Consider the following 47908-nt stretch of genomic DNA (forward strand, 5'->3'; position numbering starts at 1 on the left):
ACGTATAAATCGTTTATGAACTGTAGACCACTTACCATATTTCTCAGGCAATGACCTCCATTTTGCACCATTCCGAGCCATCCACATTATACCTTCTACAAAAAGCCGGTTGTCTGATCCCCTCCGACCAGGATCCCCCGACTTACCTGGTAAGCAATCTTTAATCCTGTTCCATTCATCATCTGTAAGCATAAAACCACCATGTCATTTCTATCGCAGATTATACACAATCATCAATGTCGACAGAACCTAGATAATTCCAAAATATACATAATCATTTTGGATAAAAGCTCTCCCTAATGTCAAGTTGTCCAGTAATTATCCATTTGCTATAATGTGCAAATAAATGTCATATTGGGCTTTAGTTTATGCGTACTTATGTGCTCGAAGTTGGAAAAAGGCTTGGCTACTTCAAAGAAAAAGCCAACGGGGTTTGCCATGGCTTTTCCGTACGCTGGCTGGAAGCTTGCTTAGCTGGTGAAAAAGATGAAGAAAAATTTTCAGCACGCATTGAAAAGGTAGGAAAATATTACCAACTTGGCGAGGCATTTCCGGAAAAAATTGCTGCGTTAAAAAAGAAGATCATAGCTTCAAAGAAACCGCCCACTGAAGGAGATTTAAACCAGGAAGAACAGGAAATTTTCGATATTCTGGCTTTCTACGAGAGCCTTGCTCTATACCATCAACCTGCTAATTATCCATCGCTTACAGAAGGTTTGGTGCAAGGAGAAATAGAACAAATTTCTCCAATTGCTGCCTCTGATTCCATCCTTAAAAAAGGTGGCTTGCAACAGGTTTACTCGCAAGCGGTGATACTCTCCAGCACTGAAATGGCAAAATATTTCGACGAAATGGCAGCTTTTCTTGATAAGAATCTAAATCCCGAACAAACAGTCGGCTTCATGCTGGGGAATTACAATCATGCCATCGCACTCACCTATAAAACAGGAGAAGGTTGGACATTCATGGATATTAACCAATATCCACCTCAAGCTGTAAAAAATGACACAGATTTGTTGACTGACCATATAAGGCTTGCTTTTGATTTTTCATACCATACACCTTTTAATGTAAAGCTATTCACTACAGGTGATCATGCGAACCTCGCACAATTTAAGGGACAATTTGCTGCGTTTAAATCCGCACATAACCTCAGCGCGGAAATGATTCAGCGAACAGGAGCCGATGCAATTGATTTAGCTTATATCGCTGCCCAAGATGGAGATACCGATACTCTCTTAAAGCTTGGTGAGGCAGGGGCGAACTTCAATAAAACCTATGGGAAGTATAAAAAAAATCTTGCCTGGCTAGCTGCCGAGAAGGGCCATACAAAAGCTCTGAAAATACTTGCCGATCATAAGGTAGATTTGCATAAGGCCAATGTTAATGGTAGGACTCCCATGCATGCCGCTGCTTTAAATGGTAAATGCGAAGCCATTAGAATACTGCAGCAACAAGGAGTTCCTATTAATATAAGAGATAAAGATGGATTAACACCTGCCCATATAGCCGCTTTCGGTGAGCACGATAAAGCTCTGGATACCCTTAAGCAATTAGGGGCGGATTTAAATGAACCCGATGCATCCGGCATGACCCCGCTTCATTATGCAGCATGGGGGAACCAAGAGCACCTTGTAGTTAAATTATTAAATGATGAACAGATAGACCGCGATAAAAAGAGTAATAATGGTCGTCACGCCATCCACTATGCAGCTGATGTGGGCAGCGAAACTATCTTGGACCTTTTTAAAGAAAAAGGAGTGGATTTATTGCTTGAGGATGATAATGGGCGAACCATTGCCCATATTCTTGCCGGTAAAGGCCATAAAGAATTGATTGAAAAATTCATGGCTCAGGGGATTGATTTTAATAAGAAAGATAAAAATGGTTTGACACCTCTGTACCATGCAGCCCTAGACGGACAACTTGAAGTAATTGAATTTCTCGCGGCTAAAGGAGTCGATTTAAATGCAGAGGATAGCCTGGGACAAAACATAGCTAATATGGCCGCCCTAACTAACCAGGCGCACCTCATACCTGCATTGGCGGCTAAAGGTGTCAATATGACAAAAAAAGATAAGGGTGGCAATACGCCTCTTGTCTGGGCGGCGTATCATGGTTCAAAAGAAACCTTCCTGGAACTTGTTAAATATGAAGTGGTAAGCAATGACACATACCTTTTTGCCATTCTTCAGGATCAACCAACGATTGTTGAAACGCTCCTTGAGTTAAATATAAATTTTAAAGATAAAGCATGGCGATTTAGTTCAGAAAATCAGTTAAGAGAATTTATTGCCCCCCCCTTAACCCCTGGGGAAGCCATCCCACCAAAAATAGAGGCAAGAATTAAGACATTCCTGGAGCAAAAAGCCAATAAAGAAAACATCCCCATCTCTCCCTACGAGCTTGCCTTCCTTGCAGGAAAAGATGAGATTGTGCAATTATTCAACCGGCAAGACCCTAAAACTACGGAGCTGTTAACGAGCTTGCAAGCTTTAAGAAAATACGGCGAAACCATTAAAAACAAAAATAAAGAAAATAAAAAGCAAGAGCAAGAAAAAGGCATGCAAAATGCTACCGATAAAAATACCCTGGAAGGGGAAAAAGCCATGGCAGCCGCCGATGCACTGGAAAACCTTGCCTGCCTTTATTTCGCGGCGAAAAATGCCCCCAATCCAGATGACAAAGCCATAGAAACAATCCAAAACAGCTTTAAACAACAACTGGCGCAAACTTATCAAGACTTAAGCACCCACCGGGCCCGCTGGAAACCCTTCCTTGCCAACATCCTCATCGCAGCCACAGGCATCGGCCTTTTGGTTATCGTGGGCAAGCTCTTAATCACTGGCAGCGCATTCTTTGCTGAAACCAGGCGCCAAAAAATGGTCGGGCAAGTGGCAGGCGAGTTTGATAAATTGCTCAATACCAAACCTATGTAGCATTAATCTACCTATCTACTATTCCTTTCGCTCTAATAAATCCTCAATCTATTGATTGGACCATGGCTTCTTATTAAGAAAAACATACCTTGTGCTTGCGTAACTCTACATGGAATGATAGGAAATCAGTTATAACTCTAGTACGACGTTTCACTGAATCTGTCCTGTGAAAATGAAAGTCTGCTAACTTTCCGTTGAGCAGGGAATGCCTGAATAGACGCGTTGCAGATAAAAGTATGCTCATTCACGAAATAGTTGAGTGGCATAAAAACAGAGACGCTAAGGAGGCGGCTATCGATTGGCAGTTTACAACCGAAGACGCCATGATTAAATTGAAAAGGCTGTTTCCAGTTTTGCAACCAACAGGACAGATTGAGTGCAGCGTCGTACTAAATTGGCTTTTTAAAAGCCTGCCTGATATGGTATGGATATAACAACTGCTATTTACAGCGGGGTTGGCAATGAAAAAAGGGATTTTAAATCATTCTATTATTCATCTTTTATTAGAACACGAAAGAGAGCATGCAGAAAAAATCTATTTAAGACAGCCCCGCGAAGGTTGCTGGCATGAGTTTACCTGGGCGCAAGTAATGCACCAAGCCCGCCAGGTGGCTTCGTTTTTACACTCTTTAGGACTTAAAAAGGGTGCACACGTCTCAATTTTATCAAAAAATTGTGCTGAATGGTTTATTGCCGATTTCGGAGTGAGTTTAGCCGGGATGGTCAATATCCCACTTTTTGCCAATCAACATGCATCGAGCATTCAATACGTTTTAAACCATGGGGAAGTGGAGCTGGTTTTCCTTGGCAAGCTTGATAATCATGCGCACATGCGAAGTTCCATCCCTGAGCATGTGCGCACCATAAGTTTTGATTATCACCCCGACATGCAAACTACCTATCAATGGGCTGCTGTTTTGGCAAGCGAGCCATTGCAGGAAGTTATTTTGCCTAAGGCTTGCGATTTATTCACCATTATCTACTCGTCTGGCACTTCCGGCACGCCCAAGGGCGCCATGTATACCCACGAGGCAATTGCCAATTATCTTAACATCTTTTCGACTGATATTCGGCGCATGATTGATTTGCCCTATTATCACCTTTTATCGTATTTACCCTTAGCACATGTATATGAGCGTTCGGCGATTCAATTGGGGAGTTTGGCAATTCCAAGCGATGTGTCATTTGTTGAGAGCCTCGATGCCTTTGCGGAAAATTTACGTACGGTAAAACCCAATATTTTTGCTGCAGTGCCGCGGATTTGGGATGTGTTTCAGCACAAAATTGAACAAAAAATTTCACCGCAATTGCTCAATATTTTATTAAAACTCCCAATAATTTCTGGTTTGATTAAAAAGAAAATAAAACAGCAATTGGGTTTGGAAAACAGTCAGGCAAACATCTCCGGAGCGGCGCATTTGCCTGTTTCTATTTTGAGGTTTTTTGACAAAATAAATATTCCTATCCAGGAAGGTTATGGTCAGACAGAAAATTTTGCTTATGCGACGCTATCCCTACTAAATGAGCGCAAACCTGGATTTGTAGGTACACCAAGACTTCAGGTAGAAATTAAATATGGCGAAAATAATGAGTTGATTATGAAGTCCCCTTGTCTTATGCGTGGATATTATAAAGACGAAGAAGCAACTGCAGAGGCGTTTACTGCGGATGGCTGGCTGCGTACCGGTGATATTGTCGAAATTGATGCTCAAAACCGTGTGAAAATTTTAGGACGTGTGTCGGAGAATTTTAAAAATTTAAAAGGTGAATTCATAGCTCCAACTCCCATTGAAAAAGAATTTTTTGAACCCGAGTTAATTGAGAATGTGTGTCTGGTAGGCCGTGAGTTGGCTCGAAATGTATTATTAGTCAGCTTGACTAACGAGGGCCGCCGCAAACCGCATGAAGAAATTAAAGAATACTTGCAGGTACGTTTGCATGCCACCAATCAAACGTTAAAAAGCTATGAAAAAATCAGTCATATTTTAATCGTCAAGGAACCCTGGACACCTGAAAACAATTTATTAACGCCTACTTTGAAGGTGAGGCGGCGGCAAGTTGAAGCGCATTACCATGCGTTTATTCAACAAGCGGTTACCGATCATCATCTTATTGTGTGGGAATAATTTCGCATTTAAAGGCAGAGCTGGAGCAGAAGGTTAAAAGTAAACCCCCAACAGTGTAAGAATTGAACCCTGGGGTTCAGGTGGGATGCATTCGTGCCGGATCAGGCTTCCCATACATTGTGGTATAGCACAACACAGGCAACAGAACACGCCCCTAACAATGTGCTTATCGGTTCAAAAATCTTACTGTTGGGTTAATTAACAGTATATCATTTTATTAAAACATTTGTCTAAAAAAGCAAGTTTAAGCTTACAAAATGTTAGGCAGGCTGGCAAGGCAGCCCCGTAGACTGTAACAAGTTAAAACCATCTGCATTGGCTGTTTCTTGAATAGCATGCAGTTTCTTAGCGGAATCGGTATGATATAAAAAGAAAAAATTCCTGTTTTGCCTGACGTTTACCACCCCTTTGACGATTACTAACAAGCCGAAACTGCAAATTGCCAGGGCTAAATTCCCTAAAAACTCCCCCCAACCGCGATGTTTGCTTAACTCAGCACTCGCATGGTCCAAGGCTAGATTGCAATCTTTTTTAAATTCAGATGCAGCGCACCCGCCGTTTAATATATGCTGGTTATAAGCTTCTTTTAAATTTTTAAGAAGCGTTTCAGCCGCATGGACTGCTTTAAGTTCATTTCTTTGTTGCAAATCCTTTATTTTATCCTCAAGAATTACAAAATGTTGTTCAAAATTTTCTTTTGCTTTCTGGTATGCAAGATATTTTGATTGAGGGAGTAGCGGAACATTCTTATTAGCATGGTCGATTTGTTGCTTAAATTCAGTACGTTGATGTTGCTGAGGGGTAAATTTATCAGCCACATAGATTTTGTCTTGTTTGAACTCTTGCTCACCGTTCGCCAGATATCCCATCTTCTTCACAGTTGCTCGGTAATCATTATCAATTATCCCGCATCCAGTGATAGTTGCTATTTGTTGCAATGCCTGCACATCGCCAGCATATTTGCTAATGATTAAGCTAACATTTTTAGGCATTAATTCTGGATATTGTGTAAAAAATTCACTGACGCTTTTTAAAATAGAATCTTTATCATCATAAAAATGAAAGCGAATGTCTTCATTGGGGTTTTCTTGAGCAATTTTATGCATTTGGGCATAAAGGATGCTGACTTTTGTTTCATCAAACAGCCAGTCGGCGTGTTCTCCTTCATAGGCCTCGGTATATGCCTCGATGGCGCGGTTAAAAGAGGTTCCTGCCGGCAAATTTCCATAAATATCCGCCAGCAAAAAAGTATCCAAATCCAGGCCTAAAAAGATACAAATTTTTTCCAGGGCCGGGAAACAGGAGCCTTTTCCCCATGCATTCCCTATATCAATTGTATAAGATTGCCTATTTGAACCTACAAAGGCTATAGTTTTTGAAAATGTTTTCTTTAATTCCAATAAATGATCGCGAAGAAATGGAATGTTATGATGGATTACATTTTTATTCCCGGATGTACAGAAGTCTTGATGAAATAAGCAACCATCAAAATCAAGGGAGAAAACACCAATGGGCATAGCGACAGACTAAACAATGAAAATGATTGACGATTTTAACAAAAAAAACTTAAGTAAATATTAAATTAGAAAAAAGCACGATGAACATCTTCAAAAAATTAATCCATTTAGAGTCTAATGCTTCTGCATTTGGTTTCCGTTGGGAATCGGCTGAGCAGATTTTAGCGCAGATTCAGAGTGAATGTGCTGAGATAAACGAATTGCTGCCACCAAGCGAGGAGAGGAATTTATTTAAATTAGAGGAAGAGATTGGTGATCTTTTACATGCTGTATTTTCTTTGTGTTTGTTTTGCCAATTCGATCCCAAAAGCACCTTGGCAGCTGCCTTGAACAAATTTGAAAAACGGTTGCAAGAGGTTAAACAAATTGCTCATGAGCAAGGCTTGGTAAGTTTGCAGGGAAAAGCATCAGAAGAATTGTTGTCAATCTGGACAAAGGCTAAGGCGCGGGCGGGTTGTTCTGATTAGGGTTACGGGAGTCTATCAAGGTTAATAGGGTGCTTAAGTGATCAGCTTCCAAAGCTGGTTTATCCCAGCGAATACGATGGATGCGTGGGAAGCGTAAAGCAACTCCAGATTTATGTCGTGAAGAAAAGTTCACCGCATCAAAGGCAATTTCGAAGACCAATTCTTTACTCACTTCAAGCACTGGTCCGAATCTTTGCATAATGTGAGCACGAATCCATTTATCCAATTGATACAATTCTTCATCCGTGAATCCAAAATAAGCTTTGCCAATAGGCAGTAATTTGTCATCACTCCATAAACCAAACGTGTAATCTGAATAATAGGATGAACGTTTACCATGGCCGCGTTGTGCATACATCAATACGGCGTCTAATAAAAAAGGCTCGCGCTTCCACTTATACCAATGACCTTTAGGACGACCCGGAATATAAGGACTGTTTTTTCTTTTAAGCATGAGACCTTCAATATGGGGGCGTTTTAAGGCATTGCTTCTGATTTGCGCCAGCGTATCTTGCTCCCGAAAAGAAATCATTTCGGATAGCCACATGTTTGCCGGATGGTGTTTAGCGAACCAGGCTTCCAGGCAAGCACGCCGTTTCACAAACGGCAAAGTGTCCAAAGGAGTTCCCTCAGAGGATAAGATATCAAACAAGATGACCCCAGCAGGATATTTTTCAAGAATTTTGTTATCAGGCTTTTTGCGGTTCAAGCGTTGCTGTAGTTCATTAAAACTGCCGATTTCAGCCGGGGAGCCTACAATAAGTTCTCCATCTAAGATGACGGTGGTGTTAATTGCCTGCAGCACATCGGGAAATGCAGTATTAATATTATCACCTGTTCTTGAAAAAAGTGCTTTCCCTTGCTCATTGCATACGATTTGTATACGAATGCCGTCATATTTTGGTTCTATTAAAAAATCATCGGGCGTAATCTGTGGGTGGTCTTTTTCTTGCAGGGGGTGGGAAAGCATTACCGGATGAAAAAATAAGGATTGTGTAATTACAGGATGCGAATTTTTCCCATCCAGCCAAGATAAAAGTTCCGTATAAGGAGGGTTAATTCCATGCCAAAGTTTTTCAATTTGTTTGACATCTACTTGCCCATATTCCGCCAATGTTTTTTTAACGAAACGTGCAGAAATTCCTATCCTTAAACTGCCGGTACCAAGTTTCAACAGGGCCCAGCGCTCAGTAGGGTTGCTGCGATTCAGCAATTGAATCAAATAATCCGGGATTTTATTCTCTGGCAATTGATTAAAAGTATGAATGACTTCTGATAGGGGTGGTAATTCAGCTTGTTCCTGCAAAGATGCAGGCCATAATAATGCAAGTGTGTCTGATAAATCGCCCACGTAATCATAAGACAGATTAAATAAAAAAGGGTCGATGCGCTCATGAATGGCATCTCTTATAATCGATCGTTTAAACGTAGGGAATTCCAGAGCATTGGCTAGAATAGCCAGTGCATAGCCACGTTCTGGATCAGGCGTAGCAGCCAGATAGTTTTTTAGTAAATTAAGCTTGGCCAAATTACCATAAGTAAAATAAAGAGCATTGAGTAATTGCGCAAATCTTTTCATAACGATTCGCCCTCATCGGCAAAGCCCAGTAAATTTAATGGTAAAGCAGAATAACCATGTTGGCGGGCATAATAGACTAATCCATCTTCCTGCCCGTGCGTTACCCAAAGGCTTAAGGGATTTATTTCGCGAATTGTTTCGGTAAGCTCTGTCCAATCGGCATGATCAGAAATTACCAGCGGCAGTTCAATACGACCCTGTTTGGCGCGTGCTCGGATTTGCATCCAGCCGGTTGCATTGGCTATGCGGATTTTCCCCAATTTCCGCGTCCAGCGGCTATGCAAGGCGCTGGGCGGACATAGAGCTATTTTCCCGCTTAATTCTTGTTTATTTGCATCGGTAATGCCGCGCCATTCGCCTAATTTGATGCCGAAATTTTCATAAAGAGTACAAAATTTTGAGAGAGAATTGTGCAAATAAATGGGTGCATCATATGCCATCATGCGTAAGGTTTTAATGATTCGTTGGCATTTTCCTAATGGATAAACTCCCACTAAATGACAAAAATCCGGGAAGATAAGCAGGGATTCAAGCAACTTAGCAAGCTCGCTTTCAATTGGTGGATGTTTAAAGATAGGCAAGCCAAAAGTAGCTTCGGTCACAAATACATCACACGTTTCGCTCTTGAATGGGGTGCAGGTAGGATCCAATCTGCGCTTGTAATCTCCTGAAATAATAATTTTATGCTCATTGTGTTCAATGGCAATTTGCGCACTGCCTAAAACGTGTCCTGCCGGAATCAAACGTATGGATGTTTGCTTCATGGGTAGAGGTGCTTCATAAGGTAAAGGCAGCCATTTTTCTGTACTTTCCTTGCCATAGCGTAATTGCATAATAGCGATTGTTTCCGGGGTAGCAATGACTTGTCCATGGCCTGCACGCGCATGATCCGTATGTCCATGCGTAATGATGGCAACAGGGACTGCTTGAAATGGATCAATGTAGAAGTTGCCGGGAATGCAATACAATCCTTCTTCTTTTATGGCCAGACATTTATGTATCCATTGCATATGTTTCTCTCAAAGAAGCGTGCCAAGATTTAAATTGGTTTCTTTAATTAAAGTTTATGCAAGGTTCTTAGCGTAATCGAATAGCGCAGATTTTTTACAGCGGTAATGGAATGTTGCCATTGGGTACGTGCGATATTTGATAAAACGTAAGCCGAGCGTGGGTGAAGTTCTTTTTTTAAAACTGTTTTATGGTCTGATGTGGCTCTGAGTTTTATCGTGCAGGCGCTACCTAATGAAACACCTACAATTTTGGCAAACACAGGAGCGTCAAGATGCCAGCCGATGCCTGCACCAGATGGGTAATTTGAAATTAAAATTTCTGCTATTTCCCTGAAAGTAACGCCTAAAATACCTGCTGTTTTATCCATTAAATCATGTAGATACGGAGGAGGAGGGAACGTGGGATTTACCTGGCGTGTCGCATATGCATAGTTTAAGCCGAAATGTACCACTTTACGCCTGGCGGTTTGGCCATGCATTCTTACTTCTTGCCAATTTAATCGCTTGAATTCATCCAGTAAGATTTTTTCTTCTGCAGATGAAATAAAGGCAGGAAAATAACTAAATCCTGGGGGAAATTCTCCCGTCTGTATGCTCTGGTTTGACATCAGATTTATTTTGTTTTTCTATAATATTTTAAAAAATTAACGGCCAGTAGTTCCAAGAGATAGGTTTTAAGGCTCATATTTTTCAAATTTTTACCACCTGCAACTTTATTGCCAAAAATGCGGGTTAAAATAATTTGCATGATTTTTAAGCGCAGATAGCTAACTAAGAGTCTATATAACATTGTTTTTTCTTCCTAATATCAAAATAAAAATAAACTCAGCCATGTCCAATAGCAAAAACCACCGCAAGGGTGGTTTTGCTGTGGCTGAATAAACCAAAAAAGTTCATTCGGCCTACACTTTAACTATAGAAAATAAACTCAATTTTGTCAAAAAATACACAAATGTGGCTAATAGATTTTTTTACCCATTTGCATTTAATCTTTCACCAAGGTCTTTAAAGAAAATTAGAAATTAAAATAAGTTATAATTTAGTAATCTGATTAGGGAATAATGGGATGGCTACAGTCAGTGAATGGTGGATGTGGCTAGGCTTTCTGGCCTTTGTGGCTATAATGCTCACAATTGATTTGTTTTTATTAGGCGGGCGAAAGGCGCACCGTATTTCCACAAAAGAAGCTTTATTGTGGACTTTTCTATGGTTTGCCTTAGCGCTCTTTTTTAATTTAATGTTATGGTGGTATCTTACCCTCACTTCCAGTACACAAATCGCTAATGAAAAAGCACTGGAATTCCTCACCGGCTATCTTATCGAAAAATCTTTATCCATCGATAATATTTTCGTGATTCTTATGATTTTTAATTATTTTTCCATTCCTGCAGAATATCAGCGCCGGGTTTTAATCTATGGAGTATTAGGCGCTATCGTCATGCGTTTAATCCTTATTGTGTTGGGCATCTGGCTGGTTAATCAATTTCACTGGATTCTTTATCTTTTTGGAATATTGATGCTAACCACCGGGATTAAAATGTTTATTTTTGCAGAGCAAGAACCGGAGCTTGCAAAAAATCCTGTGCTGCTTTGGATGCGAAAGCATATGCGCATTACGGATACCTTGCAGACTGAGCGATTTTTTGTTTTCCGAAATCATCTTTTGTATGCTACGCCTTTGTTTTTGGTCTTGGTGCTGATTGAAATAAGCGATCTTATTTTTGCCGTGGATAGTATCCCTGCCATTTTTGCCATAACAAACGACCCGTTTATTGTTTTTACTTCAAACATTTTTGCAATACTTGGCTTACGGGCGCTGTATTTTCTACTTGCCAACATGCACAATCGCTTTCATTTGCTCAAATATGGTCTTGCCTTTATTTTAATTTTTGTTGGAGTAAAAATGCTTATTGCCGACTGGGTTAAAATCCCGGTATTCATCGCTTTAGGCATTGTGTTGTGCACGCTGGTTTTTTGCATCTTGCTTAGCATGTATCAAACATCCCGGCTCAGAAGAAAGAATAACTCATAGCACAAGTTGTTTTATTCTATACTAAAAGAACAACATTAATACATGGGAAAACTAATGGTTTTTAAAAGGATGTTGATCACCACTGATTTTTCCAGACATGCCGCTTATGCACTTAAGCGAGCAATTCAGGTTGCAGAGCATGCTCAGGCGGAACTAACTTGTTTGCATGTAATTAATCAAGGCTGGCTAAGTGATCTGACAAAGAAAGAAAACCCTGAAATTCCAATACTCATTAAAAAAGCAGAACTTGCTCATGCCGAAGCAATGCGAAATATCGTTGCTCGGTATCCAGTAAATTTTTTGGTGTTGGTGGGGCGGGTACCTGAACGGATTAATCAATATATTCATGAGCATGCTATTGAGCTTGTTTTTATGGGAGCGCATGGCACTTATTACCTTAATGATTACATCTTAGGCACCAATGCAGAATCAGTCGTCAATCAAGTTAAAATTCCAGTGCAATTGATAAAAAAAGAACCCTCTTTTTCTTACCAGCGTATTTTAGTGACCACTGATTTTTCCGAGGTTAGCAAGAAGGCAACTGAAACAGCTTATCAGCTTTATCCACATGCAGAATTTTTAATGCTGCATGTGGCTGACGTGTGGTATGGAAAATACCTTGATGATACGAAGCATCACCAGCATTTTGACGATGAAATGAGTCAAGCCTTAGTGGATAGATTAAAACATTCTTTGGCAGAGTGCGCTGTGGATCACAGCCGTTTCTCCACGAAATTTATCAGCGGTTATCCTGCCGATGACATTGCAAAGTATGCAGCCACCTGGGATGCTCAACTGGTGGTTTTAGGTACCCGGGGACGTTCTTTGTTGCATTATATTTTGCTGGGCAGAGTGACCAATCGGCTTTTACGGATCATTAATACCGACATGTTGGTTATACCGTTTTAGAATAGTCGGAATGATTGCGCTGGATACTTAAACGCAATTGTTTCTCGATTTCAAGAATAGCAAAGAAGATTGCGCCTAAGGCAATGATGAGCGCCCCGGCAAAAATCGGAACCGGTTCGGTAACAAAAGCTTTCTGTAAAATAGGCAGGTAAGTAATAGCCAATTGAGCCAGGAGGATGATCGAAACGCAAAGCCATACAATTTTTGTGCCTTTTACAGCTTTCCAGGTTAATGAAGTGCCATGCATATTGCGGATAAAAAATAAATGGAAAATTTCCATAACCACTACCATATTAAGCGCCATGGTGCGTGCCAGCTCAAGAGGATACCCTTGCCCCAGGGCATAAAAAAATATGGTAAATACGCAGCAGATAAAAAGGATGGAAACCAGAATAATATGCCATACTAAAACAGCGCTTAGCAGCGGCTCGTTACGCGCTCGCGGTGGCCGAAACATGGTATTTTCTTCTGTCGGTTCGAAAGCCAAGGCAATGCCAAGCGTGATGGTAGTGATTAGATTAATCCACAAAATTTGAATGGGAGTTATCGGCAGGTTCATGCCGAATAGCAATGCCAGGATCACAATTATTGCTTCACCCGCATTGGTAGGCAAAGTCCAGCTGATGACTTTTTTCAGATTATCATAAACTGTGCGCCCTTCACGCACGGCAGAAACAATGGAAGCAAAATTATCATCTACCAATACTAAATCAGCCGCTTCTCTGGCTACTTCACTGCCTTTTTTACCCATGGCGATACCAGCATCCGCACGCTTGAGCGCCGGCGCATCATTCACGCCATCGCCAGTCATAGCGACAATCATGCCGTGGGATTGCAATGCCATAACCAGCTGCAGTTTATGTTCAGGGCTCGTGCGCGCAAAAATATCAACTTTTAATGCCGAATCTGCAAGCGATGCATCGGACATTTTATCCAGCTCGGCGCCCGTCAACACGTTTCTGATATTTTTTAGCCCTATTTGCTGGCCAATGGCAAGGGCAGTACTGGCATGATCACCCGTAATCATTTTAACTTGGATGCCGGCTCTATGACACTCAGCAACTGCGGCGATGGCTTCCGGACGTGGCGGGTCTATCAGTCCAACCATACCCAGTAATGTTAAGCCTGTGTTGACTTCGGCAAATTCAAGCACCGTATGTTCGGCTTTGATTCCTTTTACAGCAAAAGCCAGCACACGCTGCCCTTTGGCTGCAGTTTTTTCTAATTGCTCTTGCCAGTAGGCCTCATTTAATGGCTCTTCTTTACCCGTGTCGCTCTGTTGTGTTATACACATGCTTAAGATTTGTTCGGGAGCTCCTTTGACAAAAATAAAAGCATGTTGTAAATGATTGTGATGCAATGTGCTCATGAACCGGTGCTTGGCATCGAAAGGAATTGTGTCAGTACGTGGCCAGATGTTCCTTATCTCCTGCAGGCCAACACCTGCTTTTGCCGCAAACGTTAATAACGCTCCTTCCATTGGATCGCCTTCTACCGTCCAATTGCCGGCGTGTTCGCGAAGTACAGCATCGTTACAAAGCGCTGCTGCCCATGCTATCTGCAGCAGCACTGAATGAATACCGCAGTCTATGGTTTGTTCTCTTAATTTAATGGCTCCCGCTGGCTCATAACCTGAACCTTCCACGCTAAAGACGGACTTGCAGGTCACCACAGAAGCCACAGCCATTTCATTAAGAGTTAATGTGCCGGTTTTATCCGTGCAAATAACAGATACAGCCCCTAAGGTTTCAATGGCGGGTAGACGGCGCACAATCGCATGACGGGCAGCCATTGCTTGTACGCCAATGGCAAGCGTAATGGAGAGGACTGCAGGAATTCCCTCGGGAATGGCTGAAACAGATAAACTTACCACAATCATGAATAACTCGCTGAAATCATGACGTTGAATAAAATAACCATAAGTTAGTAGCAAGATGGCAAACAGCAAAATCATGGTTGTGAGCCATTTGGCAAATAACCCTATCTGCATGACCAAGGGAGTAGTAAGTGTTTCTATACTTGATAACAAGCCGCTGATGCGCCCAAGTTCAGTAGCTTGTCCGGTTGCGACAACCACACCTCTAGCCTGGCCATTGGTCACAAATGTACCGCTAAAGGCCATGCAAAACCGATCGCCAAGCGGGGTATTGGCACTAACTGGATTTATATTTTTTTCAATTGGAATGGATTCACCAGTGAGAATGGCTTCCTGAATGGTTAATCCATGAGTTTTTAGCAAGCGTAAATCAGCAGGCACCTTATCGCCAGCTTCCAGTAAAACAACATCACCTGGGACAAGTGATTCTCCTGTGATGCTGCGGCGTTGTCCTTCCCGCAGCACTGTGGCAGTGGGGGATAACATCTTCCGAATGGCCCCTATGGATTTTTCTGCTTTCCCCTCCTGGACAAATCCTATCAAAGCATTAACAAGTATTACCGCTAAAATGACCAAAGTATCAATTAAATGGTGCATCATGGCAGTGATGATCGCTGCACCCAGGAGTAAATAAATTAGAATGTTATGAAATTGCATAAGAAAACGGCGCAATGCCCCTCGTTTTTTAAGTTCTTTCAAGCGATTGGGGCCATAGATACGCAATCTTTCCTGAGCTTCTTTATCTTTTAAACCCATGGAAGTTGTTTCTAATGCTGTCAGTGTGGCTTCTGCTTCTATCGCATGCCAGATAGCATGTTTGCTGTTCTCTGGGCTCTCCATGGTTGCCGCTCTCATTTATCAGTAGGCTTTAATAGGGGAGACAAAGCCCTGAGGTTTTAAAGCCAGTAGCGAACAATCAATTTTTTGCAAAATATTTTCTGCAGTATTGCCAATGAAAAAACCTGAAATGCCGGTACGGGCTACCGTACCCATGATCAAAACATCAATTTTTTTCTCCGTAATAAATGCAGGAATAAGATTTTCGGGGCGTCCTTTCAAGTGTTCAATGCGACAGGTGCTGCTAATTTTTGATTGCTTAATGAGCACTTGCAGGGCTCGGGCATGTGAGATTTTTTCTTCCGCAATCACTGCATCCAAATCGGCATTGGATATGGCGGCCGACAGGTTATTGCGCAAGTAATTTTCGAGCGCAAAATCCCAGCAGGAAATAATGGTTAAGTTCCCCTCATAATGTTTTGCCAGCAACTGAGAAATATCCAATAATCTTAAGGCCAAATCTTGTCCTGCGGTTTCTTGTTCACTGGCATCAATTGCTACGGCAATACGGGTTTTATGAGACTCCTGTTTAAAAGGGCGATATAAAAATAACGCGCAAGGGCATTTGCGCAATAATTCCATATCAAGTGCCTTAAATCCCTTGTTGCTTTCATTGGTTTCTACCTCTTTTACCACGAGATCATAGTTATTGCGCAGCACATGTCGAATAATGCGGACAGCCGGAGTATTCCCACATTCAAGTTCAATATGCACCGGTATTTTATTTTTCGAAATGTGGAGGTTTGTTTTGGCAGCCTTAATGGTTTTTTGCATTCGTTCAAGCAAAGATTCTTCATAAGACGCGCGGTATTCCTTAAGAGTATCTGGAAAAGGAGGGCAGGTAATCAATACGTCCAGTTGTGCCTGATTGGCACAAGCAAGTTTGATTGCTTGCCCGATTGCCTGAGTTTCATCCCTAACGCCATGGCTTACAAATAAGATGTGGTGAAATGATGGCATGCTTCCCTCCTTGGTGGCATGTGATTTACTTTACTTTCTATTTTTATTTGCCTCTATAATTAATATTAGCCTTTCACCCAATGAATAAAATAAATGGAACATAAAAAATGAAGCAAGGACAGACTATGAAGGCACTTGTTTATCGAGGCCCTGGTAAAAAAGAGTTGGTAAATTGCCCAAAGCCGAATTTGACGGATGCAAATGATGCTTTGGTAAAGGTAATTAAAACGACTATTTGCGGGACTGATCTGCACATTCTTAAAGGAGATGTACCCAGTTGTACTCCAGGGCGCATCCTGGGACATGAAGGCGTGGGAATTATTGAAGATGTAGGTGCTGGCGTTATCAATTTGCAAAAAGGGGATCGCGTATTGATCTCATGCATTTCCGCATGCAGTAAGTGCCCGTATTGCCGGAAGGGTATGTATTCCCATTGCACGCAGGGTGGCTGGATGCTTGGGAATACGGTGGATGGAACTCAAGCAGAATACGTACGCATCCCTCATGCCGACACCAGCCTTTATAAAATTCCTTCCAGCTTGGCGGACGAAAGCCTGGTTATGTTGAGCGATATTTTACCTACCGGATTTGAGTGTGGTGTGCTTAACGGCAAAATACAGCCAGGCCAATCCGTGGCGATAGTGGGTGCAGGTCCCATTGGTTTAGCGGCTTTATTAACGGCACAATTTTATTCACCAAGTGAATTGATCTTAATCGACATCGATGCGCATCGCCTTGAGACGGCTAAAAAGTTGGGCGCTACTAAAACCATTAACAGCAGCCTTAGTGATGCAACTCAAAAAGTCATGGAATTGACTGGCGGCGTGGGCGTAGATACTGCTATTGAAGCAGTGGGTATCCCTGCCACTTTTGTGCTTTGCCAAGACATCGTTGCACCGGGCGGGGTGATTGCCAATATAGGTGTACATGGCGTTAAAGCGGATCTGCATTTAGAACGGCTGTGGTCACATAACATTACGATTACCACCCGGCTAGTCGATACTTTTTCTACTCCCATGCTATTAAAAACCATGCAATCCGGGGTCATCGATCCAGCCATGCTCATCAGTCACCGCTTTAAATTTGATGAAATTGTAGAAGCCTATGAAACATTTAGTAATGCCGCTACTTCCAAAGCGTTAAAAGTGATTATTGAAATGTAAGACTTAAGAATAACTAACAAGTGATGAGGCAGCGTTCCAGTTCAGCATAGCAAAAACCACCTCGAAAGGTGGTTTTGCTGTGACCGAAAGAACTATAAAGAACTATAAAATTCATTCGGCCTACATTATGACTATAGAAAGTAAATGAGTGATTGTCAAAAAAATAAACAAAAAAATTTGCACGGACTATACTTTAGCATAAGTATGGTATAGGGAAGATAGATACAGGGAAAGATGAGCAAGCAAAAAGGAGAATATGACTGCATCATTATTGGCGGTGGTCCTGGAGGACTTACTGCGGCTATTTATTTGGCACGATTCAGGCGCAAAGTAGTGATTTATGATGCAAATCAAAGCCGCGCTCTGCGCATTCCGGTTTCTCACAACTATCCGGCTTTCCCGAAAGGTATTGCGGGCGAAGAATTATTGCGACGACTTAAAAAACAATTAAGCGTGTATGAAGTTCCCATCATTTATGAGCCAGTACAGGAATTGAAGCAATTGGATGCAGAAAAATTCTACATAGCCAGTGAAACCAGTACGCAAACGGCAAGACATATCATTTTGGCAACAGGGGTAGAAGATGTAGAACCTAATTTACCGAATGTCACAAATGCCGTGCAGTGTGGCCTTATTCGCCATTGCCCTATTTGTGATGGTTTTGAAGTGATCGATAAGGACATCGCTGTTTTAGGAAGAGGAGCCATGGGTCTTGGCGAGGCTCTTTTTATAAGAGTCTATAGCCCGCATATTACCTTGATTACCATGGGGGAATCACCTGCATGGAGCAGGGCGGAGTTACAAAAAATCACGCAAGCAGGATTAAAAATCATTACAGAAGATATCGTGGAAATTAATTTATCAGATTGCACTCATGTTACGTTCAAAAACGGGCAAACCTTGCGGTTTGATTGTATTTATTCGGCACTCGGGTCAGTTAAGAATAATAAACTGGTGCAACACATGGAGGTGAAGCAAAAAGATGGTTGCCTTATCGTGGATAAACATCAGCAAACTTCGCTCAAAGGTTTATATGCCGTCGGCGATATTGTTTCCAGCTTAAATCAAGTCTGTGTTGCGCAAGGGCAAGCCGCCATTGCAGCAACGGCTATTCATAATCATTGTAGAGTTTTAAAATAAAGCAGCAGTAGGCGGCTTTTAATGGCTTTGTATTTCTGCTGCCAGTTCCTTGTTCATCAATTTCAGCAGCAATGAGCTGATTTCATGAATTTTTTCTTCATTACCCGTGCTATCCAATGCAAATTTTAGACGGGTTGGCCCTTCCAATTGATAGCGTTTGGCGTGAACTTGAATCAGATTAATTAAAGTAGCGGGATCAATATTTGGAGCTTCATTGAAATCAATTTTTCCATTTTGCCCTGCCAAACTGATGCGTGCTATGCCAAGCTTTGCAGCCAGCAATTTCAGCTCAGTAACCAACAACAAGTGTTTAACCGGTTGTGGTAATAAACCGAAACGGTCAATCATTTCAATCTGCAAGTCGCGCAATTGTTGTTTGTTTTTCGCATTAGCAATGCGTTTATACATGATTAGGCGGGTATGAATATCTCCAATATAATCTTCAGGAATAATAGCGCTTATCTTAAGTTCGATTTCAGGCCCTTGCTGCATGGGGGCGGCCAACTCTGGGGTTTTGCCCGCTTTCAAGTCGCTGACGGCTCTATCCAGCATTTCCATAAATAAATTGAAGCCAATAGCTTGCATATTACCACTTTGTTCTTCCCCTAATAATTCTCCTGCACCCCGAATTTCCAAATCATGGGTGGCGAGAGTAAATCCTGCTCCCAAATCTTCCAGGGAGACAATGGCTTCCAGCCGTTTAACGGCATCTGTAGTTAGTAATTTTTTATCAGGGGTTAAGAGATAGGCATAAGCCTGGTGGTGCGAGCGCCCTACACGACCGCGTAACTGATGGAGTTGCGCCAAGCCAAATTTATCGGCTCTATCAATGATAATTGTATTTGCAGTAGGGATATCGATGCCTGTTTCAATGATTGTAGTGCAGACAAGAACATTAAAGCGGCGGTGATAAAAATCAGACATAATACGCTCGAGTTCGCGCTCGCGCATTTGTCCGTGTGCTATTTGCACTTTCGCTTCGGGAACCAGTGCTTCGAGTTCCTGGGCGATGCGAGCGATGGTTTGCACATTATTATGTAAGAAAAATACTTGCCCGCCACGCAGAATTTCACGCAGCATAGCTTCCCTCAGCACCACGTCATTCCTTTCTTGCCAAAAGGTTTTAATGGCCAACCGTTTGGCAGGGGGAGTGGAGATTAAAGAGACATCGCGAATGCCTGCCATCGCCATATTCAAGGTACGAGGGATAGGGGTTGCCGTCATGGAAAGAATATCCACGTGTGTGCGCAAAGATTTGATGTACTCCTTTTGCTTCACCCCGAAGCGATGTTCTTCATCAATAATTAACAGACCCAAGTTCTTAAATTCTATGTTTTTTTGAAAAAGCTTATGCGTGCCGATGACAATATCCACATTGCCATTTTTTAAGGATGCAATTACTTTTTCAGATTCTTTAGCGCTGCGGAAACGAGACAGCAATTCAATTTGCACTGGGAAGTCAGCAAAACGATCCCTGAAGGTTTCAAAATGTTGCCCAGCCAACAAAGTTGTAGGTGCCAGCACACAAACTTGTTTGCCATCTTGCGCTGCAATGAAAGCAGCACGCATGGCAACTTCCGTTTTTCCAAAACCCACATCGCCGCAAATCAATCTGTCCATGGGGCGTGCAGAGCGCATGTCTTCAATGATTTGATTGATGGTTTGTATTTGATCTGGAGTTTCAATAAAAGGAAAACCGCTGACAAAACGTTGGTAATCCACGGCATCCAATTGATAGGCATGTCCGGGTTTTGCTTCCCGCTTGGCATAAATATCCAGTAATTCAATGGCGACGTCATGAATTTTTTCCGCGGCTTTTTTCTTTTCTTTCTGCCATTGATCGCTGCCTAACCGGTGTAAAGGCGCATGTTCACTGTCTGCACCGGTATAACGGCTAATCAGATTCAAGGAAGTTACGGGAACATAAATTTTATCATCGCCTGCATAGGTTAAAACCAGAAACTCGCTCACTTCTCCCTGGCTTTCTAAAGTTTGCAATCCCTGATAGCGTCCCACTCCGAATTGCAAATGCACAACCGGCGCTCCAAGGCGTAATTCTGCCAAGTCACGGATGATTAAGTCCGGGTCGATACTTTTTTGGCTGCTTCGCCTTTGCGGGATACTTTGCTCTCCGAAGAGTTGGGCTTCAACAATAATGGAAAGGGCTTGTTCTAAAAGCTCGGCTCCCTGGATAAGCGGCCCCGTGACAATATTGATTTTTGCATCGTCTTTTAAGAAAGCAGACCAAGAAGGCTGGATTTTTGGAAATAAATTGCTTTGTTTTAGCAAATCCAGCAAAACTTCGCGGCGGCCGGCACTTTCAACCACCAAAAGATAACGCCGTGCATTATCTGCTAAAAAGTCGCAAAGGCGCGAAAGTGGTTGTTCCAAATGGCGTTCGATAGGCAAAGCAGGGGGATTGCCTACGTTAAAATTAACGATACGTCCTTTGCGCTCAATGGGGGAATGATAAACTCTTAATTGTGTATATTGGTTGGCGAATGTAAGCAGTTCCGTTGGCGTTAAGAATCCTCTGGAAGGTTTGAGAATCGGCCGGGTTATATCATAACTGCGTTGCTCATAGCGAGTTTGCACTTCGTGCCAGAATTGTTCAGCTCTCTCTGGAGTATTTTCAATTAAACAGACAGTGGCGTCTTTAGGCAGATAATCAAAAAAAGTTGCCGTGTGTTCAAAAAAAAGAGGTAGATAATACTCGATTCCATTGGGGAATTGTCCTTCGCTAATGGCTTCATAGACAGGACATTGACTGGGATTGCCTGTAAATTGCTCGCGGAAAGCTCGCCGGAAAAAGGTAATGCTTTGTTCATTTAGGGGGAATTCCCGCGCAGGCAAAACATGGATGTGGGTGATCTTGTCAATAGTACGTTGATTCTCAGGATCAAAGCGGCGCAAACTTTCTATTTCATCGTCAAATAGTTCGATACGAAAAGGCAGGGGGCTTCCCATCGGGTAAAGATCGATAATAGCGCCGCGGATTGCAAATTCGCCATGTTCCAGTACCTTATTGACGCAATGATAGCCAGCTTGTTGCAGTTGCTGTCGGAAATGTTCTATGTTCAGCGTTTGTCCTTCTTGCAATACTAAAACATATTGGTGCAAGAATTCAGGAGGGCATAAACGGTGCATCAAGGTGCTTGCTGCACTAATTACAATGGCATCGGTTGTTTGTTGCAAACGACTTAACGTAAAAAGACGCTCTGAAATGATATCCTGATGAGGAGAAAACTGATCGTAAGGTAGGGTTTCCCAGTCTGGAAAAATGAGTATTTCTTGTTGATTTTCATTTTCTCCCAGAAAAAAACGCAGTTCGGCTTCCATTTGTCCTGCGCTTAAGTGATCAGGAGCAATTAATAATTTAATTCCTTTTTTTTGTTGGCAATATTCAGCCAAAGCCAATGTGAGGCTGCAACCATATAGCTGTCCCCAACTTTCCTTGGAGCTAATTTCTTTAGGTAAAAGGATCGGTGCAGTGGTCATATGGCTAATAAATAAGTCAAAAAAGGGGGAAATTATAGTATAAATTACCTTTTAATTAAATTAATGCAAAGAGATTACGAAATACGAGTCAATTGCGGTGACCGCTCTGCATGAGAATTGTCTTGCCCACAAAACGGTTGTTTATTTAACCTCTAAATATCAACTCACTTGATTGTACCCAAATTTAGAGTGCAGTCTGCCTGTAGGTTTGGGACTTTAAAGCGTGAACATATATACCGTTATAATTACAAAAAAAACACAGCGAGATTTACAAAAAATACCCCAATTCATATTGCACTTAAGTTAGCAGCTTGGATTGCCTCGATTGCTCATGATGGTTTGTTTGCCCCCGGATTTCATGATGAGCCTTTAAAAAGCAATCGTTTAGGACAACGCCCTATACCTTTTAAACAATTCTCAACGTGAGAGTGTATGGAGATTATTTCCATTGGAAGAATTCTTATCTTTCTCCTCCGTTTTAGATTTGAAAAAGGATGATGAAGCACTGGAACTTTGCGCTACTACATTTGTAATTTTAATAAGTTGTGCCACCCCTACATGACCCATCATTTCAGCTAATTCTTCAGGACTAATGAAGGTATATTGATCATTATTCTGTCGGCTAAACAATTTATTTAAATTTGTTTTTATCGTTGACGGTATTTCCTCATCTCTTTTTTTAAAATATTCTCGCACGAAAAGAAGCAGGGAGGTGTTTGTAACTTTATGAGAGTATAGAAAATTAGCACGCAGTAATAGCTTACTGAGGATTTGAGGATCTCCATTCAGTGCTGCAAAAAGAGCCGGTGTCCAACCATAATTATTGGCTTTATTAATATTTTGGAGGTTTTTATTTTCTAAAAGCCTATTCACGCTCTCTTGGGAATCATTGTATACAGCCCATGATAATGCTGTAGTTTTATTGTTGTCTTCTTGATTAGGATTAATTCCCTTTTCCAGCAGCAAAGAAATAAAGGATGGCTGTGAAGCGATTGCTGTAAACAATAAATTCCGACCCTTACTATCAGTTTGATGTAAATCTGCGCCGTACTTTAAAAGTATATTAACAATATTTTCATACCCTAAAAGAATAGCTGTATGTAAGGGGGTAAAGCTGTTGGCATCATATACATTCATATTGGCTCCATGGGCTCCAAGCACCGCCAAAATTTCGGGAAAATTATGAGCCGCGGCTATTGAAACTAATGTGTTTCCGTTGGATGTATTGTTTAATTCAACATATTTCGCAATACGCGCGAGTGTATTCACGTCATTGAGCAGTACAGCTAGATAGGCGATACCCAAGTTTAAATCCTGAGTAATTTTTCGATTTGCAATTTCGGGTGTAAAGATCTTATTTTTTTGAAATTCTATAAATGATTTTGTCAATTCATTCTTTTTATTATAATTGTTAGTAACAAAAACTGATGCATTACACGCCGTATAATCTACAGTATCCACGCCAAGGGTTTTAAAACCTGAAATGATTTCTTTGGCTAACAAATCAGTATTTTTTATTGAAAATTTTTTTGCAGGATAATCATTGATATTCAATAAAGTCCATCCTTCTCCTGCTTTATATGTTAAGGTTAAAGTATGATTGTAGTTTTTTAAAATAATTCCAATCACATCACCCTGAGAAAGATGTTTTATAAAGCATAAAAATATTTTATTTAAGTAATTGGTTAGTTCTGTTTCCGTATATAGTCCTGAATCATTTAAAATACGAGCAAGCCCACCATGCATAAGTATTGACTCAGATGAGGCAAACGGGGAAATTAAATGTGGTTTATCTTGAGAGATATTTTTATTAAATAATTCGGAATAAATATAAGGATTTTGATAAAGCTCCAGGCTGTCAAAAAAGGCTAGCATGTCCCAATTCAATTGGTCTGCAGACGAAAGTGAATTTTTTTTGCTTTTTAGTGCACTAATAAACTCGCTTATGCTCAATTCTTCAGAAATTACCTTATTATAAAAATTTTTTAAATATTGCATACGCGCATTAAATATGTGCTCTTCTCCACACAGGGAAGCTTCTAACCAACGTATAGAAATGCTATTACAGATTCCCTCCGGATGGGGATGCCCAAAAGCTTCGGCTAATTGAATTAATATGGTGTGCATAAACAGTACTTAACTGGTAAAATCTTAAGTATATACTTCCTTGATTAAGGTAACATTAGGAAGGAAAAAGTATAGTTTAGTATTTCATAAGGAAATTACTTGCCTTTTTTGAGGAAAATTTTAAGTTATTTTAATTGTTGGCATCACAATTTTCTTTTCAAAAAATGTCATTATTTATTGTTTTTTGCATTTGAATCCGATTTATATCGATATCAAACCACATTAGATTTTACCGCCTATTCAGCCTAAACGGGCAATTAGATAATAGTTAAACCCAACATCTATAGGTCAAATTAGTTACCATGAGGATTTTTTAGCGAAAAAAACTAACTAACTCAGTATTAGAAATTAAATAACTTAAGAAGAGTCCTGAAACCAAACCAAATAAATGTCCTTCCCAGGAAATGCCTTTTTTAGGAAAGACGCTGAAAAAAATTCCGGCGAAATAATAAGCGCTCAAAGCGCCAAGAATAATAGCCACTAATGTTCCCTGGCGAAAAATATCGCTCACCAACAAAGCCCAGTAGCCGGCGATGATGCCACTTGCCCCAACGTGCAATCCTTCTTTTCCAAATAGCCACAGCAATAATCCGCTGCAAAGTCCAATCGCCAAAGTAATCCATAAAAAATAATTTAATCCATTTATTAATAAAAAATTACTCAAAACGACTAATGGAATGGAGTTAAAAAAAAGATGATTAAAATTGACATGAAGAAAAGGTGCGAAAAAGATGCCGCGAAGACCTTTTATTCGTCTGGGAATGATACCCAGCGTCAGTATTTGCTGATTAAGACAACTGATAAAAAAAATTGACCAGAGAATCGTTAAAATAATTGCTAACGTATGAAAATTATTTTTTGTTTGGTCAATAATCAAATTCAGACTTGTATTTAATTCTTCTACCATACTTTAACTGCTTTTTTCTTTGCTTGCCTCTGCATTGATTTCATTTTTGGCTGGTGCCTTATTACTTTTTTTAGGGGGAGAAGATGCAATGCTAATCTTGCGTAAAGGAACAAACAACAAAGGATCAATATAAGTTTGATTCATTACTATTGACCAATGCAAATGAGGGCCGGTGGCACGTCCAGTCATGCCAATAGTACCTACGGCTGCACCCTGTTCTACAGTATCTCCTTTTTTTACATTCATTTTATTTAAATGAGCATATAAGGAAAAAATCCCCATACCATGGTCCACAATCACGGTATTACCCGTATAAAAATAGTCATCGGCATCCACCACCGTACCACGGGAGATGACATGCACTGGGCTATCGGCTGGCGCTGCAATATCCAGTCCAACATGAGGAGGTCGCGGCTGCTTATTATAAACCCGCTTTAAGCCGAAAAAACTGCTGATAGGGCCATTGGCCGGGGCTTTAAATTCTTGTGCAAATGGATTTGCCAAACTGTAATGAGAAAAAATTTCCGCCAGTTTTTTATTTTCTTCATCAATGCGTTTTTGATCCTCTGGCAATGGTTCAACTTTCCGTTTGTCTTCAATGGTTAAATATTGTGTTTTATAAAACTTATCACTGATGTAAAAGGGAATTTTGGCGGAGTGGGGTTTTTGCATTTCCAATTCGCGGACTGATTGAGTATTTTCAAGCGGCAAACCTACGATTAAAAGCCATTGATTTGGGTTAGGGCTTTTGGCCACCGCAATGCGGTGCTTATCGAAAAATACTTCCGGCTTTTCTGCAGCATCAATAGGGATAATGGTTAGGCCGCCGTTGACGGCATGATTTTCAGGAAGCGAGCTTGCGTTACTTATCGGTATCCAGGTTAAACAGAAAAAAGCGAGTAGTTTAGTTAAAAAGCGATATCCAAAATTCATTTTACTCTCCTGTCCGCGCTTAAGATTTAAGGCTATTTTCTTGTCTATGGCTTATTTATCAATTACCTTGCCGATGAGTTTACCTCTAGCCAGTTGGATATGGATGATGTCGTCTAAGTTTACTTGCTCGCAAGCAAAGAGAATCTGTTGTTTATGCGTCACAATGGCATAGCCTCTATCGAGTGTAGCTAAAGGACTTACCGCATGCAATGTAGCTAGTTTTTTAATAAATTGCTGTTTCAATTGCTGAAATAAAAATTCCGTTTGTTTAATTAGTTTATTTTCAAGCTGTTGCACTCGCGCCCGCATTTCGTGTACCAAGATCACTGGGTTTTGTGCGTGCAAATGTTTAAGCGCAATATTCACGCGGTGTTTTTGCACTCCTAAATATTGCTGTATGTGATACCCGAGGCAATTTTTTAAATAGTCCAAAGATTGCCAGTGGCTAATAATCAATTTGCCCGGCGATGAAATTTTATGGATGGCATGATTAACCAACAAGCGCTTATATTGGAGCAAACGGACGATCGCTGCAATAAGGCGTGCTTGCAAGGTTTCCAGGCGCACAATTATATCCAGTAGGTTTGGGGTAACAGCTTCCGCTGCGGCCGTAGGGGTAGCCGCCCGTAAATCCGCTACAAAATCAGCTATAGTAAAATCAGTTTCATGACCAACGCCTGAGACAATGGGTATTTGGCTGCTGGCAATTGCATGAGCTAAACTTTCTTCATTAAATGCCCATAAGTCTTCGAGACTGCCGCCGCCTCGAGCCAAAATAAGTACATCACAACGCGCATGCGCATTGGCTTTTTGCAAAGCCGCAATCAACTGCGGCGCTGCGTGCTTCCCTTGCACTTCGCTCGCATACACCACGATGGGTGTAATTGGAAAACGCCGCGCCAGAGTAGTTAAAATATCATGCAAGGCTGCTCCAGTTGCTGAAGTTACCACCCCGATGCATTGTGGAAATTTTGGAATGATTTTCTTGCGTGCAGGATCAAACAAGCCTAGAGCAGCCAGTTTGGTTTTCAATAGTTCAAATTGCCGGTATAAATTTCCTTGTCCGGCTTCGTTTAACTGCTCCACAATAAGTTGGAAATCACCGCGAGCTTCGTAGAGGCTCAATTTTCCTGCGGCAATGACTTGTTGGCCATTTTGCAATGCGTTAAATCCATTACCATGCCGATTGCGGAAATAAACGCAACGCAGTTGTGCATGCGTGTCTTTTAATGTGAAGTAAAAATGCCCAGAAGAAGGTTTGCTTAAGTTTGAAATTTCCCCTTCGACCCAGATTTCACCCACGTCGTATTCGAGCAGCTGACGTACGTGCTGATTCAATTGGCTCACACTGAGCACTGTACTGGATGTTGACATAGGCAATAAAGTTCAGTTTTTGATTTAAGGCTGTGCTAGCAATTCTATTTGAATTTAGGCAAAATAGCTGGGCATTTTGCAATATACCTCAGAATTAAAATGTTGTAACTAAAACATTTAGTCAGAGCGGTATTACATTATTTATGGAAAGACTAAGGGGAACTGTTTATGAAAATGAAACTGGTCGCTGCTGCCATGGGTTTAGCCATGTCCACGACAATGGCTGCAACCACTGCTCCTTCGCTGAATAGCGACGTAGACAAATTGTCATATAGTATAGGAATTGACTTGGGTAAAAATTTTAAACGGCAGGGGATTGATATAAATCCTGAGGCTCTGACTAAAGGTTTGCAAGATGGAATCAATGACGCTCCGTCTTTGTTGACTGAGCAGCAAATGCGGGAAGTATTAAGCAAATTTCAACACGATTTAATGGCAAAACGTACCGCCGAATTCAATAAAAAAGCTGAAGAAAATAAAGCTAAAGGCGAAGCATTTCTAAAAGAAAATAAGGCTAAAGAGGGGGTTGTTACTCTGCCAAGCGGCTTGCAATATAAAATCATTAAAGCAGGTACGGGCGATAAGCCAGGAAAAGACGATACCGTTACGGTGGAATACACCGGCCGTTTAATCAATGGTGAAGTGTTTGACAGCACAGATAAAGCGGGTAAACCAGCTACGTTTAAATTGTCGCAAGTGATTCCTGGATGGACGGAAGCATTGCAGTTAATGCCCTCCGGTTCAACCTGGGAAATCTATGTCCCTGCCGATTTGGCATATGGTCCTCGTACGGTAGGCGGTCCAATTGGTCCTAATGAAACCTTAATTTTTAAAATCCACTTATTGTCTGTTAAGAAAAGTGATGCTTAAAGAGTGAGCCGCCAGCGCTAAACTCGGATTGATCATTGGGGGACCAGATTTCTGGTCCCACTTAAAAGAAGATTGTCTCATTAACCCGCAAATACCCACATTTTATGAGCCTTCAAGCATGAACAAGCGCCTTTTGATTGTTTTTATCTTGGGCTTTTCTTCAGGACTCCCTTTGTCGCTACTCAGCAGCACATTGCAAGCTTGGTTTGCTGAAGTTGGGATGTCTGTTTTAGCCACAGGTACATTAAGTTTGTTGGGGTTGCCTTATTTATACCGAACCATTTGGGGCCCTTTTTTAGATAAGTACTCGATTTTACCCATGGGTAAAAGACGCAGTTGGATACTTACAACACAACTCTTGCTGTTATTTGGATTTAATATAATGGCTTGGTTTTCACCAGATAGCACGCCCATGATGCTAGGTGTCCTGGCCTTTGTCCTGGCATGTGTCGGCGCTACGCAGGATATGGCTATTGAAGCGCATCGTACGGAATATTTGCCGCCTCCTGAACAAGGATTGGGTGCCTCGGTAGCGGTCTTAGGTTTTCGCTTGGCATTGCTGCTTTCCGGAGGGTTGGCCTTGGTAATGGCACAGCAATTGGGTTGGGCTAGCACGTATCGCATTATGGGTTTTCTGATGTTGATCGGCGTGATTGCCACAATTTATAGCCCGGAGCCTTCATTAGACTATCATGCCCAAGACATGCGATTTGGCGGTTTGGCGGCGCCAATTAAAGAATTAATGACGCGCAAAAATATTATCCCTTTATTGTTTTTCATTTTTTTTTACAAATTAGGGGAAGCGTTTACTGCGACAACGAGTGGGATCGTCATGCCTTTCTTAATTCAGGGAATTGGGTTTTCCTTAGATTGGATCGGATACATTAATAAGATTTGCGGGATTGGCGCTATCGTGTTAGGCGGTTTGATTGCCGGTGTGCTACTCATGCGCTGGTCTCTTTATCGCGCATTGCTGGTTTTTGGATTATTACAGGCATTGACGAATATTTTATTTGTAGCTTTGGCCATCGTAGGAAAAAATCTTGTACTGTTCGCCGTTGCCGTCTTTTTTGATAACTTTGCAGCAGGCATGGGTTCTACTGCATTGGTAGCACTATTGATGCGCATTGTGGACAGACGTTTCACGGCGACGCAATTTTCGCTTCTGGCTTCCTTGTCCGCATTGCCGCGCATTATTTCGGGTCCATTTGCAGCCGGTTTGCAATCCATGTTTGGTTGGATCGGTTTATATCAACTCTCTGTGGTATTTGCATTAGGCTTTTTGCCATTCTTGCTTTTGATTAGGGATTTTACAAATTCAACGGAAGGGATTAAAGAGGCAGACACTTTGCCAGAATTGGACAAAATTTAACCTATAATTTAAGACAGAAGGGACACAATCCATCACCAGGGGCATTGACCATAAGGCGGCAAGAGTATGAATGAATTACAGCGTTTGCAGCGACATCTCGAAGAAGAAATGCAAGCGAGGAGACAAGTTGAAGAAATTTGCGAAAAAAAACTTTCAGAACTCTACCAATTAAAGCAGCAACTTGAAGAAACGCTCTCAGCACAATATAAAATCAACCAAACATTAAATGAACGTATTTTGGAATTAGAGAGTACGTCAACCCAACCTGTAGACGAGCGTTACGCTAAGGGTACTCTACAAAATATTTTAGAAAGTTCTATTGAATATTCCATCATCGCCATCGATTTGGATTGGCTTATTTTAGTATGGAATGAGGGAGCCAGGCGTAATTATGGCTATACTGCTGATGAAATGGTGAAGAAGCAAACCATAAATATTTTGCATACACCCGAAGATATTGCATCAGGTGCAGTTAAAACTTTATTCGATACGGCTTATCAAAATGGCAAAGCCGAAGGCGTGTTTGAGCGCGTTCGCAAAAACGGTACGCGATTTACCGCTTCGGTTACCGTAAGCGTACGTCGTGACGATGAAGGTAAGCCCATTGGTTACGTCATCATTTCAAAAGACATCACAGAAAAACAGCGCACGGAAGAAAAATTGTTAAAAACCAATCAAGAGCTGGAGCAATTTGCTTATGTGGCTTCTCATGATTTGAAAGCGCCTTTGCGTGCGATTGACCGTTTAGCCACCTGGATTGAAGAAGATAATAGAGAACGTTTGGATGATGCTTCCAAAGAAAATCTCCTTTTGTTACGGCAAAGGATTAACCGCATGTCCAATTTAATTGATGGGATTTTACAATATTCAAGAGCAGGTCGCGTGGATTTGGATATCCACGTGGTGAATACGAAAGAATTATTAGATGAAATCATTGATTTATTAGATCCGGATAAAAAATTCAAAATAACTTACTCCGAACATTTGCCTACATTCCGGGCTGCAAAAGTTCCCTTAAGCCAGGTTTTTTCCAATTTAATAGCCAATAGCCTTAAACATCACAAGCGCAAGCATGGAGTGATCAGTGTTGATGTCAGAGATTGGGGTCGGTTTTATGAGTTTTTTGTCACCGACGATGGTCCCGGTATAGAAGCTGAATATTTTGATAAAATCTTCATGATCTTTCAAACTTTGCGTTCCAGGGATGAATTGGAAGCTACCGGGATTGGTTTGAGCATTGTAAAAAAAATAGTGGAATCACAAGGTGGGATGGTTTCAGTGGCTTCTATAGTTGGAGAGGGTACCACTTTCTCCTTTACATGGCCTAAATATCCAGAGGCTTAAATTTATTCCGGTTTGTGCGCAAAATCGAGCAGGGTCCAGTAAAGATTAAAAAAAGAAATCGCTTGGGTAAAATCTGAAAATTGCAATGGTTTAACGATATAACCGGCAATATCCAGCTTGTAAGCGGCCATTTTGTCCCTTTCGGCATTAGACGAGGTTAATATGAATACATGAAGGGAATTAAGATCCGGATTGCTGCGCATTTTTTTTAGAAATTCAATGCCGTTCATTTTCGGCATGTTGATGTCAAGCAAGATGATTTGTGGCGTAGGGAACAGTTTTTGCTCGCCATTTAGCCCTAATAACATATTTAAAGCTTCCACACCATTACGGGCAATATGCAGCGGATTTGAGATTTTATTTTTCCTAAATGTTCTTTGAATATCTTGAATATCCACTTCATCGTCTTCTACCAACAAGATATGTACTGCCATGTCAAATAAGGTCATCCTAACCTCTCGCTATGAAAGTTACTCAAAGCCACGCATTTATTCTAGTATGTTATACTTTAGAAAAGCAGTTAATTAAAGAATACTGCAAAAAATTAAAAATTTTCCCCTTCATGTAGAGTGCCTAAGGATAGAATATTAATCAATGTTCGCTTTATGCACTAGTAGGCGTGCCGCAAGGAGAGTTGATTATGGGAGTTACAGAACGCGACATTGATATTTTGTATGTGGAAGATGACGAAGTGGATATCAAAAACATGCAACGGGAATTTAAAAAGGTAAATGATTTATTGCAAATTGTGGTAGCTAGGAGTGGAGGCCAAGCGTTGGACATGCTTTATGGCCGTAATGAAGAAAGCAAAATACATCCCAAAATTATTCTTCTCGACATTAACATGCCTAAAATGAGCGGCATTGAATTTTTGCAAACCCTGCGTTCGAATCCAGATTTTACCGACATTGACGTGTTTATTTTAACGGGTTCGTTTGGCACAGAAGATAAGTTGGCAATGGAGGGTATGAACGTAAGAGGCCATATTATCAAACCCTTACAATATGGCGATGCTTTGAATGTATTCTGGACCTTACAAACCTGATGTTTGTCCAGACACATTAAAATCTTGGTACCGAGGGTGGGACTCGAACCCACACGGTGTCACCACCACCGGATTTTGAATCCGGCGCGTCTACCAATTCCGCCACCCCGGCACAGGCGCCCATTATAGCAAAGAACATTATAGACACAATGGGTTGCGGTAAATATTTTATATTTCCTATAAAATAAAAACCTTATTTTATGCAATTATGCAAGATTATGAAAAAAACACTTATTTTACTAGCTGCTCTGTGCTCATTAACTCCATTATCAAGCGTCGCAACCATATGTCCTGATCCTAACCACAGTTCATTGCAATGGGGGGAAGTGCCTCTGCCTTGGGAAGTTAATCCATTTTCCGAACATCAGCCGCAGGGGGAGGAAAACGCACATTTTATCCGAGCGAATATTTTACTGGCAGGAAGCGGGCGCGGCATAGTTTGTACTTATGCTATTTCCATTGGTTATTATTCCATCTGGTGGCAAGTTCCTGTAAAAATCCCTGCACCTGCAGAAAATAATTGGCGCCGCAGCACAGCCGGCTATGAATGCACCCATTCAATTGTGGGGTGTGTCTTCTATCCCGCTTGATAATTTTATCCCGCCTTTATGGTTGATGCCTGTACTATACTGCATATAAGGTATTTTCGTGTTTCCCGAGCAGGAAATGGATTTCCTCTGTGCTGGGAATTTCCATGAGTACGGGGGAAAAATGGATCAAAATCACTTTCGCATTGTCATCATTCAGGGTGATGAGGTCACCCAAAGGGACATGGCTGATATTTTGGGTAAAAACAAAGCGAAAGTTGCAGATTTTGATAAAAATTTCCCCTCATTGCAAATTGAAAAATTATCTACCCTGAAGCAAGGCCTTAAGAAAATACAATCGGCTACCCAGGAAAAGAAAGGGTATTCTCTGGTTTTTATTGATATTAGTGACTCGCGAGTCATTAAAGGCTTGGATGTTATTCGGCAAATGTTAACTGCGGATGATACGCTGCAAGTCATTCTTTTCATACAAGATCCCGCGAAGAATGGGAACAGGGTACGACACGATTTAAACTTGTATGATAATTTGCTGATTCTGCAAAAATCAGTGGATGCTTTTTCTATCCAAGAGCTCGCGCGCACATTAATTAAAAAATGGTTGCTCTTGCAACAAGCTGAGCGTTATTTTTCTGTTCTGACCGAGCAAGCGAGCGAGATTAACCCGAATGGATCCCTATCGCTATTAAAAGCAACGTTTGAATCCACGGCAGAAGGAATTTTAGTAGTCGACCTACACGGGAAAATCTTAATTTATAACACAAGTTTTTTGAAAATTTGGAAAATTCCTGAAGCCATCAATAAAAATGAGCAAGAAATTTGCCAGTATATTCTGCAATGCCTGAATGACCCAGGAACGTATTTATATCAAATGCAACAATTAAGGAAACATATTACAGAGTCGTTTCGCCAAATTGTGCGCTGTAAAAATGGGGCAATTATTGAGTGTCGCTCACAACCGTATCAAACAGAAGGGAAAATAGTAGGGCGTGTATGGATTTTTCATGATATTACCGAGCGCACGCATTTAGAACAAAAATTGAAATTTCGTGCTACTCATGATTATTTAACCGGTTTGCCGAACCGTATCCTCCTTTTTGATCGCATCGAGCAAAGCATCATAGCGGCAAAACGCGATAGAGGTTCTTTTGCTATTTTGTTTTTTGATTTGGATCGGTTCAAATTAATCAACGATAGCTTGTCGCATGAATTTGGCGATTTATTACTTCATGCTGTGGCGAAGCGATTGGGTTTACTGGTGCGGGCCAGCGATACGCTGGCCCGCTTTGGCGGCGATGAATTTGTAATGATTGTTTCCGCATTGAATAAACCTGAAGACATCGTGAATATCGCCCATAAAATTTTAGTTTCCTTCCAGAAACCTTTCCGCATAAAAAATAAAACCGTTCATTTAAATGCAAGTATTGGCATAGCTCTTTATCCAGAAGACGGCAAGACTGCGAAACAATTGTTACGCAATGCAGATTTGGCCATGTATTATGCCAAGGAGAGAGGTGGAGACCAATTTCGTTTCTATATTAATGCGCTTAATAAACAAAGTATGAAGCGCTTAAGCCAGAAAGAAGAATTACAGCGTGCTATTGAGAATAATGAATTTTTCTTATTATTTCAGCCGCAGCTACACCCGGATAAGCCTGATATTTTATCAGCAGAGGCATTGATTCGCTGGGCGCACCCCCAGAAAGGGGTAATATTACCACTTGATTTTATCCCTGTTGCAGAATCAACCGGCTTAATTATACCACTGGGTGAATGGGTGATAGCAGCAGCTTGCAAGCAGTTTCAAGACTGGAAAGCAATGAGCCTGCCGCCCATCCGTATTGCCATCAATGTAGCCATGCAACAATTAAGGCAGTTTGATTTTGCCAAACAGTTGGGGCGTATTTTACGTAAATACAGAGTCCCGCCGCAATTTATCGATGTTGAAATCACTGAAAATTTAATTTTAAGTCACCGCGAAGTATTGCATATGATCAATGAATTAAAAGAGTTAAAAGTGCGCATTGTTGTAGATGATTTTGGCACAGAACGCTCAAGTTTAAATTATTTAAAAACTTTACAGATTGATGGCTTGAAAATCGATCCTTCTTTTATAAAAAATATTTCTTTAGATGAAAATGATGAAATCGTTATTAAAGCCATCATCAGCATGGCAAAAAATTTAAATTTCGATGTGATGGCTGAAGGAGTGGAAACCCAAAAACAAATTAATTTCTTAAAAGAACACCAATGCGATGTCATTCAAGGCTATCATTTCAGTAAGCCTATTTCTGGAGAAACGGCAGGATTATTTTTCAAAAAAATTTATTCTGGATAGAAAGCAACGCCGATTTGATTACAACGAAGAAATTTCCAGTTATCATAAGATTTGCCTAAAAGTTACAAGGTTTTTCATGCAACGTACACTTTTTTTGATTTATGCTTTTTTACTGCTCTTGCCTTTTAGTATGCAAGCTTCCAGCGCAGATGCTTGGGCAAAACACGAAAAAGAAGTCATGAGCAAATGTGCAGCAGCTGCCCATTTAAGCAATGTAAAAGCAGTCGGAAGTATCGTCACTTATGATGATAAGGCAGGAATGGATGCACTGCTTATGCAAGGTAATTATCCACAAGCGCATATGAAAAATCAGCCAAGCCGCGTATTGTGCTTATTTGATCGACACAAGCGTGCGGCTTATATTGCGGAAGCAGATAATTTAATTAAAACTAAACGATAACCGTAACCAGGCTAGGTAAGTAAGCTGGGCCGCAAGACCCAGCAGTAAAGGTGCATTAATTCTTTAAAATTGCGAGCCAGCTTGTTTAAATTTTATCTTCGGTGATATCAATCATCTTTTGTAATGCTTTCTTAGCATTTTCAACTACCCATTGTTGATCACCGCTGCTTAAACGGTTCCTGGTGCCACTAAATTCATTCACCACATCACCTGCCTTCACTTCATTGTATGGCATCGGTTTACCTTGGCGCAGCAAATCAACCAAGCCTACCAAATGCGGTGGATCATTGCGCGACATAGTGGCGCAACCGCACCCCAAGTTGATTTCATCATGCGGTTTCGGCATTTCTGCCAAATTGACTACGGTGATTCCCAGTGCTTTACAATATTGCTTTAAATTTTCGACCATGTGGTTTTCAGTGCCTATGGCATATTGGCAGGTACCTGCACGATCATGCACCACATAATCCCAAATAAAAGCAGTGGAGCCCGCATGATCCGCAATACGCACGACGCTATTGCGGCATTCCGGATGAACGATGGTAGTAAACCCTTTTTCTCGCCAATATTCACACATTTCAGGCTGGTAATAAGTATGCACCGCACATTGGCTGGCAAACAGGATCAATTCTGCTTTATCAAATTCAGCCAGAGTCTGTTTATCTTGGTCCGCCAGGGAATACTGTGCACCCGCGGTTCCGCCGGGCCAATAGGCTATGTTTTGCATGCCGAGCCACCAGGCTACGTTTTCGCCCATATGCTGATCTGGGATAAACAAGATTTTCTTGTTTTGTTTTTGCGCCCATTGAAAAATCTTTTTAACGTTTGAACTGGTGCATACTGCGCCCCCTTGTGCGCCAGTCATCGCTTTTACTCGTCCGGATGTGTTCATATAACAGACGGGTAAAATATTTTCCGCACCATAGCGTTCATTTAAATCCATAAACGCAGGCTCCACCATAAAATCTTTCGCCAGCATTTCCATGGTACACCCTGATTTAGGATTAGTGATGTACACGTGTTGCTGCGGTTGGGCGAGAATTGCAATGGATTCCGCCATAAAATGCACGGCGGATTCAATAATCACCGATTTTTCCGGATGATTGGCAGCCATTAATGCCAATTGGTAGGAGTCACCAATCTTACCACCAAATTGTTCCACCAGACGTACAATATCCCCGCCCATATAATAATGAGCAAGCAGCAATAATTTATCGCCAAAATAATCCTGCGCTTTTTGAAGGTAAGGTTTCATCCAAGCTAAAACTGTAGTGAGCTTGCGATCGGGCAACGCCAGATATTCTTCGGCGTAAGGAATAAATTCCTCTTGGTACCAATCCAATGGGTAATCGCTTTGACAAATGCTCATGTCATTGGTAATGCGCATCAGCGTTTTTTCAGGTTGGTAGGAAATATCAGTCTTAAACATCACACACCTTACTATATAAACGGATTTTGCGGTGAATTTAACCGCGCTATACTTTCTTGAGTTGCTTTATTCTTTTGCGGGAAATCTTCCCGGAAATGACCACCTCTGGATTCTCTTCTCGACAATGCTGCCCGCACAATGAGTTCAGCATTCAGAATAATGTTACGCAGCTCGATAAAATCACGAGTTATACTATGTTTCCAATAATATTCCTCAATAATTTTATGTCTCTTTATTATTAATTGTAGAAGATCTTCAAGGCCTGCTTCAGTGCGGATGATGCCAGCATAAGAAGTCATTTCCCCGCGCAGACTTCGCCAATGGGCATTGATCTGACTGGCACGGCGGGCATTGACTTCGCTAGGCGAGCTCCAATTAGGAATATGGGTTGTGGTTTCCCAATGGGTAGCAATATCTTTTATAGAATTGCGGGCCGCATTGCCAGCCATTACGACTGCTTCCAACAGCGAGTTGCTGGCCAAACGGTTGGCGCCATGCAAACCGGTGAAAGCTACTTCACCGATGGCATATAACCGTTTTAAATCCGTTTGGCCATTTACGTCGGTTAGCACGCCACCGCATTGATAGTGCGCCGCGGGTACCACCGGGATCATATCTTGACTCATCTCAATTCCAATGGAGAGCAAGGTATTATAAATTTGCGGAAAACGTTTTTTCAGGAAAGACTTGGGCTGGTGGGTGATATCAAGATACACAAAACTATTCTGGCTCTGTTCGATTTCATTGAATATCGCGCGAGATACCACGTCGCGGGTTGCCAATTCCATTTGCTGCGGCGCATAACGAGCCATGAAGCGCTCGCCAGTATCTGCATTTTTCAATATTCCGCCTTCACCACGTACAGCTTCGGAAATTAAGAAATTATTAATGGTATGATGATGCAGCAAAGTAGGGTGGAATTGATAAAACTCCATATTACCCACACGTGCCCCAGCCCGATAAGCCATGGCAACACCATCGCCGGTGGCTACCATGGGGTTGCTGGTATACCGATAAGTCTTACCTGCTCCCCCACTTGCCAATACCACGCAAGAGGCTAAAAAAGTATGAATGCAGTTATTTAAACTGTCCAACACATATGCGCCCAGCACTTCTCCCTGATCACTGACACAATGCGGGTGATAATGAGTGATGAGATTTACTGCAATGTGATGCTCAAAAAAATGGATTTGCTCTTTAAGGCGCGCTGTATTAACCAAAGCTTCGATGATGTTCAAACCGGTTTGATCGCCGCAATTAAAAATACGCCGGTGAGAATGCCCACCTTCCTTTGCAAGTACGTAGCTACCTTCCGCTGTTTTATTAAACTGGATCGAATAATGTTGCAATTGTTTGATGGCATCCGGCCCCTGGCGGATGATGCTTTCAACGGAAGGCCGATAGCATAAACCGTCTCCTGCCTTAAGCGTATCGGCAATATGCGATGCAATGGAATCATCCGAATTGAATACAGCCGCAACGCCGCCTTGCGCATAGCGGCTGTTGCATTCATTGGCTTCTACTTTGCTTATAAGCGCAATGTTTATCTTGGGCTTTAAGTCCAGTAATTGCAGGCAATAGTGGAGTCCAGCGAGGCCACTGCCTATGACAATAACGTCAAATTCGTAGGTTTTTCCCTGCTGAGATAACGTCATGAAAAAGCCTTCACCAATTGCGTTGCTAATCCTGTGTATTTTGCCGGAGTAAGTTCCAATAATTGTTTTTTGGCTGTTTCAGGAATCGTGAGCGATTCAACAAACTGTCGTAAGTTTTCACGATTGATTGCAGAACCACGCGTTAAATCCCGTAATTGCTCATAGGCATTCGGGATTTGATAGCGGCGCATCACGGTTTGGATTGCTTCGGCAAGCACTTCCCAATTATCATTTAAATCATCGCGCAACGGCTCCTGATTCAATTGTAATTTTTCATTGCCCTTTGCGATGGATTGATAAGCAATCAGAGTATAGGCAAAAGCTACTCCTAAATTGCGTAAAACCGTGGAGTCGGAAAGATCACGTTGCAGCCTTGATTGCGTAAGTTTATTGGCAAAGTGCTCGAATAAGGCATTTGCCAATCCCAAATTGCCTTCGGCATTTTCAAAATCAATCGGATTAACTTTATGCGGCATGGTGGATGAACCAACTTCCTCAGCTACCGTTTTTTGTTTGAAATAGCCTAAGGAAATATAACTCCAAATATCGCGTGTGTAATCTAATAAAATATTATTTATACGGATCATTAAATGTGAAACTTCAGCAATGCCGTCATGCGGTTCTATCTGGGTGGTATAGGCATTAAATGACAAGCCCAAATGAGAAATGAAATTGGCACAATGTTTGCGCCAATCCACTTCAGGATAGGCAATGGCGTGGGCATTGTAATTACCTACAGCACCATTGAATTTGGCTGAAATTAATACTTCGGCAAGCTGCTGCTGCGGGCGCTTAAGCCTCGCTACAAAATTGATTAACTCTTTGCCTAACGTAGTAGGGGTGGCGGGTTGCCCATGGGTTCTGCCCAGCATGGGGACATCGCCATGCTGTTTACCCATTAAGGTGATGCTGCCTGTTATTTCCGCTAATGTGGGTTGCACGACGTGTGCAAGGGCTTCTTTCATCATCAAAGCATAGGCAAGATTATTGATGTCTTCTGATGTACAGGCAAAATGGATAAACCCGGTCAACTTTTTTAATGTGGCTGATTGTTCCAGTTTTTCTTTAAGATAATATTCAACCGCTTTTACATCATGGTTTGTTTGTTTTTCAAATTCCTTGACTCGCAATGCGTCTTCTTCATTAAAATTTTTAAGTAAATCATTTAAAAAAGCTATTTCTTCAGGATTCAAACGAGGTACTTCGGAAATTTTTTCATGCGCAGCCAAGGATTCTAGCCAGCGAATTTCAACCATTAATCGATAATAAATGAGGGCAAATTCACTAAAGTAAGGACTTAACGGATTTGTTTTCTGCAAGTAGCGTCCGTCAATGGGAGAAACGGCATTTAAAGAAGATAGTGTCATGGGCGGATTCACTGCAATGATAAAGCGCATATAATAGTAAATGCAGCTCAAGATGTGAATAAGAGCTGCGGTCAAATTCCCAAGATAAACTCCATTTCTTCTGTTGACGCACTTGCGTATCTAATTCACATAGCCCGGCAATTTAAGTAGAATGGTGGTCATTTTTATAAGGACTGAGGTAATTATGGCTGTGAGTGGACATACGATAGAATTTAAGCATTTGAGCATGCAGGATTTAGAACAGGTTGGCGGTAAAAATGCTTCATTAGGTGAGATGATCCGTCATCTATCTACTGCAAATGTAGCTGTTCCCACAGGCTTTGCAACGACAGCCGATTCATTTCGTGAATTTCTGCATACCAATCAACTGGATAAGAAAATACACGAATTGTTAGAAACTGTTGATGTTGAAGACGTGCAGCAGCTTACTGCTGTCGGTAAAAAAATTCGCAGCATGATAATAAATGCACCTTTTTCCGGCGATTTTGAAGATGCTGTCCGCACCGCTTACATTAATCTTGCCCAAATAATTGGCCATAATGACTTTAGCGTAGCGGTGCGTTCTTCCGCCACGGCAGAAGATTTGCCTGATGCTTCGTTTGCAGGGCAACAGGAAACCATGCTAAACGTCAAAGGCATTGAAGCGGTGCTGACAGCCATTAAACAGGTGTTTGCCTCGTTGTATAATGATCGCGCCATTGCCTATCGTACTCATCATGGTTTTGCCCATCAAGATGTCGCATTATCCGTAGGTATCCAGCAAATGGTGCGCAGTGATTTGGCGGTCAGCGGTGTTATGTTTACCATGGATACCGAATCCGGATTTGAGCAAGTGGTGTTTATTACTTCCTCCTATGGTTTGGGGGAAATGGTGGTGCAAGGCGCAGTAAATCCTGATGAATTCTATGTCTATAAGCCTGCTTTGCAGGCTGGGCATTCGGCAGTCATTCGTCGCAACTTGGGTACGAAAGCCATTAAGATGGTTTACTGCGACAATCCAAATACAGAGGAATACGTAAAAACAATCCCTGTCGAAGCTGAAGAACAACGTCGCTTTTCATTATTAACCTCAGAAATCGAACAGTTGGCGCATCATGCTTTGGTAATTGAAAAGCATTACGGGCGTCCAATGGATATCGAATGGGCGAAAGATGGGGTTGATGGGAAACTTTATATTCTGCAAGCCCGCCCGGAAACCGTAAAAAGCCGCGCTAATAAACAAGTATTGGAGCGCTATAAGCTTGCAGGGAAAGGCGAGGTTTTAACTGAAGGACGCAGCATAGGCCAGCGCATCGGCCAGGGGAAAGCAAAAGTAATCCGCGATGTGGAAGAAATGCATCGCGTCGAGCTGGGCGATATTTTAATTTCTGATATGACCGATCCGGATTGGGAGCCGGTGATGAAGCGCGCTGCTGCCATTGTTACCAACCGCGGCGGGCGTACCTGCCATGCGGCCATTATCGCGCGCGAGCTAGGGATTCCGGCAGTGGTGGGTTGTGGCGATGCGACTAAGAGGATAAAGGATGGTGATGAAGTCACCGTTTCTTGTGCGGAAGGGGATACTGGTTATGTTTATCAGGGGTTACTCCCTTTTGAATTGCACCGCCTTGACGTGGATACGATGCCGGAATTACCCATAAAAGTCATGTTGAATGTAGGGAATCCCGAGCGGGCTTTTAACTTTCAGGCAATTCCCAATGCCGGAGTCGGACTGGCAAGATTAGAGTTTTTAATTTCCAACACCATTGGCATTCATCCTAAAGCTTTACTGCAATACGATTCGTTGCAGGATGAAAAATTAAAACAATGCATTAGAGAAAAAACGGCTGCTTATGCGTCCCCGGTAGAATTCTACATCGAGCGTTTAAAGGAAGGCATCGCCACTATTGCGGCGGCCTTTTATCCGAAACCTGTGATTGTAAGACTGTCTGATTTTAAATCGAACGAATATGCCAATTTAATCGGCGGTGCTGTTTATGAACCCCATGAAGAAAACCCCATGTTGGGTTTTCGTGGGGCGGCTCGCTATGTTTCACCGGCTTTTGCTGATTGCTTTGCCCTGGAGTGTCAGGCTGTAAAACGGGTGCGTAAAGATATGGGTTTAACCAACGTCGAAGTGATGATTCCTTTTGTTCGCACAGTCAAAGAAGCAGAGCAAGTGATCGATATATTAAAACAACATGATCTTGAACGCGGCAAACATGGTCTTCGCATCATCATGATGTGTGAATTACCTGCAAATGCTTTGTTAGCTTCTGAATTTTTGCAGCATTTCGATGGCTTTTCCATTGGTTCAAACGATTTGACGCAGCTAACCTTGGGGCTTGATCGGGATTCCGGGCTGGTGGCGTCGCAATTTGATGAGCGGGATGGTGCTGTTAAAGCTTTATTGGCTATGGCTATCGCGACTTGCAAAAAACAAGGTAAATACGTAGGGATTTGTGGGCAAGGCCCCTCTGATCATCAGGATTTTGCGGAGTGGTTGATGGAAAAAGGAATTGATAGTATTTCGCTAAACCCGGATTCGGTATTGGAAACTTGCCTGTTTTTGGCAAAACATGGCAAGAAGCAGAATAACTGAGACAAAGATAAGCCGCCAAATTACATTATGTGCAATTTGGCGGGGTACAAGCCCATGAATCCATTGAACTGCCATGTGAACACTAAATGTCTAAACTAAGTTACTTAATACTATTAGTACTGTTCTTTCCTGTACTTGTGCATGCGGGCAGCAATCCTGAACACATGGATCCGGTTGCTTCTGTAATTTTTTGGGTAACTTTAATTTTCCTATTTGGGATTTTAGGGCGATACATCGCTTCGCGTTTAAATCAGCCGGGCGTGCTCGGCGAATTATTGATGGGTATGCTTCTTGGGAATCTTTGTTATTACTTCGGCATGGAACTGGCGGTTATTTTGCGCGAGGGTACGGCGGTATTTGATGTGGTGCCGGAAATATTGAAAGGAACTCCTTTACAGCCGGCAGTCAGTTCCATGGTTCATAATCCCGATTATGCCGCAGAAGTTGTCGAGGCATTGACAGACACCAATGCGAATGAATTGTTAAAGGTAGCATATGTTGTTGACATTTTATCGCGATATGGGGTCATTTTTTTATTATTTATGGTGGGATTGGAAACTTCGCTTGAGGAGCTTAAAAATACCGGACGTGAATCCATACAAGTGGCAATCATCGGCGTATTGGCTCCCATCGTTTTTGGTTTGCTGACGATGAAACTGCTTGTTCCAACTTCCTCGTTCAAGGCCGATCTGTTTGTAGGGGCGACACTTTGTGCTACCAGTGTTGGCATCACTGCTCGTGTCTTGAAAGAAATGAAAAAGCTGCGTACGCGTGAGGCGCGCACCATTCTTGGTGCCGCCATGATGGATGATATTTTAGGTTTAATTATTCTCGCTATTGTAAGTAGTATTGTAATAAGTGATGTGGTAGATATGATAAAAATTATAAAAATCATTGTCTCCGCGCTTTTATTTTTTTCTTGTTCCCTATTGGTTGGTCCTTGGCTAATTCGTAAGGCAGTGCATTATTTTCGCTTTCTGGAAGCTTGGGAATTAAAATTATTTATTTCATTTGTATTTGTAATGACCTTGGCCTGGCTTGCTACGGTCGTGCAGCTAGCCAGTATAATCGGTGCTTTTGCGGCAGGTATTATCATTAAAGATGGTTTTTTTGGCGCGGAGCGGGAGCATAAAGCCGAGAAAAGCATCCAGGAGCTGGTGGCGCCCTTGGAGTTTTTGCTGGCCCCATTGTTTTTTATGCTGATTGGCATTCAGGTGAAGATAGAATTATTTTTTGACCCTCATGTCTTATTAATGGCGGGGGCGTTAAGCCTTGTGGCTATTATAGGAAAGCTTTTGAGCGGCTGGGGTGGTAACAGGCGCGATAATCGATTTTTAATTGGAGTGGGGATGGTTCCCCGAGGAGAGGTTGGTTTGGTCTTTGCATCCATTGGCCGAACATTGGGTGTAATCCCTGATCAATTGTTCTCAGCGATTATTCTAATGGTTATTGTTACGACGTTTATAACCCCTCCATGGCTTAAATCGCTCTATATGAAGAGCAAGAAGGTTAGCAAATGACACCTGAACACGGAAAAATCCTGGCCGATGTAAAGCGGGCCTTGGCTGAAGATGTAGGAAGTGGCGATGTAACCGCAGCTTTATTGCCACTGGATTTAGTGGTTATGGCAAAAATCATTTCGCGTGAACCTATGGTGGTTTGTGGGCGTCCATGGGTGGATTGCATTTTTGCCGAAGTGGATTTGGCTATTCATGTGCAATGGCAAGTGGATGAAGGCCAATGGTTGCCTGAACCTGCAACACTTTGCCAGATTGAAGGACCGGTGCGCAGTATTTTAACTGCGGAGAGAAGCGCGCTTAATTTTTTGCAAACCCTATCGGCTACTGCAACAAAGACTCGTGAATATTTATTAAAGCTAAGCGGTTATAAAACTCGTTTGCTCGATACGCGTAAAACGATACCCGGTTTAAGATATGCACAAAAATATGCTGTTGCTTGTGCAGGCGGTACAAACCACCGCTTCGGCTTATTTGATGCATTTTTGATAAAGGAAAATCACATCAAGGCCTGCGGCTCAATTAAAGCAGCAGTGGCTTTGGCTAGAAATATGCAGAAAGACTTGCTGGTTGAAGTCGAAGTCGAAAACCTGGAAGAGTTGCAAGAAGCGCTGCATGCAAAGCCTGATCGGATTTTATTGGATAATTTCACAAAAGACATGTTAGTAGAAGCTGTAGATTTGACCCGTGGTGAATGTGAGCTTGAAGCTTCTGGTGGACTCACTCTGGCAACTGTGACGGAAGTGGCAAAAACTGGTGTAGACTATATTTCAATTGGGGCCATTACCAAATCCATTCAGGCGGTTGATTTGAGTTTATTGATCGACAAGGTACTCGACTAAGATGAGCGATGCGAAGATGAATCCTAAAATTGTATTGACAGGTGGCGGTACAGCAGGTCACGTAACTCCCAATATGGCATTGATCGATGAATTACAGAAAGAAGGATGGGGGATTGCCTATATTGGCTCTGCCCAAGGGGTGGAAAAAAACATGATAGCCCCCATGCAGATCCCTTTTTATGGGATCAGCAGCGGCAAATTAAGACGTTATTTTAGCTGGCAGAATTTTTTTGATCCTGTAAAAATACTGCTTGGAATTGTCCAGTCTTTTTACTTATTGCGTAAACTAAAAGCCGATATTGTCTTTTCAAAAGGCGGGTTTGTAGCATTCCCGGTAGTCGTAGGGGCTTGGTTAAACCGCATCCCAGTCATTGCTCATGAATCCGATTTAACGCCGGGGCTTGCAAACCGCTTAAGTTTTCCTTTCGTCGATAAAATCTGTTTGACCTTTGCGGCAGCCAAACAACATTTTAAAAAACAAGAGAAAGTAGAAGTCACAGGCACACCCATACGGCGTTCCCTGTTTCAGGGTGACAAGGAAAAAGGTTTGCAACGTTGTGGATTTAACGATCAAAAACCATGCTTGCTGGTGATTGGCGGTAGCCAGGGTGCTAATAAGGTGAACCAATGTGTACGACTTTCCCTTGCGTCTTTGTGTACGCGTTTCCAGGTCATTCATGTATGCGGTCCAGGGAAGGTTGATGCATCGCTTAAAGATAGGGAAGGGTATTATCAAATCGAATATGCAAAAGAAGAACTCGCCGATTTGTTTGCAGCCAGTCAAATTGTAATTTCACGTGCAGGTGCTAACTCGCTTTACGAGTTATTGGCATTAGGAAAACCGCATATTCTCATCCCTTTACCTCAACAAAGCAGCCGCGGCGATCAAATTCAAAATGCACGTTATTTTGAAAAGCTGGGGATAAGTAAAGTCATCGAGGATGAAAAATTAAGCCCCGAGACTTTGTTCACTACGTTACAAGAAATGGATGAGCAAAGCGAAAGTCAGATAGAAAAGATAAAAGCACTGGGTATCCAATCTTCCAGCATAAAAATTATCAGCCTAATCAAGGAGATTGTTCATGTTAAATCCGCAAGGATTGCTTGAGTACATTGATAAACAGTGGGAGGAGGAAATTATTCCAAGCCTTTCCGACTACATCAAAATTCCTAACAAATCTCCAAATTTTGATTCTAAATGGCAAGAACATGGGTTTATGGAAGAGGCTGTAAGCCATATTGCGCAGTGGTGCAAAGCGCACGCCCCCCACAATATGAAGTTAGAAATTCTCAGGCTTCCAGGGCGTACTCCGCTTCTTTTAATGGATATTGCCGGGCAAACCCATGAGACTGTCTTGTTATATGGCCATTTAGACAAGCAGCCTGAAATGTCTGGATGGAATGAGGGATTAGGACCGTGGATTCCTGCTTTGCAGGATGGGAAATTGTATGGCCGCGGCAGTGCCGATGACGGTTATGCCGTGTATGCAGCTTTAACGGCTATCCGCGCTATTCAAGAGCAAGGCCTTCCTCACTCCCGTTGCCTGATATTAATTGAGGCAAGTGAAGAAAGTGGAAGCATGGATCTTCCTTATTACCTTGAGATGATAAAAGCACAGATGGGTGATCCCAAATTAATTATATGTTTGGATTCAGGGGCTGGAAATTATGAGCAATTGTGGATAACGACGTCTTTGCGCGGCAACATTGTAGGCAACCTTTCCGTAGAATTAATCCATGAAGGTGTGCATTCGGGTAATGCAAGCGGCATTATTGCCGACAGTTTTCGCGTAACCAGGGAATTATTAAGCCGGCTTGAAGAGGAAAAAACGGGTGAGATTAAGCTGGCAGAGCTGCAATGCGAAATTCCTCCGGGGCGTATCAATGAAGCTGCGAATTGCGCTGGTGTACTTGGCAGCAGAGTATTTACAGAATTCCCTTTTCATCCTGCTGTTGAACCTGTAGGAGACAATCTGCAGCAATTGATTTTAAATCGCACCTGGAGGCCTGCTTTAACGATAACTGGGGCAGAAGGTTTACCGGCCATTGCAGATGCAGGCAATGTACTGCGTCCCAAAACTGTATTAAAATTATCGATGCGCATACCGCCGCTTGTACATGCTGAAACAGCTGCTAAAGCCATGCAGTCGTCATTAAGCCAGGCGGCACCCTATCACGCCAAAGTTTCATTCCATGTCGACAGTATGTCCATGGGCTGGAATGCGCCGCTATTGGCAGATTGGCTGTCCAGAGCAATTCAAGATGCCTCCCACTCTTTTTATCAAAAACCGGCCATGTTTATGGGGGAGGGAGGCACTATCCCTTTTATGTTCATGCTGGGTGAAAAATTTCCAAATGCTCAATTTATGATTACGGGTGTATTAGGCCCTCATGCCAATGCTCACGGGCCAAATGAATTTTTACATCTCGGTATGGCAAAAAAATTAACTGCCTGTGTGGCTTATGTTTTGCATCAGCAATTTTTGCATTCACAAGAAATGCAAATTACCAGTTAGTTTGCATTCTGCATGAAGGTATTCTACAGCGCTTTTAAATGCTTATGCTTTTGATGGTTTGTGCAAAGGAAGTTTTTGCAATATTATTGTGTGAGGTAAAAAAATTTATGCTCTTACCTTGGGTTTGTATTGCAGTATTAATCATTAACCCTAAGGTTGTGGATCCCTACGCCAAACACAATGCTAAACACCGATAAAGCCTTTAGGAATTTTTTCTTTATCGGATTAGCGGTTAAGCTGTAAAACTTCGCCAGTTCCACGTTCCAAAAGTTTGTTTTTAAACTAAGTGATCTGCTTGTTATCATCTGCAGTTTCTGGCGAAGGTTTCACTGTGTCGTAAAGTTCTTGCATGGCGGCAAATTTGATAGCACCTTGATACTGCGCCCGATTGCGTTTTATTTTATCAATGATATGCGCGTTCCTATGGTATGTATTTTGATTCTGCTCGTTTACTGAATAAGTTAAAATTTTCGTTAGAATAAGATGGGGCAAAGCCGGCTTTACTCAGATTTTCACATTCGCCCGGTGCCCATTCAAGGTGCAGCATTAAGCTCACACCTTGAGATAGTTCGTAGGCAACGTCCCTAAAGTTTTTTAGCCAAGATTTCATCTTAAATTGAGCACAAATTTTTCTATTTCACTTCGATCTACCCCCTCTCCCGCGATAGGAGCTTTGATAGTATGATGATGCCC

Annotated in this window: 35 protein-coding genes and 1 tRNA gene; 19 read left to right on the plus strand and 17 right to left on the minus strand. The window is 41.9% G+C overall.

The genetic code is table 11. The features are described from left to right. Positions 1-192, minus strand: a 192-nt coding sequence (locus ELY11_RS07215; RefSeq protein WP_148110516.1) for a transposase, incomplete at its 3' end; no start/stop codon positions are given. Between the two features lie 176 nt (positions 193-368). Between ELY11_RS07215 and ELY11_RS07220 the strand changes: the two genes are divergently transcribed. Both ELY11_RS07220 and ELY11_RS07225 read left to right on the plus strand, forming a co-directional pair. Further along, on the plus strand, positions 369-2939 hold the full coding sequence (locus ELY11_RS07220; protein ID WP_126954161.1) for an ankyrin repeat domain-containing protein: 2571 nt from the start codon (positions 369-371) through the stop codon (positions 2937-2939). A 461-nt stretch (positions 2940-3400) separates the two neighbouring features. Then, on the plus strand, positions 3401-5065 hold the full coding sequence (locus ELY11_RS07225; protein WP_126954160.1) for an AMP-binding protein: 1665 nt from the start codon (positions 3401-3403) through the stop codon (positions 5063-5065). A 260-nt stretch (positions 5066-5325) separates the two neighbouring features. Here the strand turns inward: ELY11_RS07225 and ELY11_RS07230 are convergent, their stop codons facing one another. Then, positions 5326-6582 carry a hypothetical protein gene (locus ELY11_RS07230; RefSeq protein ID WP_126954159.1) on the minus strand — a complete coding sequence of 419 codons (1257 nt, stop codon included), beginning with the start codon at positions 6580-6582 and terminating at the stop codon, positions 5326-5328. 80 nt (positions 6583-6662) lie between these two features. On the opposite strand from ELY11_RS07230, the gene ELY11_RS07235 reads away from it, so the two are divergent. Then, entirely contained in the window at positions 6663-7049 is a 387-nt protein-coding gene (locus ELY11_RS07235) for a MazG nucleotide pyrophosphohydrolase domain-containing protein (RefSeq protein ID WP_126954158.1), read from the plus strand. On the opposite strand, the gene ELY11_RS07240 is transcribed toward ELY11_RS07235, so the two are convergent. The 3 genes from ELY11_RS07240 to ELY11_RS07250 are packed head-to-tail and all read right to left on the minus strand — an operon-like array spanning position 7021 to position 10246. After that, positions 7021-8628, minus strand: a complete 1608-nt coding sequence (locus tag ELY11_RS07240; RefSeq protein WP_126954157.1) for a cisplatin damage response ATP-dependent DNA ligase — start codon at positions 8626-8628, stop codon at positions 7021-7023. The genes ELY11_RS07235 and ELY11_RS07240 overlap by 29 nt on opposite strands. After that, positions 8625-9638, minus strand: a complete 1014-nt coding sequence (locus ELY11_RS07245; protein WP_126954156.1) for a ligase-associated DNA damage response exonuclease — start codon at positions 9636-9638, stop codon at positions 8625-8627. The genes ELY11_RS07240 and ELY11_RS07245 overlap by 4 nt, the downstream gene beginning before the upstream one ends. A gap of 47 nt (positions 9639-9685) precedes the next feature. Continuing rightward, positions 9686-10246 carry an alpha-ketoglutarate-dependent dioxygenase AlkB gene (locus ELY11_RS07250; protein WP_126954155.1) on the minus strand — a complete coding sequence of 187 codons (561 nt, stop codon included), beginning with the start codon at positions 10244-10246 and terminating at the stop codon, positions 9686-9688. A 458-nt stretch (positions 10247-10704) separates the two neighbouring features. On the opposite strand from ELY11_RS07250, the gene ELY11_RS07255 reads away from it, so the two are divergent. Both ELY11_RS07255 and ELY11_RS07260 read left to right on the plus strand, forming a co-directional pair. Further along, positions 10705-11670: a TerC family protein gene (locus ELY11_RS07255; RefSeq protein WP_126954154.1), complete on the plus strand. Its 966-nt coding sequence runs from the start codon at positions 10705-10707 to the stop codon at positions 11668-11670. Positions 11671-11724: 54 nt separating this feature from the next. Continuing rightward, the gene (locus tag ELY11_RS07260) at positions 11725-12579 is read left to right on the plus strand and encodes a universal stress protein (protein ID WP_158614983.1); all 855 of its coding nucleotides are present in this window, start codon (positions 11725-11727) and stop codon (positions 12577-12579) included. On the opposite strand, the gene ELY11_RS07265 is transcribed toward ELY11_RS07260, so the two are convergent. Next, on the minus strand, positions 12566-15295 hold the full coding sequence (locus ELY11_RS07265; protein ID WP_126954152.1) for a cation-transporting P-type ATPase: 2730 nt from the start codon (positions 15293-15295) through the stop codon (positions 12566-12568). The genes ELY11_RS07260 and ELY11_RS07265 overlap by 14 nt on opposite strands. An 18-nt stretch (positions 15296-15313) precedes the next feature. Beyond that, positions 15314-16252, minus strand: a complete 939-nt coding sequence (locus tag ELY11_RS07270; protein WP_126954151.1) for a universal stress protein — start codon at positions 16250-16252, stop codon at positions 15314-15316. 107 nt (positions 16253-16359) lie between these two features. Here ELY11_RS07270 and ELY11_RS07275 point away from each other — a divergent pair, with 107 nt between their 5' ends. Next, positions 16360-17415 carry a zinc-dependent alcohol dehydrogenase family protein gene (locus ELY11_RS07275; RefSeq protein WP_233579727.1) on the plus strand — a complete coding sequence of 352 codons (1056 nt, stop codon included), beginning with the start codon at positions 16360-16362 and terminating at the stop codon, positions 17413-17415. Positions 17416-17649: 234 nt separating this feature from the next. Further along, positions 17650-18555, plus strand: coding sequence for an NAD(P)/FAD-dependent oxidoreductase (locus ELY11_RS07280; RefSeq protein ID WP_126954149.1), 906 nt, complete (start codon positions 17650-17652; stop codon positions 18553-18555). Between the two features lie 18 nt (positions 18556-18573). On the opposite strand, the gene mfd is transcribed toward ELY11_RS07280, so the two are convergent. The 5 genes from mfd to xseA form a co-directional block, all read right to left on the minus strand. Further along, positions 18574-22053, minus strand: coding sequence for a transcription-repair coupling factor (gene mfd, locus ELY11_RS07285; RefSeq protein WP_127032841.1), 3480 nt, complete (start codon positions 22051-22053; stop codon positions 18574-18576). A 417-nt stretch (positions 22054-22470) separates the two neighbouring features. Then, positions 22471-24180 carry an ankyrin repeat domain-containing protein gene (locus ELY11_RS07290; RefSeq protein WP_127032843.1) on the minus strand — a complete coding sequence of 570 codons (1710 nt, stop codon included), beginning with the start codon at positions 24178-24180 and terminating at the stop codon, positions 22471-22473. A 313-nt stretch (positions 24181-24493) separates the two neighbouring features. Beyond that, on the minus strand, positions 24494-25087 hold the full coding sequence (locus tag ELY11_RS07295; RefSeq protein ID WP_126954146.1) for a rhomboid family intramembrane serine protease: 594 nt from the start codon (positions 25085-25087) through the stop codon (positions 24494-24496). Positions 25088-25090: 3 nt separating this feature from the next. Next, positions 25091-26020 (minus strand): M23 family metallopeptidase, encoded by a 930-nt coding sequence (locus ELY11_RS07300; protein ID WP_126954145.1) that lies wholly within the window; start codon positions 26018-26020, stop codon positions 25091-25093. A gap of 51 nt (positions 26021-26071) precedes the next feature. Then, the gene (gene xseA, locus ELY11_RS07305; RefSeq protein ID WP_126954144.1) at positions 26072-27394 is read right to left on the minus strand and encodes an exodeoxyribonuclease VII large subunit; all 1323 of its coding nucleotides are present in this window, start codon (positions 27392-27394) and stop codon (positions 26072-26074) included. A 168-nt stretch (positions 27395-27562) separates the two neighbouring features. On the opposite strand from xseA, the gene ELY11_RS07310 reads away from it, so the two are divergent. The 3 genes from ELY11_RS07310 to ELY11_RS07320 all read left to right on the plus strand — a co-directional run bounded on the left by ELY11_RS07310 (position 27563) and on the right by ELY11_RS07320 (position 30980). Further along, complete coding sequence (locus ELY11_RS07310; protein ID WP_199737717.1) at positions 27563-28264, plus strand: FKBP-type peptidyl-prolyl cis-trans isomerase N-terminal domain-containing protein; 702 nt, start codon at positions 27563-27565, stop codon at positions 28262-28264. A gap of 118 nt (positions 28265-28382) precedes the next feature. Then, positions 28383-29636, plus strand: coding sequence for an AmpG family muropeptide MFS transporter (locus tag ELY11_RS07315; protein ID WP_126954142.1), 1254 nt, complete (start codon positions 28383-28385; stop codon positions 29634-29636). A 66-nt stretch (positions 29637-29702) separates the two neighbouring features. Then, entirely contained in the window at positions 29703-30980 is a 1278-nt protein-coding gene (locus tag ELY11_RS07320) for a sensor histidine kinase (RefSeq protein WP_126954141.1), read from the plus strand. A 2-nt stretch (positions 30981-30982) separates the two neighbouring features. Here ELY11_RS07320 and ELY11_RS07325 read toward each other — a convergent pair whose 3' ends face one another. Continuing rightward, positions 30983-31414 carry a response regulator gene (locus ELY11_RS07325; protein WP_233579728.1) on the minus strand — a complete coding sequence of 144 codons (432 nt, stop codon included), beginning with the start codon at positions 31412-31414 and terminating at the stop codon, positions 30983-30985. A gap of 206 nt (positions 31415-31620) precedes the next feature. Between ELY11_RS07325 and ELY11_RS07330 the strand changes: the two genes are divergently transcribed. Next, on the plus strand, positions 31621-32025 hold the full coding sequence (locus tag ELY11_RS07330; protein ID WP_126954139.1) for a response regulator: 405 nt from the start codon (positions 31621-31623) through the stop codon (positions 32023-32025). A gap of 25 nt (positions 32026-32050) precedes the next feature. Here ELY11_RS07330 and ELY11_RS07335 read toward each other — a convergent pair. After that, positions 32051-32137, minus strand: a tRNA-Leu gene (locus ELY11_RS07335). Positions 32138-32243: 106 nt separating this feature from the next. On the opposite strand from ELY11_RS07335, the gene ELY11_RS07340 reads away from it, so the two are divergent. From ELY11_RS07340 to ELY11_RS07350, 3 genes are all read left to right on the plus strand, one after another. After that, positions 32244-32615, plus strand: a complete 372-nt coding sequence (locus ELY11_RS07340) for a DUF3757 domain-containing protein (protein ID WP_127032845.1) — start codon at positions 32244-32246, stop codon at positions 32613-32615. A gap of 58 nt (positions 32616-32673) precedes the next feature. Next, the gene (locus ELY11_RS07345; protein WP_127032847.1) at positions 32674-34908 is read left to right on the plus strand and encodes an EAL domain-containing protein; all 2235 of its coding nucleotides are present in this window, start codon (positions 32674-32676) and stop codon (positions 34906-34908) included. A gap of 76 nt (positions 34909-34984) precedes the next feature. Continuing rightward, a complete protein-coding gene (locus ELY11_RS07350; RefSeq protein WP_199737719.1) occupies positions 34985-35308 on the plus strand; it encodes a hypothetical protein in 324 nt (107 codons plus the stop codon). Positions 35309-35393: 85 nt separating this feature from the next. Here ELY11_RS07350 and nadA read toward each other — a convergent pair whose 3' ends face one another. Genes nadA through purB form a run of 3 tightly spaced genes read right to left on the minus strand, consistent with a single transcriptional unit; the run spans position 35394 to position 39759 of the window. Further along, entirely contained in the window at positions 35394-36737 is a 1344-nt protein-coding gene (gene nadA / locus ELY11_RS07355) for a quinolinate synthase NadA (RefSeq protein ID WP_127032849.1), read from the minus strand. An 11-nt stretch (positions 36738-36748) separates the two neighbouring features. Next, complete coding sequence (gene nadB, locus ELY11_RS07360) at positions 36749-38392, minus strand: L-aspartate oxidase (protein WP_126954134.1); 1644 nt, start codon at positions 38390-38392, stop codon at positions 36749-36751. Next, complete coding sequence (gene purB / locus ELY11_RS07365) at positions 38389-39759, minus strand: adenylosuccinate lyase (RefSeq protein ID WP_126954164.1); 1371 nt, start codon at positions 39757-39759, stop codon at positions 38389-38391. The genes nadB and purB overlap by 4 nt, the downstream gene beginning before the upstream one ends. A 184-nt stretch (positions 39760-39943) precedes the next feature. Here purB and ppsA point away from each other — a divergent pair, with 184 nt between their 5' ends. The 5 genes from ppsA (at position 39944) to ELY11_RS07390 (ending at position 47215) form a co-directional block, all read left to right on the plus strand. Continuing rightward, the gene (gene ppsA / locus ELY11_RS07370) at positions 39944-42340 is read left to right on the plus strand and encodes a phosphoenolpyruvate synthase (protein ID WP_127032851.1); all 2397 of its coding nucleotides are present in this window, start codon (positions 39944-39946) and stop codon (positions 42338-42340) included. Positions 42341-42426: 86 nt separating this feature from the next. After that, the gene (locus ELY11_RS07375; protein ID WP_126954132.1) at positions 42427-43860 is read left to right on the plus strand and encodes a cation:proton antiporter; all 1434 of its coding nucleotides are present in this window, start codon (positions 42427-42429) and stop codon (positions 43858-43860) included. Beyond that, entirely contained in the window at positions 43857-44699 is an 843-nt protein-coding gene (nadC, locus tag ELY11_RS07380) for a carboxylating nicotinate-nucleotide diphosphorylase (RefSeq protein ID WP_127032853.1), read from the plus strand. Before ELY11_RS07375 ends, nadC begins: the two co-directional genes overlap by 4 nt. 16 nt (positions 44700-44715) lie before the next feature. After that, the gene (locus ELY11_RS07385; RefSeq protein WP_126954163.1) at positions 44716-45807 is read left to right on the plus strand and encodes an undecaprenyldiphospho-muramoylpentapeptide beta-N-acetylglucosaminyltransferase; all 1092 of its coding nucleotides are present in this window, start codon (positions 44716-44718) and stop codon (positions 45805-45807) included. Then, positions 45782-47215: a M20 family metallopeptidase gene (locus ELY11_RS07390; protein WP_127032855.1), complete on the plus strand. Its 1434-nt coding sequence runs from the start codon at positions 45782-45784 to the stop codon at positions 47213-47215. The genes ELY11_RS07385 and ELY11_RS07390 overlap by 26 nt, the downstream gene beginning before the upstream one ends. Positions 47216-47908 lie beyond the last annotated feature (693 nt).

The organism is Legionella septentrionalis, from assembly GCF_003989745.1.
Lineage (GTDB): Bacteria > Pseudomonadota > Gammaproteobacteria > Legionellales > Legionellaceae > Legionella_A > Legionella_A septentrionalis.

Coding starts and splice junctions, on each gene's coding strand:
- ELY11_RS07220 (WP_126954161.1), top strand. CDS start 369: ATGCGTACTTATGTGCTCGAAGTTGGAAAAAGGCTTGGCTACTTCAAA.
- ELY11_RS07225 (WP_126954160.1), top strand. CDS start 3,401: ATGAAAAAAGGGATTTTAAATCATTCTATTATTCATCTTTTATTAGAA.
- ELY11_RS07230 (WP_126954159.1), bottom strand. CDS start 6,582: ATGCCCATTGGTGTTTTCTCCCTTGATTTTGATGGTTGCTTATTTCAT.
- ELY11_RS07235 (WP_126954158.1), top strand. CDS start 6,663: ATGAACATCTTCAAAAAATTAATCCATTTAGAGTCTAATGCTTCTGCA.
- ELY11_RS07240 (WP_126954157.1), bottom strand. CDS start 8,628: ATGAAAAGATTTGCGCAATTACTCAATGCTCTTTATTTTACTTATGGT.
- ELY11_RS07245 (WP_126954156.1), bottom strand. CDS start 9,638: ATGCAATGGATACATAAATGTCTGGCCATAAAAGAAGAAGGATTGTAT.
- ELY11_RS07250 (WP_126954155.1), bottom strand. CDS start 10,246: ATGTCAAACCAGAGCATACAGACGGGAGAATTTCCCCCAGGATTTAGT.
- ELY11_RS07255 (WP_126954154.1), top strand. CDS start 10,705: ATGGCTACAGTCAGTGAATGGTGGATGTGGCTAGGCTTTCTGGCCTTT.
- ELY11_RS07260 (WP_158614983.1), top strand. CDS start 11,725: ATGGTTTTTAAAAGGATGTTGATCACCACTGATTTTTCCAGACATGCC.
- ELY11_RS07265 (WP_126954152.1), bottom strand. CDS start 15,295: ATGGAGAGCCCAGAGAACAGCAAACATGCTATCTGGCATGCGATAGAA.
- ELY11_RS07270 (WP_126954151.1), bottom strand. CDS start 16,252: ATGCCATCATTTCACCACATCTTATTTGTAAGCCATGGCGTTAGGGAT.
- ELY11_RS07275 (WP_233579727.1), top strand. CDS start 16,360: ATGAAGCAAGGACAGACTATGAAGGCACTTGTTTATCGAGGCCCTGGT.
- ELY11_RS07280 (WP_126954149.1), top strand. CDS start 17,650: ATGAGCAAGCAAAAAGGAGAATATGACTGCATCATTATTGGCGGTGGT.
- mfd (WP_127032841.1), bottom strand. CDS start 22,053: ATGACCACTGCACCGATCCTTTTACCTAAAGAAATTAGCTCCAAGGAA.
- ELY11_RS07290 (WP_127032843.1), bottom strand. CDS start 24,180: ATGCACACCATATTAATTCAATTAGCCGAAGCTTTTGGGCATCCCCAT.
- ELY11_RS07295 (WP_126954146.1), bottom strand. CDS start 25,087: ATGGTAGAAGAATTAAATACAAGTCTGAATTTGATTATTGACCAAACA.
- ELY11_RS07300 (WP_126954145.1), bottom strand. CDS start 26,020: ATGAATTTTGGATATCGCTTTTTAACTAAACTACTCGCTTTTTTCTGT.
- xseA (WP_126954144.1), bottom strand. CDS start 27,394: ATGTCAACATCCAGTACAGTGCTCAGTGTGAGCCAATTGAATCAGCAC.
- ELY11_RS07310 (WP_199737717.1), top strand. CDS start 27,563: ATGAAAATGAAACTGGTCGCTGCTGCCATGGGTTTAGCCATGTCCACG.
- ELY11_RS07315 (WP_126954142.1), top strand. CDS start 28,383: ATGAACAAGCGCCTTTTGATTGTTTTTATCTTGGGCTTTTCTTCAGGA.
- ELY11_RS07320 (WP_126954141.1), top strand. CDS start 29,703: ATGAATGAATTACAGCGTTTGCAGCGACATCTCGAAGAAGAAATGCAA.
- ELY11_RS07325 (WP_233579728.1), bottom strand. CDS start 31,414: ATGGCAGTACATATCTTGTTGGTAGAAGACGATGAAGTGGATATTCAA.
- ELY11_RS07330 (WP_126954139.1), top strand. CDS start 31,621: ATGGGAGTTACAGAACGCGACATTGATATTTTGTATGTGGAAGATGAC.
- ELY11_RS07340 (WP_127032845.1), top strand. CDS start 32,244: ATGAAAAAAACACTTATTTTACTAGCTGCTCTGTGCTCATTAACTCCA.
- ELY11_RS07350 (WP_199737719.1), top strand. CDS start 34,985: ATGCAACGTACACTTTTTTTGATTTATGCTTTTTTACTGCTCTTGCCT.
- nadA (WP_127032849.1), bottom strand. CDS start 36,737: ATGTTTAAGACTGATATTTCCTACCAACCTGAAAAAACGCTGATGCGC.
- nadB (WP_126954134.1), bottom strand. CDS start 38,392: ATGACGTTATCTCAGCAGGGAAAAACCTACGAATTTGACGTTATTGTC.
- purB (WP_126954164.1), bottom strand. CDS start 39,759: ATGACACTATCTTCTTTAAATGCCGTTTCTCCCATTGACGGACGCTAC.
- ppsA (WP_127032851.1), top strand. CDS start 39,944: ATGGCTGTGAGTGGACATACGATAGAATTTAAGCATTTGAGCATGCAG.
- ELY11_RS07375 (WP_126954132.1), top strand. CDS start 42,427: ATGTCTAAACTAAGTTACTTAATACTATTAGTACTGTTCTTTCCTGTA.
- nadC (WP_127032853.1), top strand. CDS start 43,857: ATGACACCTGAACACGGAAAAATCCTGGCCGATGTAAAGCGGGCCTTG.
- ELY11_RS07385 (WP_126954163.1), top strand. CDS start 44,716: ATGAATCCTAAAATTGTATTGACAGGTGGCGGTACAGCAGGTCACGTA.
- ELY11_RS07390 (WP_127032855.1), top strand. CDS start 45,782: ATGTTAAATCCGCAAGGATTGCTTGAGTACATTGATAAACAGTGGGAG.